The sequence below is a fragment of the Variovorax sp. J31P179 genome (assembly GCF_030316985.1).
GTDB lineage: Bacteria > Pseudomonadota > Gammaproteobacteria > Burkholderiales > Burkholderiaceae_C > Variovorax > Variovorax ginsengisoli_B.
Genome location: NZ_JASZYL010000006.1, coordinates 444,296 through 485,324, shown reverse-complemented (window position 1 = coordinate 485,324; position 41,029 = coordinate 444,296). Strand labels below are relative to the sequence as shown.

Sequence of the window (41,029 nt, the reverse complement as noted above, 5' to 3'; positions counted from 1 at the left end):
ACGCCTCAGCGCCGATGATAGTGCGGGTTCCCGTGTGAAAGTAGGTCATCGTCAGGCTCTTACAGCCCAAACCGCCCAGCCCCTCAAAAGGCTGGGCGTTTTGCTTTGGGGACGCCGCGCGGGCGCCAATCAGCAAGCGCGCGCTAAAGTCAGGATGTCAGCGTTTCGCGATCAGGCCGTAAGAGATTTGCTCATATAAACGGTGATGCCACCCATGAAGGGCTCCTCGCGATCGATAGCGAATCCGTATCGAAGATATAAATCGACGTTCGACTCAAACAACTTGTTCGTGAAGAGTCGGAGTCCTTTGAGTCGCAGGGCCAGTGCCGTTTCCTGTGCTCGCTTCAAGAGGATACGTGCACAACCGCGGCGCTGAAACGTTGGAGCGACCGCGAGGTTTTCAATTAGCAGCCATTCCGACTCGGGGATCATCTCAACCAGGGCCGCGAGCATGCCGTCGACCTCCAGCAGATCGATCAGATGTTCCCTAACAGCCGCTTCATAGTTGCCTTCATCGGGAGAGGCTCGCGTCCGATCACCGGGACCCACTTCGCATACGCAGCTCGGCTCAGCGAGCGCACGGCTGGTGCATCCTCCTCCCCCGCGCGTCTGAAATGAAAATGCATGATGCGGAAGTCTAGCGAAAGGATCGGGCGTCAAGGCTCAATTGGCTGGGTGCCAATCGCCAATCAACGATTGAAAATGCGCGCGCCATCTGTGGCCGCCGCACCGACGGCCACGAGTTCGTCAAGAATTTCCCCGGCAAGGTCGTCTAATGGCGAGGTGTGGAAGAAGCGCGCCCGCACCGTCTCGACATACGGGGTCGCGGCCAGCCAGGCGGCCCATTCTTCGCGCGAGATGCTCTGCCATTCGAGCAGCTTGAACTTCAGCAGCACCTTGAGCGCGTGGCGCGCATGCTTGACCGGCTGCCGCTGGAAGCCCTCGAGCCGGCTGCGAGCCTTCCGCAAGGCCGCGGGCGCATCGTGGAGGACGCGCCCGTGACCGGGAACCACGTGCGACGGTGCGAGCGACTCGATCAGGTCCAGCGTGGCCCCGACCTCGTCGAAGGAGGGTTCGCCGAACAACTCCGGAAAAACCACGCCGAAGCCGTTCTCCCAGAGCGCATCGGCCGAGATCAGGGTCCTCGAGACGGGCTCGAACAAGATGACGGAATGCGGATCGTGTCCCTTGGCGGCATGGACCTGCCACGGGAGGTCGGCCAGCACGATCTCGCTGCCCGGGGCGAGCAGCCCATCGAAGCGGAAGCGGTCGCAGCGTTGGCCGGTGGCCTTGAAACTCAAGGCCTCTTCGTCCCAGGCCTCCACGGCAGCAGCTTCGCCGGGCGGGATCAACGTTCGCACCCCGGGATATCGCGACTGCAGCGCGGCGTTGCCGCCGCAGTGGTCGCTGTGCAGATGGGTGTTGAGCAGCAGGTCCAGCGGCCGCGGCCCCAGCGCGGCGTCGATCAGCGCAACGGTCTGCATCGCATGCGTCGCGTAGCCTGTGTCGACCACGGCCGTCTGCGCACGGCCGGTGAACAGCAGAGTGTTGGCCGACAGCCAGCCGCGCTCGAAGACCTGAAGTCCCGCGGGCAGGCTCTCCGTCGCCGATGTCAACCTGTCGCGCCCACGCGCAGTTCGCGGCGCAGGATCTTGCCCACGTTGGTCTTCGGCAGCGCGTCGCGGAACTCGATCTGCTTCGGTCGCTTGTAGCCCGTGAGCTGGTCATGGCAATAGCGCATGACCGCTTCCTCGGTCAGCGCCGGATCCTTGCGGACCACGAAGACCTTGATCGCCTCGCCCTGCTTCTCGTCGGGCACGCCGATGGCGGCGCACTCGACCACCCCGGGGCACAGCGAGATCACGTTCTCGAGCTCGTTCGGGAAGACGTTGAAACCGCTGACGATGATCATGTCCTTCTTGCGGTCGACGATCCGGCTGTAGCCGTCTTCCTGCATGACCGCGATGTCGCCGGTGCGCATGAAGCCGTCGGCCGTGAAGGCGGCCGCGGTCTCGGCCGGCTGGTTGTAGTAGCCGACCATCACGTTCGGCCCCTTGATGCAGAGCTCGCCATGCTCGCCCGCCGGCAGCGAGCGGCCCTGGTCGTCCTTGATGGCGATCTCGATGCCCGGCAGCGGCAGGCCGATGTTGCCGCTGTAGTGGGTGTTGGTGACCGGGTTGTTGGTGCCGATCGCGCAGGTCTCGCTCATGCCCCAGCCTTCGATCATCGGGCAGCCTGTGACCTCGAACCATTTGCGCGCGGTGCCCTCGGAGGCCGCCATGCCGCCGGCCTGCGAGACGAACAGCTGCGAGAAGTCGACGTTCTTGAACTCCGGATGGACCAGCAGGGCATTGAAGAGCGTGTTCACTGCGGGAAGCATGTGGAACGGCCGCTTCTTGAGGACGGCGATGAACTTGCCGATGTCGCGCGGGTTGGGCACCAGCGTCAGGTGCGAACCTTGCCGGATCGCGAGCAGGAGCAGCGTCAGGGCGAAGATGTGATAGAGCGGCAGGGCAGCGATGCTGTTGACCTTGGACAGGTCGCCCGCCCGTCCCAGCGCAGGCGTGAACCAGGCCTCGGCCTGCAGGGTGGCGGCGACGATGTTGCGATGGGTCAGCACCGCGCCCTTCGACAGTCCGGTGGTGCCGCCGGTGTACTGCAGGAACGCGATCGAATCGAGGGTGCTCGGATCGGCCGCCAGCGTGCGGCCGCGACCGGCTGCGATCGCGTCCTTGAAAGGCGTGACGGTGCGTCCGTTGGACAGCGCGATCTTGTAGGGCGGCACCATCTTCGCGAGATGGCGCACGGCGAAGGTGATCCAGGCGCCGTACATGCCGCCGAGCAGGTCGCCCATCGAGGTCACGGCCACGTGCTTGATCGCCGTCTGCTCGATCACCTGCTCGAGCGTGGTGGCGAAGTTCTCGAGGATGACGATCGCGGTGGCGCCCGAATCCCTGAGCTGGTGTTCGAGTTCGCGCGCCGTGTAGAGCGGATTGACGTTGACGCAGGTGTAGCCCGCCCGCAGCACGCCGCAGACCGTGACCGCGAACTGGGGCACGTTGGGGAGCATCACCGCCACGCGGGCGCCGGGCTCGAGGCCGAGCGACTGCAGCCATGCGCCCAGGGCCTTCGACAGCACGTCGACCTCGCCATAGGTCATCCACTGCTCCATGCAGACCGAGAACGGGCGCTCGGCGTAGCGCTTGAACGACTCGTCGAACAACTGCCCCAGCGAGCCGTACTGCTCGGGATGGACTTCATGCGGCACGCCGGCGGGATAACTCTGAAGCACTGATGTCTGCATTCGATCTCCTTTGGCGCGGATTGTCGGAGCCACCCGCCACCCGACGCCAGCGGGCTTGTCCTAGGGACGCGGGTCGCGCGTGCGATAGTTGGCGGATGGTTGCTCGTGCTCAGCGGTGGTTGGTGTTGGCCTGGCTGGTCGCCGCGGTGGCATGGACCGCCGCCTGGTGGAGCCGTTCGCCGGCGATGGCGATCGCCGGGCTGCTGGTCCTGAGCGGCTCGCACGCGGTCTTCCTCGCGTTCGAATTCGTGCTGGCCTGGCGCGTCGATGACAGCGACCCGCTGCCGCGTGCCAGCGCCTGGGAGTTCTTCAAGGCCTGGCTGGCCGAGAGCATCGCGGCACCGCGCGTCTTCGCCTGGTACCAGCCCTTTCGGTGGCGCGCCATTCCGGACCACCTGCCGCAGGCAGGGCGGCGGGGCGTCGTGCTGGTGCATGGCTTCGTCGGCAATCGCGCGTTCTGGACGCCCTGGCTGCGCGAACTGCGCGCCGCCGACCGGGCCTTCGTCGCGGTCGACCTCGAGCCGGTCTTCGGCTCGATCGACCGCTACGTGCAGACCATCGATGCCGCCATCGTGCGCGTGACCGCCGCGACCGGCCAGCCGCCGCTGCTGATCTGCCACAGCATGGGCGGGCTCGCGGCCCGGGCCTGGCTGCGCGATGCCGACGGCGCGCGGGTGCATCGCATCGCGACCCTCGGCACGCCGCATCGCGGCACCTGGCTGGCGCGCTTCGGACGCACGGCCAACGGCCGCCAGATGCGGATGGGTGGCGAGTGGCTGCAACGCATCGACGGCGAGCGCACGAGCGTGCAGCAGGTGCCCTTCAGCTGCTGGTATTCGAACAGCGACAACATCGTGTTCCCGACCTCGGTGGCCACCTTGCCGGGCGCCGACAACCGGCTCGCCGCCGGCCGCGGCCATGTGGAACTGGCCTTCGACGCCCCCGTCCGGCGCGAGGTCCTGGCGCTGCTCGACGCTACTTGAGCCAGCGGTCCATCACGCGCTGGAACTCGCCGCCGGCCTGCGACAGGTGCAGCCACTGGTCGACATAGGACTTGAAGGCGACGTCGTCGCGCGGCAGCAGCCAGGCCATCTCGCCGTACTGCAGCGGCTTGTCGGGATTGATCGCGCAGAGGCCGGGCTTGAGTTTCTGCTGCGTGATGGCCTCGGCCGACTCGGTGACGAAGACGTCGGCGCGGTTGGCCAGGATCTCGTCGAAGATCGTGACGTTCTCGCCGTGCAGGGTCAGCTTGGCCTGCTTGAAGTTGGCGCGCGCGAAGCGCTCGTTGCTGCCGCCCGGGTTGAAGATCACTCGCACCGAGGGCTTGTCGATCTGGGCCACCGTCTGGTACTTGGCGACATCGGCGCAGCGCGCGATCGGCGTCTTGCCGTTGACCATGTAGGCGCTGCTGAAGAAGGCCAGCTTCTGCCGGTCGGTGGTCACCGAGATGCCGCCGACCGCCATGTCGCATTTGCCGGCCGTGAGGTCGGGCATCAGGTTGGCCCAACTGGTCTTGACCCACTCCGGCCGGGCGTTGAGGCTGGCGGCGAAGCCCGTCATGAGGTCGACGTCGATGCCCTCGTAGCCCGCGTCCGGCTTCTGGAAGCTGAAGGGCTTGTAGTCGCCCGGCGTGCAGATGCGCAGCACGCCGGCCTTCTGCACGGCGTCCAGGCGGGACACGGGCGTCGCCTGGGGTGGCGCCGTGGCGCAGCCTCCGAGCACCAGCGCCGCGGCGGCGATCCAGGGTAGGGAACGAAGCGGGGACGACGTCGGCAGGCGCATGGAGGCTCCAGGTGGGATGGGGGCGCCTATTGTGCGGCGGCCAGCACCCCGCGGCGAATCTGGTCGAGCTCGATGCTTTCGAACAGCGCCTTGAAGTTTCCTTCGCCGAAGCCGTCGTCGCCCTTGCGCTGGATGAACTCGAAGAAGATCGGCCCGAGCTGGTTCTCGCTGAAGATCTGCAGCAGCAGCGCGCCTTTCTTGCCGTCGACCAGGATCTTGCGCTGCTTGAGCGCCGCCACGTCTTCGCCATGGCCCGGGATGCGCTTGTCGACCAGCTCGTAGTAGGTGTCGATGGTGTCGAGCAGCTTCACGCCCGCGGCCCGCAGCGCGTCCACCGTATGGAAGAGGTCGCGCGAGCCCATCGCGATGTGCTGGATGCCCTCGCCGCGGTAGCTGTCGAGGTACTCCTGGATCTGGCCGGCCTTCTCGTTGCCTTCCTCGTTGATCGGGATGCGGATCTTGCCGCAGGGGCTGGTCATGGCCTTGCTCTTGACGCCCGTGACCTGGCCCTCGATGTCGAAGTAGCGGATCTCGCGGAAGTTGAACAAGCGCTCGTAGAAATCGGCCCACTCCTTGAGCCGCCCGCGGTGCACGTTGTGGGTCAGGTGGTCGATGTAGGTCAGGCCATGGCCCTCGGGCGCCAGCGCCTCGACCGCCGAGAGGCCCGGCAGCGCCTCGAAGTCGACGTCGTAGAAGCCGATGTTGCCGATGTCGCCGGGTGCCGCGCCGTTCTTGCCGCGCCAGCGGTCGACGAAATAGATCAGGCTGTCGCCGATGCCCTTGATCGCCGGGATGTTGAGCTCGCCCGGGCCGGCGCCGGGCGCGAAGCCCCAGGCCCCGAGGCCGATCGCGCGCTCGTAGGCCGCCTTGGCATCCTGCACGCGGAAGGCGATGGCGCAGATGCTGGGGCCGTGCTGGCGCGCGAAGCGCTGGGCGAACGAGTCGGGCTCGGAGTTGATGATGAAGTTGATCGTGCCCTGGCGGTACAGCAGCACGTTCTTGTGGCGGTGCCTGGCGATCGGCCGGAAGCCCATCTGCTCGAAGACGCGGCCCATGGCGGCCGGGTCCGGTGCCGCGTACTCGATGAATTCGAAGCCGTCGGTGCCCATCGGGTTCTCCCAGGGGGTGAAGGCGGCGGTGTCGGTGGTGCTCATGGTGTGATCTCCGTGGGAAGTCAGTGTGCGGCCGCGGCGGCGCGGTGTCGGTATGGAACTGTAAAAGCGCGGGCCTTCATGATTTCGGCGTTATTGGGCATTGAATCGACATCTGACGCAGGAAAAGTGCAAAAATCCAGCAATGGATGCACTTGACAAGATCGATCGCCAGATCCTGCGCACGCTTCAGGCCGACGGGCGCGCCACCTACGACCAACTGGCCGAGCAGGTCAGCCTGTCGCCCAGCGCCGTGCTGCGGCGGGTCAAGCGGCTGGAGGAAAGCCGCGTGATCGACCGCTACGTCGCCCTGGTCAAGCCCGAGGCGGTCGGCCTTGGGCTCACCGCCTACCTCAACGTGCGCCTCGAGAAGCTCACTGAAAGCCACAAGCGCAACCCGATGGACTTGTTCCGGGCGAGCGTGCAAACTTGGCCCGAGGTCGTCGAATGCGCGGCGCTGACGGGCGAGATGGACTACCTGCTGCGCGTGGTCGTGGCCGACATGGCGCACTACAGCCGTTTCATCATGAACACCCTGCTGAAGCACCCGAGCGTCCAGGATTGCAAGACCAGCTTCGTGCTCGACCGGGTCAAGGCGACGACGGCCGTGCCCCTGTAACAACGTGCATCGGCTGCCGATAAGGCAGGAGCGGAATTTGTTCACCGAATCGTCCGGGAGCAGACCCCGTGCCCTTGAAGGTCTAGGGAAAACCCTTATATTCCATGCATGCTTACCGCCAAGGCCCTCTTTCTAGCCTCACTCGGCGTCGGCTCGTTCCTGAAGGCGCCGATGGTTGAGGCGCAACCGCGCGCCGCCGCGCCGCACCCCGTCATGGTGCCGATCCGTTCGATCGGCCCGCGCGAGCGCGACCGCATCGCGCAGCACCTGCTGGCCCTGCCGCAGCACGACCGCTACCTGCGGTTCGGCTATGCGGCGTCCGATGAACAAGTCCAACGCTATGTCGACGGGCTCGATTTCGAGCGCGACGAACTGTTCGGCATCTACAACCGCCGGCTCGAATTGATCGCGATGGCCCACCTGGCCTTCGCTCCTGCCGACCAGCAGCAGGATTGCGCCGAGTTCGGCGTTTCCGTGGCCGTCCACGCCCGCGGACGCGGCTACGGCGCCCGCCTGTTCGAGCGCGCCGTGGTGGTGGCGCGCAACGAAGGCGTCGGCATGCTGTTCATCCACGCCCTGAGCGAGAACGCCGCGATGCTGAAGATCGCGCGCAATGCCGGCGCGACCGTGGTGCGCAGCGGCTCCGAGTCCGAGGCCCACCTCGAACTGCCGGCCGCCACCTTCGACAGCCGCATGAGCGAAATCGCGCTGCAGCACTTTGCGCAGGTCGACTACCAGCTCAAGACCCGGGCCAAGCAGTTCTGGTCGTTCCTGGCAGAGCTGCAGGAAATCCGCAGCGGCGTGCGCGCCGCGCGAGACAAATCAGCTGCTTGACGCTCACCCAGAGGTTTCCAGCCGCATAGCGTGGGTGGGTTATCCTTGCGTTTCCCCAACTCCGCCCTGCTGCAGTGGCCGACCCTCACCCTGATCGCGCGCCCGTCGAACGCGAAGACAAGCGCAGCTTTCTTCAGAAGCTCGCCGAATTCATCCATCCCGGGCCCGATTCCCGCGACGAACTGATCGAAACGCTCGCCGACGCCGAGGACAACGACGTGATCGGCGCCGAATCGCGCGTGATGCTCGAAGGCGTGCTGCGCATGGCCGACATGACCGCCGGCGAGGTGATGGTCGCTGCGCCGCGGATGGACCTGGTCAACATCGACGCGCCCTACGACGCGCTGCTTCACCTGGTGATCGACACCGCCCACTCGCGCTTTCCGGTCTACGAGGGCGAGAAGGAAAACATCATCGGCATCCTGCTCGCGAAGGACCTGCTCAAGCTGCAGCGCGCGCCGGGGCTGAACATCCGCGCGCTGCTGAGGCCGCCGACCTTCGTGCCCGAGAGCAAGGGCCTGAACGACCTGCTGCGCGAGTTCCGGGGCAACCGCAACCACCTGGCGGTGGTGATCGACGAGTTCGGCCGCGTCGCCGGCCTGATCACCATCGAGGATGTGCTCGAGCAGATCGTCGGCGAGATCGAGGACGAGTTCGACATCCCCGAGGACGAGGGCGACATCTTCGGCCTGGCCGACCACACCTACCGGGTGGCGGGCGACACGCCGATCGAGCGGGTGGCCGAGGCCTTCGGCATCACCTTCGACGACGAGGCGCTGAGCCAGGAGTTCGACACCATCGGCGGCCTGATCGCGCACGAGATGGGCCACGTGCCCAAGCGCGGCGAGCACTACGCGCTCGGCGCCTTCGACTTCGTCGTGCTGCACACCAAGGGCGGCGCGGTGCGCTGGTTCAAGGTCTCGCCGGCGCGCGGCGACGACTCGGCCGATTGAAAACCCCGTTGCGCGCGCTGGGCTTCGGGCTCGCGGGGCTGGCCCAGGCGGCGTCGATGGCCGCGCCCTGGAACGGCCAGCCGCTGTGGTGGCTGCAGCTGCTGTCGCTGGCGGCGCTGGTCTGGCAGCTGGACGCGCTGCGTCCCGCCGCCGGCGCTGCGCCGACCGCCGGACCCCGGCCCTGGCGCGCTGCGGGGCTGCTCGGCTGGGTGTTCGCGACCGCCTGGCTCTGCGGCACCTTCTGGTGGCTGTTCATCTCGATGCACACCTATGGCGGCTTGCCGGCGCCGCTGGCCGCCGTGGCGGTGTTCGCGCTGGCGGCGGCGCTGTCGCTCTACTACGCGCTCGGCTGCGCCCTGTACGTGGCTTTCGCCCCGGCGAGCCCGCTGCGCGCGGCGGCCTTCTTCGCCGCGCTGTGGACCCTGGCCGAACTGCTGCGCGGCAGCTGGTTCACGGGCTTTCCATGGGGCGCGGGCGGCTATGCCCACGTCGAAGGGCCGCTGGCGGTCTATGCGCCCTGGGTCGGCGTCTACGGGATCGGTGCGATCGCGGCCGGCATCGCGACGCTGGTGCCGCTGGCCATGCGCCATGCGCGCGGGCGCGCCTTTGCGCTGCCCGTCGGGCTGGCGCTGGTGCTGTTCGGCGTTCCGGCCCTGATTGCGCTGGCGCGCGGCGTGCCGGCCGACGATGCGGCCCGTTCGCGCGGCCGCATCACCGTCGCACTGCTGCAGGGCAACATTCCGCAGGACGAGAAGTTCATTCCGGGCGGCGGCATCGCGACCGCGCTGCAGTGGTACGGCGAGCAGCTGCGGGATGCCGACGCGCCGCTGGTGATCACGCCGGAGACGGCCCTGCCCCTGCTGCCCTCGCAATTGCCGCCGGGCTACCTGGAGGCGATCGCGGCCCGCTATGCGAGCGGCACCCAGGCCGCCATCGTCGGCCTGCCGATGGGCGATGGCCGCTCCTACAGCAATGCGGTGCTGGGTTTCCGTCCGGGCGAGGCGGCGCCCTATCGCTACGAGAAGCACCACCTGGTGCCTTTCGGCGAATTCATCCCGGGCCTGTTCCGCTGGTTCACCGACATGATGAACATCCCGCTCGGCGACTTCCGCAGCGGCGGACTGGCGCAGCCGCCCTTCGTCTGGCTGGGCCAGCGCATCGCGCCGAACATCTGCTACGAGGATCTGTTCGGCGACGAGATCGGTGCCAACTTCCGCAGCGCCGAGGAGGCGCCGACGGTGCTGCTGAACGTCAGCAACATCGCCTGGTTCGGCGACTCGATCGCGATCGACCAGCACCTGGCGATCTCGCGCATGCGGGCGCTGGAGTTCCAGCGGCCGATGGTGCGTGCCACCAACACCGGCGCCACGGTGGTCATCGACCATCGCGGGCGGGTGACGCATGAGCTGCCGCGGCTCACGCGCGGCGTGCTGAAGGCCGAGGTCGAAGGGCGGGGCGGGCGCACGCCGTTTGCGGTGTGGGTGTCGCGCCTCGGGCTCTGGCCGTTGTGGGGATTGGCGCTGGCCGTGGTCGCCGCGACGATCGTCCGCCGCCGCCGCTCGGCCTAGGCTTTCACCGGCCAGTCGCGCAGCTTGCCCGGGTTCAGCAGCCCGCGCGGATCGAAGCGCTTCTTCATCTCGACGATCTCGGGCGGCAAGGCGCCGCCGGCCTTGCCGTCCTCGACCACGAAGACGTGCGGATTGTTGATGCGCACGCCGTGCTCGCGATGCAGGCGAATGATCTGGTCCAGCCGTTCCTCGGTCGTGAAGCGCACCAGCTGCAGGGCGCTGCAGGTGAGGAGGCCGTCGAGGCCGCGCAGGAACTCGACGTGCATCAGGACCTCGCCGGCGAAGCGCTGCTCCATCTCGGTGATCTGCGCCACGTGCCGGCCCGGCACGAAGCTGCTCTGCAGGTAGGTCAGCGACTTGTCGACCTTGAGCGCGTGCAGCGTCGTGTGGTTCCAGGTGAACTCCATCAGCGTGCGGTTGCTCTTCTTCACCTCCTCGGCGGTCTTGCGGTAGGTCATGCGGCCGCCGTGCGCATCGGCCAGCGCGCGCATCGGGTCTTCGGAGGACTCCGCCACCAGCGACAGCACCGCGTGGCAGCCCTTGGGCAGATGCTCGGCAAGCTGCGCCAGGTGGTCGGGCACCGGGCTGGCGAAGAAGGCCACCTCGCGCTTGACGATGCCGGGGGCGTTCGCCAGCGCATCGGCGAAGGCCAGCGCCGGGGCGAAGGCGTCGAACACCACCAGGCTTTCGAGCCAGGGATGGGCCGGCGCCAGCGCCACTTCGAGCTCGAGCACCAGTCCGTTGGTGCCCCACAGGTGGTGCATGCGCAGCGCCTCGGCGCCGCGCAGCTCGACGATCTGCGGCTCGGGCTCGATGGTCATCGCGCGCAGGCCGAGCACGTTGCCGGGGGCGCCGAGCGGGCCGTAGTTGATCGATCCGACACCGCCGAAGCCGCCGCCAAACAGGCCGCCGAGCGTCGCGCTGCGGTAGGTCGACGGAATGCAGCGCAGCTCCTGGCCGGAGGGTCGCGTGTGCCTCTCGAGTTCGCCGAGCCGGATGCCGGCTTGCGCCCGGGCGACGCCGGTGCGCACCCACAGCAGCGCGTTGTAGCCGGTCATGTCGAGCACCACGCCGCCGGCCAGCGGCGTGGTCTGGCCGTAGTTGCCGGTGCCGCTGCCGCGGATCGTGATCGGCACGCCCAGGCGGGCGCAGGCGCCGACCAGCGCGCGGATCTCGTCCTCGGTGCGCGGGCGCACGACGGCGTCGGCGCGCTTGTCCTTCAGCTGCCGGTCGAGCACCGGGCTGAACCAGGCGAAGTCCTGCGACAGCCGTGCGATGCGGCTCGGGTCGGTGATCCAGTCGAGTTCGGGCAGTTCGAGGTGCAGGCGCTCGATGGAGGTCATGGGTGCGTTCATCGGAATCAGTCTTGGGAGAGTTCGCTCGCGTGCCAGGAGCCGAGCGCGAGCTTGGTGAGCCAGGCCATCAGCACGAACAGCGCGACGCCGGTCAGCGAGATCAGCAGCAGGGCCGCGAACATGCGCGGGATGTTGAGCTGGAAGCCGGCCTGCAGGATCTGGTAGGCCAGGCCGGCACCCGAGCCGCCGGTGCCGGCGACGAACTCGGCCACCACGGCGCCGATCAGCGCCAGCCCGCTCGAGATGCGCAGGCCGCCGAAGAAGTAAGGCAGCGCGCTCGGGATGCGCAGGCGCACCAGCTGCTGCCAGCGGGTGGCGCGGTTGAGCTTGAAGTAACTCTGCAGGTCGGGATCGATGCTGCGCAGGCCGAGCGTGGTGTTGCTGATGATCGGGAACAGCGCGACCAGCGCGGCGCAGACCACCATCGCGGCGGTCGGGTTCTTGACCCAGATGATGATCAGCGGCGCCACCGCGACGATCGGCGTCACCTGCAGCAGCACAGCGTAGGGGAACAGCGCGGTCTCGATCAGCTTGCTCTGCACGAACAGGAAGGAGATCAGCACGCCGGCGATGGTCGCGACCACGAAGGACAGCACGGTGATCTTGAGCGTCACCATCAAGGCCATGCCGAGCGGCACCCAGTCGGTGACCAGCGTCTGCATCATCAGGTGGGGCGAGGGCACCAGGTAGGGCGGCAGCTCCATCGCCGTCACCAGGCCCTGCCAGAGCCCGATCAGCACCACGCCGACCAGCAGCGGATACATGACGCGCTGGACGTGCGGCTGCTGGAGCAGCGGAATGCGGGCCGGTTGCTTCTTCAGCGTGGGCGTCGGCACCGGGCGCGCCCTGGCTGGCGTTGCGGAGGAGGTCATCGTCGTCGTTCCCGCGGCGGTTGTCGGTGCCAATGCGCTCATGCCTGCACCTCGTCGTGCGCGCTGCTGGCGCGCAGCAGGCTGTCCTGCAGCGTCTTCGCATAGCGGCTGAACTGCGGCGACACCATGAAGTCGGCGCTGCGCGGATAGGGCTCGTCGATTCGGAACTGCTCGACCACGCGGCCCGGCCGCGCGGCCATCATCACGACCCGGCTCGACAGGAACACCGCCTCGTGGATCGAATGGGTCACGAAGATCACCGTGAGCTTCTTCTTCTGCCACAGCTCCAGCAGTTCGGCGTCGAGCTTGTGGCGCGTGATCTCGTCGAGCGCGCCGAAGGGCTCGTCCATCAGCAGCAGGTCGGGCTGCGTCACCAGGCCGCGCGCGATCGACACCCGCATCTGCATGCCGCCCGAGAGGGCGCGCGGCAGGGCGCCGGCGAACTTGTCCAGCCCGACCAGTTCGAGCGCCTCGGCGACGCGGTCTTCCGCCTCCTTGCGCGGCACGCCGGCGAGGTCGAGCGGCAGCCGCACGTTGGTGCGCACGCTGGCCCAGGGCATCAGCGTCGGTGACTGGAACACGAAGGCCATGCGGCGGCCGCTCTCGTCGATCTGCGCCACCGGCTTGCGCCAGACCAGCAGGCGGCCGTCGGTCGGCTCGAGCATGCCGGCCACCATCTTGAGCAAGGTGCTCTTGCCGCAGCCCGAGGGGCCGAGCAGGGTAACGAATTCGCCTTCGGCGATCCGGAGGTCCACCGGCAGCAGCGCCTGGGTGCCGTTCGGATAGGTCTTCTCGGCGGACAGGACCTCGACCGCGGGGACAGTGAGGCGGGGCTGCGCCGGCAGCGCGTAGGCGGCGGATTCGGTGTCGTTCATGCAAAGCCTTTCGAGAGGGCGCGCCGGGGCGCCCGGTGTGTCAGGGCAGGACCTTCGCGTCCTTCACGAATTCGGTCGTGTAGGTCTTGGCGATCTCGACCTTGGCCGGGTCGAGCAGCTTGGCCGAGACCAGGAAGTCGTAGCTGGCCTTGGTGCGCGCATCGGTGATCACGCCGATGCCCTGCGTGGCCGCGTCGCCGCCGGTGACCATGCCCATCTCCTTGAGCTTGGCGACGCTGTAGGCGAGCTGGTCGTCGGTCATGTTGGGGTTGTCCTTCTTGATCAGCGCATTGGCGGGCGCCGGATCATTGAGGTAGCTCTTCCAGCCCTCGGCCGAGGCCTTGACGAAGGCCGCCACCTGCTTGTTGCGCTCCTTCACGGTCTTGTCCATGCACGAGACCGTGGTCGCATAGGCCGGGAAGCCGTGGTCGCTGAACATCAGCACGGTGCTCTTCACGCCGGCCTTCTGGATCGCATAGGGCTCGGAGGTCAGGTAGCCCTGCTGCGCCGTGTTCTTGTCGGCGACGAAGGGCTGGATGTTGAAGGTGTAGGGGCGCGTCTGTTCGTCGGTGAGGCCGAACTTGGCCTTCAGCCAGGGCCAGTAGCCGCGGTTGGCCTGGGCGCCGATCAGGATCGTCTTGCCCTTGAGGTCCTCGAACTTCTTGACGTCGTCGTGCGCGATCAGCACCTGCGGGTCCTTCTGGAAGAAGGCCGCCACGTTGACCACCGGCACGCCGCCTTCGCGCACCTGCATCATCTGGATGTCGCTCGAGCCCATGATGCAGTCGGCCTGTCCGGCAGCCATCATCTGCGTGATGTTGACCTGCGGGCCGCCCATCTTGATCGTGACGTCGAGGCCGTACTTCTTGTAGATGCCCTGGGCGACCGCCTGGTAGAAGCCGCCGTGCTCGGCCTGCGCGTACCAGTTGGTCATGTAGGTGAACTTGTCCTGGGCCTGGGCCGGCGCGGCGGCGGCCAGCGCGAGGGCCGCGGCCAGGGGGGCGAGACGGAGGGCGAGGGGAAGGCGCATGGTGGGGACCTCTCTGTGGGGTTGGGATCGAAGCGGAATCGGATGCAAGGAGCGGGCCTCAGGCGGGGAGGCCGGCGGCGGTCTGGATGAAGCCCTGTTCGTGGCCGCGGCCCCAGGTGGCTTCGTCGCGCACCACCCAGCGCAGGGCGTGCAGCTCGGTCAACGCCTGCACCCAGCTTGCGGCCAGGCTGTCGAGGATCTCCTCGCCCTGCTCGCGGGTGGCGCTGGTCGGATCGCCGATGACGCCGCTGGGGCCGAAATCGCGCGCGGTCCAGGCACAGGCCGGGCGGCCGTCGGGCGACAGCAGCTTGATCGGAAACGGCGGCGGGAAATTGGCGGCGGCACGCTCCATGTGCACCGTGTCGGGCGCCAGCGCGAGCATCAGCGCCGTCTCCGAATGGCCGGCGTGCATCGCGAGGCGCTTTTCCTGGTCGCTCACCTGCTTGCTGGCCGCGCTCGGCAGCCGCGACACGCCATGCGGCACGACCACGTAGTCGCCATGGCGCAGCCGCAGCTCGCGGGCCGCCATCTCCAGCACCTGCGGCTGGCCGCCATGGCCGTTGGCGAACAGCAGCTTGCGAAAGCCCGAGCGGTAGACCGACTCGCCGATCTCGATCACGGTCGAGAGCAGGGTGGTGCCGGTCAAGGTCATGGTGCCGGGAAAGTGCAGGTGCTCTTCCGACTTGCCGTAGGTGATGGTCGGCAGGGCAAAGGCCCGCACCTCGGGCGGCAGGCGTTCGAGGGCCTTGCCCATCACGCCCGAGGCGATGACGCTGTCGACCGAGCAGGGCAGGTGCGGGCCGTGCTGCTCGATGGCGCCGCAGGGCAGCACGATGACGGTGTTCTCGCGATCGGGCAGCGCGTCGATCTCGGTCCAGCTCAGGTAGGGCAGGAAGCGGTGGGGCGGGATATAGCCGTGGAGCATGGGAGTCCTGTGACGGGAAGGGATCAGGCGAAGCGCGCCATCGCGCTGCCGACGCGCTGCATGAAGCGCTTGAGCTGCGGCTCGGTCGCCACGTTCATGTGGTAGTGGGCGTGGTAGTCGACTCGCGCCTGCTTGCCGGTGAGGCGCAGCATGTAGCGCGTGACGATCTTGCGCGGCGGGTCGCCCATGTACCAGGCGACCCAGCGCGGGCGGCCGTAGGTCACGACGGCCGAGATGCGCTGGATGTTGGTGAGCATCGGCTTGACGTTCTTCGGGTCGCTGAGGTCGAAGGCGACGCCGGGCATGAAGAGGCGGTCGAAATAGCCCTTCAGCATCGCCGGCAGGCCGAAGCACCAGGTCGGGAAACAGAACACGATGCCCTCGGCCCACTGCAGCCGCTCGACATGGCGCTTCAGCGGCAGCTGGTTGCTCGGCACCTCGTGGTAGCCCAGGCGCTCCTCGCGCGACAGCACCGGGTCGAAGCCCTCGGCATAGAGGTCGCAGTCATCGACCTCATGGCCGGCGGCGCGCAGGTTGCGCAGCACCTCCTGGTGCAGCGCCGCATGGAAGCTGGTTTCGACCGGGTGGCAATAGACGACGAGCACTCGCATGGTGTGTTTGACCGCTTAATCAGAGCAAGTGGTCAGGTTATGCAAGCGACGTGCCAGGGCCTCCGCACCAAAAGCGGGAGGGGCGCTCTGTCATGCGCAACGCTGTCTCCGCCAGGGGGAGGTCAGGCCGGCGCCGGGCCGCCCCAAGGCGGCCTGCGGCCCCCTCGGGGGGCAGCGACCCACACGCAGTGGGGGGCGTGGGGGCCTATTTGATCCCGCAGCCGCCGAGGACGAAGGCGACCAACTCGCGCGCGATCGGCTCGCGGTCGATCGGCGCGTCGGGCGGCAGGCCGAGCATTACGCGCGTCTGCAGCGCGTAGTCGGCATAGCTCTGGGTCATGGCCCAGATGTGCATCAGCAGCAGCCGGGCGTCGAGCGGGCGCATCAGGCCGCGCGCGATCCAGCCGTTGATGATGTCGACCTTCTTTTGCGTCCAGAGCCGGGCGTTAGGCCAGTAGCGCTCGAGGTTGCGGCCGCCGTCGAGCACCTCGCGGGTGAAGATCCGCGAGATTTCGGGGTTGTCGAAGGCGTGGTCGAGCTTCTTGCGGATGTAGTCGCCCAGCACCGCGCCGGGCGCGCCGGCGTGATCCTCGAACGAGAACACCACCTTCCAGTCGTGCAGCACCTGCATCAGCAGCTCCTCGTAGAGCTCTTCCTTGCCGGGGATGTAGTAGTGCAGCTGGGGCTTGGTCAGGCCGGCGCGGGCGGCGATCGCCTGCGTCGAGGCGCCCTTGAGGCCGTGCAGGCTGAACTCGGCGATGGCCGCGCTGCGGATCGCGGCCAGGATGCGCTCGCGCCCGGGCCGCGCGCGCGACAGCGGGCCGCTGGGGGCCGGCATCTGCTGCGCGGCCGGGGACTCGGAAGAGTAGGTCTCGGAGGTCATCGTTTTCGGCGGGTGCCGCCGGGGATGGTAGCGCTTGCCCGGAACTTGCTGCGCCACGAGGTCGGGCTGGCCGGCATGACCGCATGCGTGCACGGCATCGACAGACTGCGCCGGAACGGCCGCGATCCGGTATCTTTTCGGCCCTCCGCACCACACCTCCCAAAGGAGTCTCCATGTACTTTGCTTCCCGCTTCCGCCGTCTGGCGGGCGCCGCCGCGCTGCTGGCCGCCGCCGCCGTCGCCCAGGCCCAGTCGCTGCCCAATGTCGTGATCCTGGCCACCGGCGGCACCATCGCCGGCGCCGGTGCCTCGGCGGTCAACAGCGCGACCTACTCGGCCGCCAAGGTGCCGGTCGACAAGCTGATCGCGGGCCTGCCCGAACTGTCCAAGGTGGCGAACGTGCGCGGCGAGCAGGTGTTCCAGGTCGCCTCCGAAAGCCTCACCAACGACAACCTCCTGACCCTGGCCAAGCGCGTTTCCGCCTTGTCGAAGCAGCCCGACGTCGACGGCATCGTGATCACCCACGGCACCGACACGCTGGAAGAAACCGCCTACTTCCTGACGCTGACGGTCCACACGGCCAAGCCGATCATCCTGGTCGGCTCGATGCGTCCGGGCACCGCGCTGTCGGCCGACGGCGCGCTGAACCTGTTCAACGCGGTCAACGTCGCGGCCAGCAAGGATGCCGGCGGCCGCGGCGTGCTGGTGACGATGAACGACGAGATCCAGAGCGGCCGCGACGTCAGCAAGACGGTCAACATCAAGACCGAGGCCTTCAAGAGCCAGTGGGGTCCGCTGGGCATGATCGTGGAGGGCCGCAACTACTGGTTCCGCGCGCCCGTGAAGCGCCACACGATGCAGTCGGAGTTCGATATCGACAGCATCGACGCGCTGCCTCCGGTGGAGATCGCCCTGGGCTACGAAGGCGTCGCCCCCACGGCCATCAACGCCCTGGCCGCCAGCGGTATCAAGGCGCTGGTGCATGCGGGCACCGGCAACGGCTCGGTGGCGGACCGGATCGTGCCGGTGCTGCAGAAGGTGCGCGCCGACGGCATCCTGGTGATCCGCAGCTCGCGGGTACCGGACGGCTTCGTGATCCGCAATGCCGAGCAGCCGGACGACAAGTACGACTGGGTGGTGGCGCACGACATGCGGCCGCAGAAGGCTCGGATCCTGACGATGGTGGCTTTGACCAAGACCAAGGACACCAAGGAACTGCAGCGCATTTTCTGGGAGTATTGACTCGCCCCCCAGGTTGCCCGGCACTTCGTGTCCGGGCGCCCACCCCCCTGACCGGGGGGCAATACCTGCGGCCCGGCGGAGCCGGTTCCGCGGTATTTCACGAACACGCCCCGGCTGGCGCGGGGCGAATCCTGCGGTCGGGTTGTGGCTCTTAAAATGGCCGGTTCGCCGCCTCGGCGGGCGCTTCGCCCTCCTGCGGCCACCAGGCCCATCATGCTGACTTTCCAACAGATCATTCTCAAGCTCCAAGCCTACTGGGATGCCCAGGGCTGCGCGCTCCTGCAGCCCTACGACATGGAGGTCGGCGCCGGCACCTCGCACACCGCCACCTTCCTGCGCGCGCTCGGCCCCGAGCCCTGGAAGGCCGCCTATGTGCAGCCGAGCCGCCGGCCCAAGGATGGCCGCTACGGCGAGAACCCGAACCGGCTGCAGCACTACTACCAGTACCAGGTGGTGCTGAAGCCGGCGCCGAGCAACATCCTCGAGCTCTACCTGGGCTCGCTCGAGGCGCTCGGTTTCGACTTGAAGAAGAACGACATCCGCTTCGTCGAGGACGACTGGGAGAACCCGACGCTCGGCGCCTGGGGCCTGGGCTGGGAGGTCTGGCTCAACGGCATGGAGGTGACCCAGTTCACCTACTTCCAGCAGGTCGGCGGCATCGACTGCAAGCCGATCACGGGCGAGATCACCTACGGGCTGGAACGCCTGGCGATGTACCTGCAGGGCGTCGATAACGTCTACAACCTCAAGTGGACCGAGGGCCTGAGCTACGGCGACGTCTTCAAACAGAACGAGGTCGAGCAGTCGACCTACAACTTCGAGCACAGCGACGCCGAGTTCCTGTTCACCGCCTTTGCCGCCCACGAAAAGCAGGCGAAGCACCTGATGGAGGTGCAGCTCGCATTGCCGGCCTACGAGCAGGTGCTCAAGGCGGCCCACAGCTTCAACCTGCTGGACGCGCGCGGCGCGATCAGCGTGACCGAACGCGCCGCCTACATCGGCCGCATCCGCAACCTCGCGCGCAGCGTCGCGCAGAGCTACTACGAGAGCCGCGAGCGGCTCGGTTTCCCGATGGCGCCGCGCGAGTGGGTTGCACAGATGACGAAGAAGGCGGCCTGAGCGTATGACCACGAACAACAACCTGCTCGTCGAACTGTTCGTCGAGGAACTGCCGCCCAAGGCGCTGAAGAAGCTCGGCGACGCTTTCGCCACGGTGCTGCGCGACCAGCTGATCGCCCAGGGGCTGGCTGATGCCGGTTCGGTGCTCACGGCCTATGCCTCGCCGCGGCGGCTGGCCGCGCACCTGACGAACGTGCTGGCGCAGGCCGCCGACAAGGCGGTTTCGCAGAAGCTCATGCCGGTGACGGTGGGCCTCGACGCCGCGGGCCGGGCCACGCCCGCGCTGCTCAAGCGGCTGGCGGCGCTGGGCGCCGACGCCGGCGCGGTGCCAGGGCTGCAACGCGCCATGGACGGCAAGGCCGAGGCGCTGTTCTTCCAGAGCACCGCCAAGGGTGCGACCCTGGCCGAGGGGCTGCAGAAGGCGCTGGCCGAGGCGATCGCCAAGCTGCCGATCCCGAAGGTCATGAGCTACCAGCTCGAGACGAACTGCGAACTGCCGGGCTGGACCAGCGTCAGCTTCGTGCGGCCGGCGCACGGCCTGGTGGCGCTCCACGGTGACGCGGTCGTGCCGGTCGCCGCGCTCGGCCTCACGGCCGGCCGGCAGACGCACGGTCATCGCTTCGAGGCGGAGGTCGATCCGATCGAGCTGCGCGACGCCAACAGCTATGCCGGGCAGATGAGCGAGCAGGGCGCGGTCATCCCGGGCTTCGAGGCGCGCCGGCTCGAGATCGCGCGGCAGCTGGCCGAAGCGGCCGTGAAGGTCGGCGGCGGCATGCAGCCGATCGACGACGACGCGCTGCTCGACGAGGTTACGGCACTGGTCGAGCGACCCAATGTGCTGGTGTGCGAATTCGAGCGCGAGTTCCTCGACGTGCCGCAGGAGTGCCTGATCCTCACGATGAAGGCCAACCAGAAGTACTTCCCGCTGCTCGATGCCTCGGGCAAGCTCAGCAACAAGTTCCTGGTGGTCAGCAACATCCGCCCCGACGACGCCAGCGCGGTCATCGGCGGCAACGAGCGCGTGGTGCGCCCGCGATTGGCCGACGCCAAGTTCTTCTTCGACCAGGACCGCAAGAAGTCGCTGGCCTCGCGGGTCGAATCGCTGGCCAAGGTGGTCTATCACAACAAGCTCGGCACCCAGGGCGAGCGCGTCGAGCGCGTGATGCGCATCGCGCGCGCGCTGGCCGAGCAGCTCGGCGACGCCACCTTGGCGCGCCAGGCCACGCAGGCCGCGCAGCTCGCCAAGGCTGACCTGGTGACCGACATGGTCGGCGAATTCCCCGAACTGCAGGGCACGATGGGCCGCTACTACGCGCTGCACGACGGCCTCGACGCCGCGGTGGCCGACGCCATCGAAGACCACTACAAGCCGCGCTTCGCGGGCGACGAACTGCCGCGCAACCCGGTCGGCGTCGTGGTCGCCCTGGCCGACAAGCTCGAGACCCTGGTCGGCATGTTCGGCATCGGCAACCTGCCGACCGGCGACCGCGATCCGTTCGCGCTGCGCCGCCATGCGCTGGGCGTGATCCGCATGCTGGTCGAGCGCCACCTGCCGCTCGACCTGCGCGCGGTGCTGGGCAGTGCCTTCGCCGCCTTCCATGCGCCGAAGGGCGGGGAGCTGGCGCTGAACGATCCCACCGACGCCCTCGAGGCCTTCATCTACGACCGGCTGTCCGGCAGCCTGCGCGAGCAGGGCGCCAGCGCGCAGGAAGTCGATGCCGTGCTGGCCTCGCGCCCGCAGCGGCTCGGCGAGGTGCCCAAGCTGCTGGCGGCGGTGCGCGCCTTTGCCGCGCTGCCGGAAGCACCGGCGCTGGCCGCCGCCAACAAGCGCATCGGCAACATCCTCAAGAAGTCGCCCGAGGCCGATGCCCACGTCAGCGACCTGCTGCTGAAGGAGCCGGCCGAGAAGGCGCTGCACGCCGCCATGCGCGAGGTGGTGCCGGTGGCCGACGCCCAGTTCGAGAAGGGCGACTACACCGCCTCGCTGCAGACGCTGGCGGCGCTGCGCGGGCCGGTCGACGCCTTCTTCGACGGCGTGATGGTCAATGCCGAGCAGGCCGACCTGCGACTGAACCGGCTCGGGCTGCTGATGCTGCTGCATGCGGCGATGAACCGGGTGGCGCAGCTGGAACGGCTGGCGGCTTGACCATCGCGGGCTGCGCCACCACCATCTCCCCATGCCGACTCCACAACAGATCGATCGCTTCACGCTGGCCTTTCACCGGCAGGCGATCGCGCGCCTGAGAGGGGACGCGCACTTGCTCGAGCAAGCGCGCGGCACGTTGCAGAGATGGCGGCAGCAGCGCGGGGAGACTCGTTCGGATGCCTACCTCGATCAATGGGCGCGGTTGCTGGAAGGTGGAGTGGATGAAGTCGAGCGCGCCGTTTGTGCTGAAGATGAGCGGGCCGCGACCTTGCGAAATGCGTCGCCGCTGGGGTTCGTCCTCTCGCCCAAAGAGCGCGAGGAAGTGCGGCGCGCTTCGGGACTCTAAACCATGCAGCTGACCGAACTGGAGCATGTGCTGCGCGCGGCTGCGGACATCACGAAAGAGAAATCTTTCGTGCTGGTCGGCAGCCAGGCCATCCTGTTGCTCCTGGACACGATTCCTCCCTCGTTGCTGGTGTCGACGGAACTCGACCTCTATCCCGCCATGCATCCCGAGAAGGCCGACCTGATCGATGGCGCCATCGGGGCGTTGTCGATGTTCCACGACACGCACGGTTTTCATGCCGACGGTGTGGGCCCGGAAACGGCGGTGATGCCGCCGGATTGGCAACAACGCCAAACGCTTCACTATCTGGGCGACCTCACCGCAATCTGCCCAGAGATCCATGACCTCGCCGTCTCCAAGTGCGTGGCAGGCCGCGACAAGGATGCTGACTATGTGCGTACGCTTCTGGCGCACGGTCTGATCGATCCAGCCGTGTTGTATGCGCGCATTCGGTTGCTGGACGCCGGCCGCTACCCCGTTCAGCATGTGGTCGAATGGGCCGAGCGCCGTGCGCTGGAAGCCCTGAAGGATATTCCCTCACCATGAAACTCGTCATCCTCGACCGCAACGGCTCCCTCAACGTCCACCGCGAGGATTTCGTCAAGAGCGACCTCGAGTGGACGCCGCTGCCCGGCGCGCTCGAGGCGGTGGCGAGGCTCAACCATGCGGGCTGGCACGTGGTGATCGCATCGAACCAGTCGGGCCTCGGGCGCGGGCTGTTCGATGTCGCTTCGCTCAACGCGATGCACGCCAAGATGCACAAGATGCTGGCGGCCGTGGGTGGCCGGGTCGATGCGGTTTTCTACTGCCCGCACAGCCCCGACGAAGGCTGCGACTGCCGCAAGCCCAAGCCGGGCCTGTTCCTGCAGATCGGCGAGCGCTACGGTGTCGACCTCGCCAATGTGCCGACCGCGGGCGACAGCCTGCGCGATCTGCTCGCCGGCGCGGCCGCCGGCTGCGAGCCGCACCTGCTGCTGACCGGCATGGGCCAGGCCTGCCGCGGCGTGCCGCTGCCCCCCGAATACCCGCCGAACACCCGCGTGCATGACGACCTCGCGGCCTTCGTCGATTTCCTGCTGGAGCGCGAAGCGCGCGCGGCGCTGAAAGTGGCTGTCTGATGGATTTTTTGCGTTCCCTGATCCACGCCTTGTGGATGCTCGTCACCGTGGTCCCCTGGGGGATCATCATGTGCGTCAACTCGCTCTGGAAGCGCGGCATCCCGCTGTACTGGATGGCCGTGACATGGCTCAACTGGGCGATCGGCGGCGCCCGCGTGCTGCTGGGCATCCGAACCCGCGTCACCGGCATGGAGAACCTGCCGACCGACAAGCTGGCCGGCTGCATCCTGCTCGTGAAGCACCAGTCGACCTACGAGACTTTCCTCATGCCCACGCTGATGCCGCACCCCCTGGCCTTCGTGTTCAAGAAGGAACTGATCTACGTGCCCTTCTTCGGCTGGGCGATGGCACGGCTCGACATGATCCACATCGACCGCAGCCAGCGCACGCAGGCCTTCAACAAGGTCGTGGTGCAGGGCCGCAAGCTGCTCGCACAGGGGATCTGGATCATCATGTTTCCCGAAGGCACGCGGATTCCGCGTGGCCAGAAGGGCCACTACAAGAGCGGCGGCACGCGGCTGGCCTGCGAGACCGGCGTGCCGGTGGTGCCGATTGCCGTGACCTCGGCCAAGGTCTGGCCGCGCAAGGCCTTCATCAAGCGCCCGGGCGTGGTCGATGTGTCGATCGGTCCGGCCATCTCGAGCGTCGGCCGCAAGCCCGACGAGCTGATGCGCGAGGTCGAGGCCTGGATCGAGGCCGAGATGCACCGGCTCGACCCCGACGCCTATGTGCCGGAGGCCGCGCCCGCGGCGTCGACCACCGCCTGATGGCCTGACGACCATGCGCGGCCTGCTGCAGTTCACGCTCGACCTGTTCGATGCGTCGACCGACGAACCGGCGCCGCTGCCGACGCCCGCCGGGCCGCACGCGCCGGCCATCACGCTGGCCGACGCGGTGCGCCCCGCGAGCTTCGTGCATCCGCGCGCGACGCGCGAGGTCACGCTGGGCAATGCCCGTGTTGCCTACGAATTCACCCGCGGCAAGCGGCGCACCATCGGCTTCCTGGTCGGCGCCGAGGGCCTATCGGTGCGGGCGCCGCGCTGGGTGGCGCTGCGCGACGTCGATGCCGCCGTCCGGGAAAAAGGCGACTGGATCCTGCGCAAGCTGGCCGAGACCCAGCAGCGCCATGCGCGGCTGGAATCGGCACGCATCGAATGGCAGGACGGCGTCGCTTTCCCGTTCCTCGGCCAGCAGGTCACGGTCGCGCTCGATCCGCACCATGCCTTCGAGGGCGTGGGAGGCGTGCTCGACGCCGGGGCGGAGGGTGGCGGGGGCCCGGTGCTGCGCCTGGCGCTGGCCAAGAATGCCGGCGCGCCGCAGATCCGCGACGCCGCACAGGCCTGGCTGATGCGCCAGGCGCGGCGCATCTTCATCGAGCGGCTCGATCATTTCGCGCCGCGCCTGGGCGTGACCTGGAACAAGCTGTCGCTGTCGAACGCCTCGACCCGCTGGGGCAGCGCCAGCGCCGATGGCGCGATCCGGCTGCACTGGCGGCTGGTGCATTTCAGGATGTCGGTGATCGACTACGTGGTGGCCCACGAACTGAGCCACCTGCGCGTGATGGACCACAGCCCGCGCTTCTGGGACACGGTGGAAAGCGTGATGCCCGACTACCAGCAGCTGCGCAGGCAGCTCAAGGACGAGCCGGTGCCGCGCTGGTAGGAAGCAAGCCGGCTACCGTGCGTGGGTGACGCCGCCGTCCACCACCAGCGTCGATCCCATCACGTAGTCGCCGGCCCGCGAAGCCAGGTAGATCGCGGCCGCTGCCATGTCCTCGGGCTCGCCGATGCGGCCGGCCGGAATGCGCGCCTTCACCTCTTCACCATGGTCGCGTGCGTCCTTGTTCATGTCCGACGCGAAGGCGCCCGGCGCGATCGCGCTGACCACGATGCGGTCCTGCGCCAGGCGCAGCGCCATGCGGCGCGTGAGCTGGATCAGGCCGGCCTTGCTGGCCGCGTACGAATAGGTTTCCTGCGGATTGACCGAGATGCCGTCGATCGAGGCGATGTTGATGACCTTGGCCAGGTGGTCGGTGGCCGCCTTCTTGAGCATCGGCGTCAGTGCCTGGGTCAGGAAGAAGGGCGTCTTGAGGTTCAGGTCGACCACCTTGTCCCAGCCGCTCTCGGGGAACTCGGCGTAGGGCGCGCCCCAGGCCGCGCCGGCGTTGTTGACCAGGATGTCGAGCGAGTCTTCGTGCTGCGCGTAGGCATCGACCAGCGCCTGCGCGCCCTGCAGCGTCGACACGTCGGCCGGCAGCGAGACGCAGTGGCCGAAGGCCGACAGCTCCTTGGCGGTCTGGTCGCAGGCCGCGGCCTTGCGGGCCGAGATGTAGACCCGGGCGCCCTGGGCCAGGAAGCCCTCGGCGATCATCCGGCCGATGCCGCGCGAGCCGCCGGTGATGAGCGCGGTGCGGCCCTTGAGCGAGAAGAGTTGGGTGGTGTCCATGCGGTGTGTCTCCTGGGTGTTCGGTGCGGGTGCCGGACGATGCGGCTTTCGCGAGCTTAGTGCGGCCCGGCGTCGGCGGGCGTCACCTTGGCGCCAGTTCAGGCCGGCAAGGCGAGCGAACGCAGGCTCGTGAAGCGCCGCTCGGCGCCGGTCATCGGGTCGACGAAGGAGATCTCGCGCGCCAGCAGCTGCAGCGGATGGTCGAAGTCGTCGCTGCCTTCCGGCAACAGCACCGGATAGATCGCGTCGTTGCGGATCGGCATGCCGAGCGCTGCGCAGTGCACCCGCAGCTGGTGTCGGCGGCCGGTGAATGGCGACAAGCCGAGCCGCGCCCAGTCGCCGCGTACCTCCAGCAGCTCGAAGTGGGTCTCGGCATTGGGCTCGCCGGCGACCTCGGCCATGCGCATGAAATGCTGGTCGGGCGCGAGCCGGCTGTGGCGCACGGCGGGCAGCGCGCGCCCGGCCTGCCAGGGCACGATCGCCTCGTAGCGCTTGTGGACCGCCCGCTCGGCGAACAGCGCGCTGTAGGGGCCGCGCCCTTCCGGCTGCACCGAGAACAGCACGATGCCCGCGGTCTCGCGGTCGATGCGGTGCAGCGGCGCCAGATGGTCGAGCCCGAGCGTGCGCTTGAGCCGCACCAGCAGGCTCTGCTGCACGTACTTGCCGACCGGCGTGACCGGCAGGAAATGCGGCTTGTCGACCACCAGCAGGTGCGCGTCCTGGTGGATCACCTGCTCCTGGAACGGGATCACGGGCTCGGCGTCGAGCGCGCGGTAGTAGTAGACGCGCAGCCGTGGCTGGTAGGGCCGGGCGTGCGTCACGCGCTGGCCGTGCTCGTCGACGACGTCGCCGGCCTCGATGCGGGCCACCCAGGTGGCGCGCGGGATGGCCGCGAAGCGCTGGACCAGGAACTCGGCGATGGTCGGCCAGTCGCCCGCGGGCAGCGCGACGCAGCTCGGGCCGACGCCGTCGCGCACGGGCAGCGGCAGCGCGGCCATGTCAGGTTCCCAGGGCGGCGGCGATCTCGTCGAACAGCGGCCGCTCGGCGGGATCGTCGTCGAGGCAGCGTGCCTGGAGGCCGGCCGGCAGCGCCCCCGTGGCCGCATCGGGCGCCTCGCAGCGCGCGGCCAATTCTTCCAGCAGGCAGCCGAAGGCGCGCGCCTCGGTGCGCTGCAGCGCCTGCGATTGCGCCGCATCGTCGCGCGGCAGGAACGAGGCGGCGCCGAAATCGCCGAGCAGGGCGTCGCCCCGGCCGTTCCAGAGAATGTTGTGGCCGTAGAGATCGCCATGCAGGATGCCGCGCGCATGCAGCCGCGCGATCGCCGAAGCGATGCCGCGCGCCATCCGCAGGGCCGTCTCGGCCGACCAGCGGGCCTCGTCGCCATAGACGTCGCGGGTGCACGATTCAAGGCTCGGCGGGCCGGCCAGGTTGCGGAAGCTCGGGTCGACCAGCGCGAGCACCAGGCCGGTGCTGGCGTCGGGATGGTGGGCGACCCGGCCCAGCACGGGGATCAGCCCCGGATGGGGCCCCGCCGCCAGGCAGGCCGCCATCTCGCTGTGCGGCCAGCCGTCGCTGGTCACGGCGCCCTTGAACAGCTTCACCGCGACCGGCCGGAGGCTGCCGTCCGGCTGCCGCCAATCGGCCTGGTGGATCACGCCGGAGGCGCCCTCGCCGAGCTTGTGCTGCAGCGAGAGCGATGGCCAGTCGATGGCCCGGGTCGGCTGCGCATCCATCGCCATGGCCTCGGGCGCTTCGTCGAAGGGATTGCCCGCGAAGGCCAGCCACGACAGGCGCGGCAGCGAGAGCAGCCAGCCCGGCAGGGCCTCGAAGCGGTTCGCCGACATGCGCACCAGCTCGAGCGCCCGGCAGGCCGCCATCGATTCGGGCAGCGCCTGCAGGCGATTGCCGGCGAGCATGAGTTTCTGCAGCCGCGCGCGTTCCCCGAGTTCGGCCGGCAGGGCGTCGATCCGGTTGTCGGTCAGGATCAGCCAGCGCAGCAAGGGCGGCAGCGCCGCCGCCGGCACCCGCGAGATCTGGTTGGCCTTGAAGGCCACCATCTCGAGCCGGGGGCACTGGCCGACGGCTACGGGCAGTTCGGTGAACTGGTTGTCGGAACAAAAGAGCACGCGCAGCCGGTGCAGCCGGTGCAGGTCGTGCGGCAGCGTGCGCAGTGCGTTGCCGGAGAGGTTGAGCACCTCGAGCGAGTCCGCCAGCGCGAAGACCTCGGGCGGCAGCTCGGTCAGGCCGCAGCTGAGGTCGAGCCGCTGGGCCCCGGCCAGTTCGCCTGCGCGCAGCCGACCCAGCGCATCGCTCATGGAGCACCTTCGCGCAGCAGCGCTTCGGTATTCGCCTTGGGAGCGGCCCGGCGGCTCATGCCAGAGCGCCGAAGCGGTAGATGCCGTCGTCGCCGAGCCGGCGCCGCAGCTGGCCCGAGAACCACAGCAGGTGCAGGTGGGCCACGGTCTCGCCCATCGCGAAGGTCATCTGGTGCAGGTCGAGCTGCCGCTTGAACAGGATCGGCAGGCCCTCGGCGGCGCTGTGCGGCCGAGCCAGGCAGGCTTCCAGCAGTTCGGCCAGGCGGTCGCGGTGATGCTCCTGCAGCTGCTCGACGCGTCGATGGATGCCGGTGAAGGGCTTGCCGTGCGAAGGCAGGCCCAGGGTGTCGACCGGCAGCGCCTTGAAGCGCTCGATGCTGTCGAGGAACAGGCGCAGTGCATTCGCTTCGGGCTCGCCCGCGTGCACGCTCACGTTGGTCGAGATCCGCGGCAGCATCATGTCGCCGCCGAGCAGCACGTTGAGTTCTTCGCAGTAGAGCGCGATGTGCTCGGGCGCATGGCCGTAGCCGCTGATGCAGCGCCAGGCGCGGCCGCCGATCATGACGTCGTCGCCGTCGAGCATGCGCACGAAGCTGGCCGGCACCGACGGCACCATGTTGGCGTAGTAGCTGGTGCGGGCGCGGATCTTGGCGACCGCTTCGGGGTCGGTCAGGCCGTGCGAGGCGAAGAAGTCGGCCGCCGCGTCGCCGCCGGCCAGGGTGTCGCCGGCGGTGGTGAGCACGCGCGCGACGTGGTAGTCGGTGGAGCTGATCCACAGCGGCGCCTTCCAGCGGTCGCAGAGCCAGTGCGCCAGGCCGATGTGGTCGGGGTGCATGTGGGTCACGATGACGCGCAGGATCGGCAGCCCCTGGAGCTGCGTCTCGAAGATCTGCTCCCATTGCGCGCGGGCCGCGTCATGCGAGATGCAGCAGTCGACCACGCTCCAGCCTTCGACGCCGTCGATGCTGTCGCGCAGCAGCCAGAGGTTGATGTGGTCGAGCGCGAAGGGCAGCGCCATGCGGATCCAGCGAATGCCGGGCGCCACTTCGACCGTCTGGCCGGGCGCCGGCAGGGTGTCGCCGAGGGGGTAATGGAGTTCGCGTTCGAGAAGGTTCATGTACGATTGACGTTAACGTAAACGTCATGGCTTTGAGCCGACATTGTAGGCAGTGCCGCCCGACCTTGCTGTCGCCCACGCTCCGACCCATTATTCATGCCTTCGCAGACCTTCACCATCGGCGAGCTCGCCAAGGAGTTCGACCTCACCACGCGGGCGATCCGCTTCTACGAGGACATGGGCCTGCTGGCGCCGCGCCGGGCCGGACTGCAGCGAATCTACACTTCGCGCGACCGGGCCCGCCTGACGCTGACGCTGCGGGCCAAGCGGCTCGGGCTGAAGCTGACCGAGGCGCGCGAGATACTCGACATGTACGACAGCCCGCGCGACACCGCCGTGCAGCTGGAGCGTTTCCTCGGCGTGCTCGGCGCCCACCGCGAGCAGCTCGAAGCCCAGCTGGCCGAGCTGCAGGCGAACCTGGACGAGGTCCGGGCCCAGGAAAAGCAGGCCCGGGCGGCGCTGGCGCGCGCATCGAAGCCGAAAGCGCGCTGAGCCCCGCCGATAGCATTCCCCCAACCCTTTCATCACGAAAAAGACCATGGAAAACAAGCCCGACTCCCTCGAGGACCTGTTCGCTCACAACCGCGCCTGGTCGTCGCGCATGGAGCGCGACCGGCCCGGCTTCTTCACCAGCCTGGTGAAGCAGCAGACCCCCAAGTACATGTGGATCGGCTGCTCCGACAGCCGGGTGCCCGCGAACCAGATCACCGGCCTCGAGCCGGGCGAGGTGTTCGTGCACCGCAACGTCGCCAACATCGTGGTGCACTCCGACCTCAACGCGCTGTCGGCGATCCAGTTCGCGGTCGAGCGGCTCAAGGTCCAGCACATCATGGTGGTCGGCCACTACGGCTGTTCCGGCGTGCAGGCGGCGCTCGAAGGCGCGCGCATCGGCATCGCCGACAACTGGCTGCGCCACATCCAGGACGTGCGCGACCGCCACCACGTGATGCTCGACAGCCTGCCCGAGGTCGCGCGCGCCAATGCGCTGTGCGAGCTGAACGTGGCGGAGCAAGTGGTCAACGTGGCCGTCAGCACCGTCATGCAGGACGCCTGGAGCCGCAACCAGTCGGTCACGATCCACGGTTGGGCCTTCGGCGTGCACGACGGCCTCATCCAGGACCTGGAGCTCACCGTCGACGGCACCAAGCCGATGGAGAACCAGTACCGCGCCGCCGTGCAGCGCATCCGCTACAAGTGGAGCAAGCCGGCGGATACGGGCACGTCCGAATACATCAAGTAGTCCGGCACCGGTCCCATGTTCCCGCAGCGCCTCGATTCGCCGCTCGCCTATGACATCGCCCGTGCGATGCGCGACGGCTTCGATCGGCACTATCGGCTCTTCCGCGCCGAGTCGGCGCGCGCAAAGCACCGCTTCGAGACCGCCGACTGGCACGGCCAGCAGCGGGCCCAGCGCGAGCGGATCGAGTTCTACGACCTGCGGGTGGGCGAGGCGGTGGCGCGGCTCGAGAAGGAATTCAAGGCCGGCGAGCAGCCGATGGAGGTCTGGCACCAGATCAAGCTGCACTTCATCGGCCTGCTGGTCGACCACCACCAGCCGGAACTGGCCGAGACCTTCTTCAATTCGGTCACGACCAAGATCCTGCATCGGGCCTATTTTCAGAACGATTTCATCTTCGTGCGGCCGGCGATCAGCACCGAGTACATCGAGCCGCGCGACGCGCCGACCTACCGCGCCTACTACCCCGAACGCGACACGCTGGCCGACACGGTCGAGCGGATGCTCGAGGACTACGCGCTGCAAGGGCGCTATGCCGACCGCCGCCGCGACGCCGAATGCGTGGCGGCCGCGATCCTCGGACGCTTCCACCAGGTCAAGCTGCGCGCCAATTTCCAGCTGCAGGTGCTGTCGGGGCTGTTCTACCGCAACAAGGGCGCCTACGTGGTCGGCAAGATCAACAACGGCTTCATCGAGATGCCGTTCGCGCTGCCGATCCTGCACGACGCGGAGGGCCGGTTCCATGTCGACGCCGCGCTGTTCGGCGAGGAAGACCTGCAGATGCTGTTCAGCTTCGCGCGGGCCTACTTCATGGTGGACATGGAGGTGCCTTCGGCCTACGTGCAGTTCCTGCGCTCGCTGATGCCGCGCAAGCCGCGCGCCGAGATCTACAACGCGCTCGGCCTGGCCAAGCAGGGCAAGACGCTGTTCTATCGCGACTTCCTCTACCACCTCAACTATTCCACCGACCGGTTCCGCATCGCGCCGGGCATCAAGGGCATGGTGATGCTGGTGTTCGACCTGCCGTCGTTTCCGTACGTGTTCAAGGTCATCAAGGACTTCTTCCCGCCGCAGAAGGACACCACGCGCGAGCAGGTCAAGCGCAAGTACCTGCTCGTGAAGCAGCACGACCGCGTCGGGCGGATGGCCGATACGCTGGAGTACAGCGACGTCGGATTTCCGTTCGACCGCTTCGAGCCCGAGCTGATCGAGGAAATCCGCAAGTTCGCGCCGAGCCAGCTCGAGATCGGCGACCGCGACGGCAACGGGGAAATGGAGATCGTGGTCAAGCACGTCTACATCGAGCGCCGCATGATCCCGCTGAACCTCTTCCTGCAGGAGTCCTTCGACCTGCTGGCGCAGCCCGAGCACGCGCGGCGCGCGAGCAAGCAACTGGAGCACGCGGTGATCGAGTACGGCAATGCGATCAAGGACATGGTGGCGGCCAACATCTTCCCGGGCGACATGCTCTGGAAGAACTTCGGCCTCACGCGCGGCGGCAAGGTGGTGTTCTACGACTATGACGAGATCGAATACCTCACCGACTGCAATTTCCGCAAGGTGCCGGCGCCGCGCAACGAAGAGGACGAGATGAGCGGCGAGGTCTGGTATTCGGTCGGCCCGAAGGACGTCTTCCCGGAGACCTTCGAGCCGTTCCTGCTCGGCAATCCGGCGGTGCGCGAGGCCTTCATGGCCCACCATGCCGACCTGCTCGACGCCGCCTTCTGGCAGAGCCACAAGCAGCGCATCCAGGCCGGGCAGATGCTGGACGTCTTTCCCTACGACGAGTCGCTGCGCTTCAAGCACGACAACGCCACCCCCTATTTCTGATTTCTGACTGACAACCACTGAAGGAGCAAATCCATGAGCGAATCGATCGTGATCGTCGGCGCCGCCCGCACCCCGATGGGCGGCTTCCAGGGCGACTTCTCATCCCTCTCGGCGCATGACCTCGGCGGCGTCGCCATCAAGGCGGCGGTCGAGCGCGCCGGCATCCCGGCCGACAGCGTCGGCGAGGTGCTGTTCGGCAACTGCCTGATGGCCGGCCAGGGCCAGGCGCCGGCGCGCCAGGCGGCCTACAAGGGCGGCCTGCCCGACAGCGCGGGCGCGGTCACGCTCAGCAAGATGTGCGGCTCGGCCATGAAGGCCGCGATGCTGGCGCACGACATGCTGCTGGCGGGCACCCACGAGGTGATGGTGGCCGGCGGCATGGAGAGCATGACCAATGCGCCCTACCTGATGCTCAAGGGCCGCGGCGGCTACCGCATGGGCCACGACCGCATCTTCGACCACATGATGCTCGACGGCCTGGAAGACGCCTACCAGCCGGGCCGCTCGATGGGCACCTTCGGCGAGGACTGCGCGGCCAAGTACAAGTTCACGCGCGAGCAGCAGGATGCCTTCGCGATCGCCAGCGTCGAGCGCGCCAAGGCGGCGACCAGCTCCGGCGCCTTCAAGGCCGAGATCGCGGCGGTCACCGTCAAGGGCCGCGGCGGCGACACCGTGATCGAGATCGACGAAGGCCCGGGCAAGGTCAAGCTCGACAAGATCCCGACACTCAAGCCGGCCTTCAAGAAGGACGGCGGCACCATCACCGCGGCGTCTAGCTCGTCGATCAACGACGGCGCAGCGGCGCTGGTGATGATGACCGGCAGCGGCGCCAAGAAGAACGGCGCCAAGCCGATTGCCCGCATCGTCGCCCACGCCACGCATGCGCAGCAGCCCGAGTGGTTCTCCACCGCCCCGGTGGGCGCGGTCGCCAAGCTGTTCAAGAAGACCGGCTGGAGCGTCAAGGACGTCGACCTGTGGGAGGTCAACGAGGCTTTCGCGGTGGTGCCGATGGCGCTGATGCACGAGCTGGGCGTGTCGCACGACATCGTCAACGTCCACGGCGGCGCCTGCGCACTGGGCCACCCGATCGGCGCCAGCGGCGCGCGCATCATGGTGACGCTAATCCATGCGCTGCAGCAGCGCGGCAAGAAGCGCGGCGTCGCCACGCTTTGCATCGGTGGCGGCGAAGGCACGGCGGTGGCGATCGAGCTGGTCTGACCCGCCTTCCTAGAATCACTCTTCTTCTTTTTCGGAGTTCCTTTTCGATGCCTTCGGTTTTCCCCCGCAGCGCGCTGGCCGCGCTGCTCGCCACCGCCTTCGTCGCACCCGCCGCCTGGAGCCAGACCCGCGACCAGGCCCTGTTCGCTGCCGCCACGGCCGAAAAGCCCGCCGTCATCAAGACGCTCGAGACGCTGGTCAACATCGAGACCGGCACCGGTGACGGCGACGGCATGGCCTCGGCCGGCAGCTACCTCGAGTCCGAGCTCAAGGCGCTGGGCTTCACGGTCACGCGCAGCAAGTCGACCGGCATCGTGGTCGGCGACAACATCGTCGGCAAGCTGAAGGGCAAGGGCGGCAAGAACCTGCTGCTGCTCTCGCACATGGACACGGTCTACCTCAAGGGCATCCTCGCCAAGGCGCCGTTCCGCGTCGAAGGCGACAAGGCCTACGGCCCGGGCATCGCCGACGACAAGGGCGGCAACGCGGTCGTCGTGCACACGCTCAAGCTGCTCAAGGACCGCGGCTTCAAGGACTTCGGCACGATCACGGTGCTGTTCAACACCGACGAGGAAAAGGGCTCCTTCGGCTCGCGCGACCTGATCCAGGAAGAGGCCGCCAAGGCCGACTACGTGCTGTCGTTCGAGCCCACCGGCGCCGGCAAGGAAGACCTCTCGCTCGGCACCTCGGGCATCGCCTACGTCCAGGTCAACATCACGGGCAGGGCCTCGCATGCCGGCGCGGCGCCGGAGCTCGGCGTCAATTCGCTGGTCGAGGCCTCCGACCTGGTGCTGCGCACGATGGACATCGACGACAAGTCCAAGGGCCTGCGCTTCAACTGGACCATCGGCAAGGCCGGCGCGGTGTCCAACATCATCCCGGCCAGCGCCACGCTGAATGCCGACGTGCGCTACGCCAGGAACGAGGACTTCGATGCCGCGATGAAGACGCTCGAGCACAAGGCGCAGCAGAAGAAGCTGCCGGAGGCCGAGGTCAAGGTACTTGTCACGCGCGGCCGTCCGGCCTTCAACGCGGGCGAGGGCGGCCGCAAGCTGGTCGACAAGGCAGTGGCCTACTACAAGGAAGCGGGCGGCGAGCTCTCGGTGGTCGAGCGCACCGGCGGCGGGACCGACGCGGCCTATGCGGCGCTCGCGGGCAAGCCGGTCATCGAAAGCCTGGGCCTGCCCGGCTTCGGCTACCACAGCGACAAGGCCGAATACGTGGACACCAGCGCGATCCCGCGCCGGCTCTACATGGCCGGCAAGCTGATCATGGACCTGGGCCAAGGAAAGTAAGGACGCCATCATGCTGCTCAGCGCCGACCAGGAAGCCATCCGCGACGCCGTGCGCGCCTTCGCCCAAGCCGAGCTCTGGCCCCACGCGCCGCGCTGGGACCGCGAGCACAGCTTTCCCAAGGCCGCGCACGAAGGCCTGGCGGCGCTCGGCGCCTACGGCATCTGCGTGCCCGAGGAAGACGGCGGCGCCGGGCTCGACTACCTGACGCTGGCGCTGGTGCTGGAAGAAATCGCTGCCGGCGACGGCGGCACCAGCACCGCGATCAGCGTGACCAACTGCCCGGTCAACGCGATCCTGATGCGCTACGGCAATGCGCAGCAGAAGAAGCAGTGGCTGCAGCCGCTGGCGCAGGGCCGCATGCTCGGCGCCTTCTGCCTGACCGAGCCGCAGGCCGGCAGCGACGCCTCGTCCTTGCGCACCACGGCGCGCAAGGAGGGCGACGGCTGGGTGATCGACGGCGTCAAGCAGTTCATCACCAGCGGCAAGAACGGGCAGGTCGCGATCGTGATCGCGGTCACCGACAAGGGCGCCGGCAAGCGCGGCATGAGCGCCTTCATCGTGCCGACCGACGCGCCCGGCTACAACGTGGCGCGGCTGGAAGACAAGCTGGGCCAGCATTCGAGCGACACCGCGCAGATCAATTTCGACGCCTGCCGCATCCCGCTGGAGAACCTGATCGGCCAGGAAGGCGAGGGCTACAAGATCGCGCTCGGCGCGCTGGAGGGCGGGCGCATCGGCATCGCCGCCCAGAGCGTGGGCATGGCGCGCAGCGCGTTCGAGGTGGCGCTGGCCTATGCCAAGGAGCGCCAGGCCTTCGGCGGCAGCATCTTCGACCAGCAGGCGGTGGGCTTCCGGCTCGCCGAATGCGCCACCCAGCTCGAGGCGGCGCGGCAGCTGATCTGGCATGCGGCCGCCCTGCGCGACGCCGGCCGGCCCTGCCTCAAGGAGGCGGCGATGGCCAAGCTGTTCGCCAGCGAGATGGCCGAGCGGGTCTGCAGCGCCGCGATCCAGACGCTGGGCGGCTACGGCTACGTCAACGATTTTCCGCTCGAGCGCATCTACCGGGATGTGCGCGTGTGCCAGATCTACGAAGGCACTTCTGACATCCAGAAGCTGCTGATCCAGCGGTCCTTGGCCTGAGACCTTGCGGGACAGACCAAAAGAAATTGCGCAGCAATTCTTGCTCTGTCCTCAACGGATCAGATGGGCTCTGCACAATACGCCCTGGAACTTTCCCTCGCCCACGCCTTTTTCATGTCCGCATCCCCCTCCAGCCCCGCCCGTGTCCCCTGCCCCTGCGGGCGCCGCGACCGGCGGGAGCTGCCCCTGGCCTACACGCAGTGCTGCGGCCGCTACGTGGACGATTTTGCGCACACGCCGGCACCGGATGCCGAATCGCTGATGCGCTCGCGCTACACCGCCTTCGTGCGCGAACGCGCCGACTACCTGCTGGCCACATGGCACGCCTCGACCCGACCGGCGAGCATCGACTTCGAGCCTGCCGTGAAATGGCTGGGCCTGGACGTCCGCTCGCGCTCGGTGCTGGATGCCGACCACGCGGAGGTCGAGTTCGTCGCCCGCCAGCGCAACGGCGCCGGCGAGGCGAGCCGGCTGCACGAGCGCAGCCGCTTCGTGCGCCAGGAGGATGACGAGGGGCTCCATCGCTGGTATTACGTCGACGGCGACCTTCACTGACGGATTTGGTCGGAAAGGTCCGTTGGCCCGCGCGTGGACTCGAATCGATGCTATTGATTTCGTAGCAATCCCGACGGATTGTGTCCCTTGCGGCGACAGAGCGATTCCTTCCGGGCTATTTATCTTGCGCCGCTCCTGCCTCACACTCCGTACCCTGTGATTGTTGCGCCGAAGGCGCAGCGACGATCCGCTCAACCGGCCGCAGGCCAAGAGGTGCACCATGGGCAGCTGGACGAACCGCAAGCTGGATTGGGGGCGGCTTTGCGCCGCGATGGCGCTGCCGGCCGTGGCCGCGCTGCTCTTGGCCGCGCCGGACGCGCGCGCGCAGGACAAGAACCTGCTCACGCCCTTCTCGGGCGCGACCGGAGCCCAGCCGCCCGCGCCGTGGCATTTCACCACCTTGCCCAACAAGTCGCCGACCCGCTTCGAGGTCGATCAGCTCGACGGCCAGCGCGTGCTCAAGGTCGATGCCGACAACTCCTACGGGAACTTGGTGCATCCCGCCCGAGTGGAGCTCAACGAGCAGGCTACGCTGGCCTGGCGCTGGCGGGTGGAGTCTTTCGTCGAGGGCGCCGACCTGCGCACGCGCTCCGGCGACGATGGCGCGGCCAAGGTCTGCGTGTTCTTCGATTTCCCGGCCGACCGGCTGTCCGTCGGCGAGCGCACCCGTCTGTCGCTGGCGCGCCGCGCCACCGGCGAGGCGGTGCCGACCGAGACCCTGTGCTACGTCTGGGACAACAAGGAAGCCAAGGGCAACGCGTTCGACAACGCCTTCACCAAGCGCATCCGCATGGTGGTGCTCGAATCCGGCGCCGCGGCCAAGCCGGGCAGCTGGACCTCCGAGCGCCGCAACCTGCTGTCGGACTACCGCCGTGCCTTCGGCGAAGAGGCCGGCGACATCCGGCCCGACGTGACGGCGGTGGCGGTCTCGGCCGACGCCGACAACACCCACGGCCACGGCATCGCCTACTTCTCGGATCTCGACCTCCGCGGCAATCCGCCCTCGCCGGCGGCCGCAGCGGCCGCCTCGCCCGCGCCAGCGTCGGCCGAACGGCCGGCTCAGGGCCAATAGCGGCTCACCTGGCCCCGGCCTCCACGTCACTACAACCATGAACGACTTCGTCTCGCTCCTCGCCAGCCAGGGCGCCGCCCTGGTCTTCGCCGCCACGCTCGCGACGCGCCTCGGGGCGCCGGTGCCGGCCGTGCCGTTCCTGGTCGTGGCGGGCGGGTTGACGGTCGGCGGGCAGCTGTCCGTGGTCGCGGTGGTGCTGGCGGCGGTGCTCGGCAACATCCTCGGCGACGGCGTCTGGTTCCTGGCCGGGCGCCGCTGGGGCTACCGCGTGATGCGGCTGCTGTGCCGGATCTCGCTGTCGCCCGACTCCTGCGTCCGACGCAGCGAATCGATCCTCGGGCGCTGGGGCGGGTGGTCGCTGATCGCGGCCAAGTTCGTGCCCGGTGTCTCGGTGGTGGCGCCGCCGATGGCCGGCGCCCTCGGCATGTCGAACCTGCGGTTCCTGGCCTACGAAACCGTGGCTGCGCTGATCTGGACCCTGCTTTGCCTGTTCGTGGGCCGGATCTTCCATGCCGCGATCCAGGACGTCCTCGCGGTGATCTCCAACATCGGCCTGGGCGCGCTGGCGATCGGCGTGCTGGCGCTGGCGGCCTTCATCGGCTGGCGCTGGCGGCAACGCCGGCTGGCGCAGCAGGTCGACGACATCGTCCACGTCCAGGTCGAAGCCTTGCGCGAGGCCCTGGCGGCGGGCGCCGGCCCGACAGTCATCGACGTCCGCTCGGACGAGGCCCGCGCGCTCGACACGAGGGCGATCCCGGGCGCGATCGGCATCGGCCTGAAGCAGCTGCCGAAGCGGCTCTCGGCTTTTGCCGATGGCCGCGAAGTGGTCGTCTTCTGCGATTGCCCCGACGACGCCACGGCGATCGCGGCGGCGCGCGTGCTGATGAGCGCGGGCCTGCCGCGGGTGCGCGTGCTGGCGGGCGGCCTGGACGCCTGGGCGGCGTTGCATGCCGCCGAGCCGATGCGGACGGTTCCGCCACTGGCGGCGGCACACTCCGCTTGATCGCGGGGCCGCAAGGCACCTAGAATCGGCCCCGCTCCGGGGTGCACGCAGACGCGTGCTGAGATGGCCAAGCGGCCGAACCCGCGAACTTGATCTGGTTCATACCAGCGTAAGAAGAGCTGCGACTCCCCGGCACCCTCACTCCCTTTTCCGGAGCGATGCCGTTCGGAGGCATCGCGGAGCACCCTTTGTTTTCAAGAACAGGAGTGCCCCGCATGAATGCCAGCTACAAGTTCGCTTCCCTGCTCACGCTCACGCGCGAGCCCTTCCCGGCCTCGACCAAGGGCGCCATCGCCGGCAGCCGGCCCGACCTGCGCGTGCCGGTGCGCGAAGTGGCGCTGACCAATGGCGAGCGGGTGTCTCTCTACGACACCTCGGGCCCGTACACCGACCCGGCGGCCGACATCGACATCCGCCGCGGGCTGCCCGGCGTGCGCGATGCGTGGATCTCCGAACGCAACGACACCGAACGCTACGAGGGCCGCCTGCATCTCGCGCTGGACGATGGCGCGACCCATGCCGACCGCGATGCCCGGCGCATCGCCGAGCTGCGCGCCGGCGCCGCCGCGCTGCAGCGCACGCCGCGCCGCGCCAAGGCCGGTGCCAACGTCACGCAGATGCACTACGCCCGGCGCGGCATCGTGACGCCCGAGATGGAATATGTCGCGCTGCGCGAGAACGGCCGGCGCGAATGGATGGCCGAGTACATGGCCGACGAGGCGCGCGAGAAGCGGCTGGCCGGCAACCCGATGGGCGCCCGCATCCCGAAGATCATCACGCCCGAGTTCGTGCGCGACGAAGTGGCGCGCGGCCGCGCCATCATCCCGGCCAACATCAACCACCCGGAAGTCGAGCCGATGGCGATCGGGCGCAACTTCAAGGTCAAGATCAACGCCAACATCGGCAACTCCGCCGTGACCTCCAGCATCGAGGAAGAGGTCGAGAAACTGGTGTGGGCGATCCGCTGGGGCGCCGACAACGTGATGGACCTGTCGACCGGCCGCAACATCCACACCACGCGCGACTGGATCGTGCGCAACAGCCCGGTGCCGATCGGCACGGTGCCGATCTACCAGGCGCTGGAGAAGGTCGGCGGCGTGGCCGAGGACCTGACCTGGGAGATCTACCGCGACACGCTGATCGAGCAGGCCGAGCAGGGCGTCGACTACTTCACCATCCACGCCGGGCTGCGGCTGCCTTTCATCCATCTCACGGCGGATCGGCGCACCGGCATCGTCTCGCGCGGCGGCTCGATCATGGCCAAGTGGTGCATCTCGCACCACAAGGAGAGCTTCCTCTACACGCACTTCGAGGACATCTGCGACATCATGAAGGCCTACGACGTGAGCTTCTCGCTCGGCGACGGCCTGCGCCCGGGCTGCGCCTCGGACGCCAATGACGAGGCCCAGTTCGCCGAATTGCGCACCCTGGGAGAGCTGACGCAGATCGCCTGGAAGCATGATGTCCAGACCATGATCGAGGGCCCGGGCCACGTGCCGATGCACCTGATCCAGGCCAACATGGACGAGCAGCTGAAGCACTGCCACGAGGCGCCGTTCTACACCCTGGGCCCGCTGACCATCGACATCGCGCCGGGCTACGACCACATCGCCAGCGCGATCGGCGCCGCGATGATCGGCTGGGCCGGCACCGCGATGCTGTGCTACGTCACGCCGAAGGAGCACTTGGGCCTGCCGGACCGCGACGACGTCAAGCAGGGGATCATCGCGTACAAGATCGCGGCGCACGCGGCCGACGTGGCCAAGGGGCACCCGGGTGCGCGCTCGCGCGACGACGCGCTGTCGAAGGCGCGCTTCGAGTTCCGCTGGCAGGACCAGTTCAACCTTGGCCTCGACCCTGACACCGCGCGCGAGTTCCACGACGAGACCCTGCCCAAGGACAGCAGCAAGGTGGCGCATTTCTGCTCGATGTGCGGGCCCAAGTTCTGCTCGATGAAGATCACCCAGGAGGTGCGCGAGTACGCCGCCCAGCGCGGCATCGAGGCGACCGACGCGGTCGAGGACGGCATGGCCGGCAAGTCGGCCGAGTTCAAGGCCGCCGGCGGCGAGATCTACATTCCGATCCGACCAGCCTGAGTCGTCATGCTTCCGGGGGCGACGTTGTTACGATCGCTCCCATGAAAGCACCTCCCTTCGACGCCGTCCTGTTCGACTGCGACGGCGTCCTGGTCGACTCCGAACCCATCACCAACCGCGTGCTCGCCGAGATGCTCGGCGAGCTCGGCTGGGCGATCAGCACCGAGGAATCGATGCGGATCTTCACCGGCAAGGCGGTCAAGGACGAAGCCGCGCTGATCGAGGCCAGGACCGGCTTCGCGATCACGCCCGAATGGCTGCACGGCTTCCGCGGCCGCCGCAACGAGGCGCTGGAGCGTGATTTGCTCGCGATTCCCAACGCCGCCCTGGCGGTGCGCGCGCTGCACGCGGCGCTGGACGGCCGCATTGCCTGCGCCTCGGGCGCCGATCGTCACAAGGTCGAGCTGCAGCTCGAGAAGATCGGCATCCTGGACTGCTTCGCAGGCAGGATCTTCAGCGGCCACGAAACCCCGCGCTCCAAGCCCGCGCCGGACGTCTACCTGGCGGCGGCGGCGGCGCTCGGCGTCGACCCGGCGCGCTGCGCGGTGGTCGAGGACACAGTCACCGGGGCCACCGCCGGCGTCGCAGCCGGCGCCACCGTGTTCGGCTACAGCCCGAGCGATCTCGGCCACAGCGGGCCCGAAGCGCTGCGGGCCGTCGGCGTGGCACAGATCTTCACCGACATGGCGCAGCTGCCCGGACTGCTGGCCGACTGGCGCCCCGCCGTCGCCTGATACCCACCGCATGCCCGGCCTGCGCGCGCTCTGTGGTCTCCTGATCGCCGCCTGCCTGGCGGGCTGTTCGTCGATCCGGCCATGGCTCAACGAGCCGCTGGTCGAGCGGGCGCCGCCGACTTCCAGCCTGATGGCGCCGGCGTCGGGCCGCGACCCCACGATCCTGGTCGCCGTGACGCTCTCCGGCGGCGGCGCGCGTGCCGCCGCTTTCGGCTATGGCGTGCTGGAGGAACTGCGC

Annotated in this window: 41 protein-coding genes and 1 riboswitch (1 of these 42 only partly in view); of the genes, 25 read left to right on the top strand and 16 right to left on the bottom strand. The window is 68.3% G+C overall.

From position 1 onward, the window contains the following. Positions 1-171: 171 nt before the first annotated feature. From QTI17_RS18760 to QTI17_RS18750, 3 genes are read right to left on the bottom strand one after another with little or no spacing between them, the layout of a single operon-like run. Positions 172-660, bottom strand: a complete 489-nt coding sequence (locus tag QTI17_RS18760; RefSeq protein ID WP_286534904.1) for a GNAT family N-acetyltransferase — start codon at positions 658-660, stop codon at positions 172-174. Positions 661-689: 29 nt separating this feature from the next. After that, positions 690-1,616 (bottom strand): MBL fold metallo-hydrolase, encoded by a 927-nt coding sequence (locus QTI17_RS18755; RefSeq protein WP_286534903.1) that lies wholly within the window; start codon positions 1,614-1,616, stop codon positions 690-692. After that, positions 1,613-3,304, bottom strand: coding sequence for an AMP-binding protein (locus QTI17_RS18750; RefSeq protein WP_286534902.1), 1,692 nt, complete (start codon positions 3,302-3,304; stop codon positions 1,613-1,615). Before QTI17_RS18750 ends, QTI17_RS18755 begins: the two co-directional genes overlap by 4 nt. A 122-nt stretch (positions 3,305-3,426) precedes the next feature. On the opposite strand from QTI17_RS18750, the gene QTI17_RS18745 reads away from it, so the two are divergent. Further along, a complete protein-coding gene (locus QTI17_RS18745; RefSeq protein ID WP_353506718.1) occupies positions 3,427-4,287 on the top strand; it encodes an esterase/lipase family protein in 861 nt (286 codons plus the stop codon). Here the strand turns inward: QTI17_RS18745 and QTI17_RS18740 are convergent. After that, entirely contained in the window at positions 4,280-5,086 is an 807-nt protein-coding gene (locus QTI17_RS18740; RefSeq protein ID WP_286534900.1) for a transporter substrate-binding domain-containing protein, read from the bottom strand. The two genes, QTI17_RS18745 and QTI17_RS18740, sit on opposite strands and share 8 nt — an antisense overlap. 26 nt (positions 5,087-5,112) lie before the next feature. Beyond that, positions 5,113-6,240, bottom strand: coding sequence for a 4-hydroxyphenylpyruvate dioxygenase (gene hppD / locus QTI17_RS18735; RefSeq protein ID WP_286534899.1), 1,128 nt, complete (start codon positions 6,238-6,240; stop codon positions 5,113-5,115). A 142-nt stretch (positions 6,241-6,382) separates the two neighbouring features. Here hppD and QTI17_RS18730 point away from each other — a divergent pair, with 142 nt between their 5' ends. The 4 genes from QTI17_RS18730 to lnt all read left to right on the top strand — a co-directional run bounded on the left by QTI17_RS18730 (position 6,383) and on the right by lnt (position 10,211). Continuing rightward, positions 6,383-6,856: an Lrp/AsnC family transcriptional regulator gene (locus QTI17_RS18730; protein WP_286505783.1), complete on the top strand. Its 474-nt coding sequence runs from the start codon at positions 6,383-6,385 to the stop codon at positions 6,854-6,856. Positions 6,857-6,964: 108 nt separating this feature from the next. Beyond that, entirely contained in the window at positions 6,965-7,690 is a 726-nt protein-coding gene (locus QTI17_RS18725; RefSeq protein WP_286534898.1) for a GNAT family N-acetyltransferase, read from the top strand. Positions 7,691-7,764: 74 nt separating this feature from the next. Beyond that, complete coding sequence (locus tag QTI17_RS18720; protein WP_286529482.1) at positions 7,765-8,643, top strand: CorC family transporter; 879 nt, start codon at positions 7,765-7,767, stop codon at positions 8,641-8,643. Between the two features lie 56 nt (positions 8,644-8,699). Beyond that, complete coding sequence (lnt, locus tag QTI17_RS18715; RefSeq protein ID WP_286534925.1) at positions 8,700-10,211, top strand: apolipoprotein N-acyltransferase; 1,512 nt, start codon at positions 8,700-8,702, stop codon at positions 10,209-10,211. Here the strand turns inward: lnt and QTI17_RS18710 are convergent. The 7 genes from QTI17_RS18710 to QTI17_RS18680 form a co-directional block, all read right to left on the bottom strand. Further along, positions 10,208-11,566 (bottom strand): FAD-binding oxidoreductase, encoded by a 1,359-nt coding sequence (locus QTI17_RS18710; protein WP_286534897.1) that lies wholly within the window; start codon positions 11,564-11,566, stop codon positions 10,208-10,210. The genes lnt and QTI17_RS18710 overlap by 4 nt on opposite strands. A 5-nt stretch (positions 11,567-11,571) precedes the next feature. Next, positions 11,572-12,438, bottom strand: a complete 867-nt coding sequence (locus QTI17_RS18705; protein ID WP_503011074.1) for an ABC transporter permease — start codon at positions 12,436-12,438, stop codon at positions 11,572-11,574. A gap of 38 nt (positions 12,439-12,476) precedes the next feature. After that, positions 12,477-13,313 (bottom strand): ABC transporter ATP-binding protein, encoded by an 837-nt coding sequence (locus QTI17_RS18700; RefSeq protein WP_286534896.1) that lies wholly within the window; start codon positions 13,311-13,313, stop codon positions 12,477-12,479. Positions 13,314-13,353: 40 nt separating this feature from the next. After that, positions 13,354-14,343, bottom strand: a complete 990-nt coding sequence (locus QTI17_RS18695) for an ABC transporter substrate-binding protein (protein ID WP_286529487.1) — start codon at positions 14,341-14,343, stop codon at positions 13,354-13,356. Positions 14,344-14,401: 58 nt separating this feature from the next. After that, positions 14,402-15,268: a creatininase family protein gene (locus QTI17_RS18690; RefSeq protein WP_286534895.1), complete on the bottom strand. Its 867-nt coding sequence runs from the start codon at positions 15,266-15,268 to the stop codon at positions 14,402-14,404. Positions 15,269-15,291: 23 nt separating this feature from the next. Beyond that, entirely contained in the window at positions 15,292-15,879 is a 588-nt protein-coding gene (locus QTI17_RS18685) for an NAD(P)H-dependent oxidoreductase (RefSeq protein WP_286534894.1), read from the bottom strand. A 205-nt stretch (positions 15,880-16,084) separates the two neighbouring features. Continuing rightward, the gene (locus QTI17_RS18680) at positions 16,085-16,762 is read right to left on the bottom strand and encodes a TetR family transcriptional regulator C-terminal domain-containing protein (protein ID WP_286534893.1); all 678 of its coding nucleotides are present in this window, start codon (positions 16,760-16,762) and stop codon (positions 16,085-16,087) included. Between the two features lie 173 nt (positions 16,763-16,935). Here QTI17_RS18680 and QTI17_RS18675 point away from each other — a divergent pair, with 173 nt between their 5' ends. The 8 genes from QTI17_RS18675 to QTI17_RS18640 all read left to right on the top strand — a co-directional run bounded on the left by QTI17_RS18675 (position 16,936) and on the right by QTI17_RS18640 (position 24,394). After that, complete coding sequence (locus QTI17_RS18675) at positions 16,936-18,003, top strand: asparaginase (protein ID WP_286534892.1); 1,068 nt, start codon at positions 16,936-16,938, stop codon at positions 18,001-18,003. Positions 18,004-18,216: 213 nt separating this feature from the next. Further along, complete coding sequence (glyQ, locus tag QTI17_RS18670) at positions 18,217-19,122, top strand: glycine--tRNA ligase subunit alpha (protein ID WP_286534891.1); 906 nt, start codon at positions 18,217-18,219, stop codon at positions 19,120-19,122. 4 nt (positions 19,123-19,126) lie between these two features. Continuing rightward, entirely contained in the window at positions 19,127-21,268 is a 2,142-nt protein-coding gene (gene glyS, locus QTI17_RS18665; protein WP_286534890.1) for a glycine--tRNA ligase subunit beta, read from the top strand. A gap of 31 nt (positions 21,269-21,299) precedes the next feature. After that, positions 21,300-21,614 carry a hypothetical protein gene (locus QTI17_RS18660; RefSeq protein WP_286534889.1) on the top strand — a complete coding sequence of 105 codons (315 nt, stop codon included), beginning with the start codon at positions 21,300-21,302 and terminating at the stop codon, positions 21,612-21,614. A gap of 3 nt (positions 21,615-21,617) precedes the next feature. Continuing rightward, complete coding sequence (locus tag QTI17_RS18655; RefSeq protein WP_286534888.1) at positions 21,618-22,160, top strand: DUF6036 family nucleotidyltransferase; 543 nt, start codon at positions 21,618-21,620, stop codon at positions 22,158-22,160. Further along, entirely contained in the window at positions 22,157-22,732 is a 576-nt protein-coding gene (gene gmhB, locus QTI17_RS18650; RefSeq protein ID WP_286534887.1) for a D-glycero-beta-D-manno-heptose 1,7-bisphosphate 7-phosphatase, read from the top strand. The genes QTI17_RS18655 and gmhB overlap by 4 nt, the downstream gene beginning before the upstream one ends. Continuing rightward, complete coding sequence (locus tag QTI17_RS18645) at positions 22,732-23,499, top strand: lysophospholipid acyltransferase family protein (RefSeq protein ID WP_286529499.1); 768 nt, start codon at positions 22,732-22,734, stop codon at positions 23,497-23,499. Before gmhB ends, QTI17_RS18645 begins: the two co-directional genes overlap by 1 nt. 13 nt (positions 23,500-23,512) lie before the next feature. Continuing rightward, the gene (locus QTI17_RS18640; protein ID WP_286534886.1) at positions 23,513-24,394 is read left to right on the top strand and encodes a M48 family metallopeptidase; all 882 of its coding nucleotides are present in this window, start codon (positions 23,513-23,515) and stop codon (positions 24,392-24,394) included. A 12-nt stretch (positions 24,395-24,406) separates the two neighbouring features. On the opposite strand, the gene QTI17_RS18635 is transcribed toward QTI17_RS18640, so the two are convergent. The 4 genes from QTI17_RS18635 to QTI17_RS18620 all read right to left on the bottom strand — a co-directional run bounded on the left by QTI17_RS18635 (position 24,407) and on the right by QTI17_RS18620 (position 28,610). After that, positions 24,407-25,177: an SDR family oxidoreductase gene (locus QTI17_RS18635; protein WP_286534885.1), complete on the bottom strand. Its 771-nt coding sequence runs from the start codon at positions 25,175-25,177 to the stop codon at positions 24,407-24,409. Positions 25,178-25,275: 98 nt separating this feature from the next. Beyond that, the gene (locus QTI17_RS18630) at positions 25,276-26,175 is read right to left on the bottom strand and encodes a pseudouridine synthase (protein ID WP_286534884.1); all 900 of its coding nucleotides are present in this window, start codon (positions 26,173-26,175) and stop codon (positions 25,276-25,278) included. Between the two features lies 1 nt (position 26,176). Next, positions 26,177-27,493, bottom strand: coding sequence for a leucine-rich repeat-containing protein kinase family protein (locus QTI17_RS18625; protein ID WP_286534883.1), 1,317 nt, complete (start codon positions 27,491-27,493; stop codon positions 26,177-26,179). A 55-nt stretch (positions 27,494-27,548) separates the two neighbouring features. Then, positions 27,549-28,610 (bottom strand): MBL fold metallo-hydrolase, encoded by a 1,062-nt coding sequence (locus tag QTI17_RS18620; protein WP_286534882.1) that lies wholly within the window; start codon positions 28,608-28,610, stop codon positions 27,549-27,551. Positions 28,611-28,706: 96 nt separating this feature from the next. Between QTI17_RS18620 and QTI17_RS18615 the strand changes: the two genes are divergently transcribed. The 12 genes from QTI17_RS18615 to QTI17_RS18560 form a co-directional block, all read left to right on the top strand. Beyond that, on the top strand, positions 28,707-29,102 hold the full coding sequence (locus QTI17_RS18615) for a MerR family transcriptional regulator (protein ID WP_286534881.1): 396 nt from the start codon (positions 28,707-28,709) through the stop codon (positions 29,100-29,102). A gap of 46 nt (positions 29,103-29,148) precedes the next feature. Beyond that, positions 29,149-29,850: a carbonate dehydratase gene (gene can, locus QTI17_RS18610; protein WP_286534880.1), complete on the top strand. Its 702-nt coding sequence runs from the start codon at positions 29,149-29,151 to the stop codon at positions 29,848-29,850. Positions 29,851-29,865: 15 nt separating this feature from the next. Next, positions 29,866-31,677 (top strand): bifunctional isocitrate dehydrogenase kinase/phosphatase, encoded by a 1,812-nt coding sequence (gene aceK, locus QTI17_RS18605; RefSeq protein WP_286534879.1) that lies wholly within the window; start codon positions 29,866-29,868, stop codon positions 31,675-31,677. A gap of 33 nt (positions 31,678-31,710) precedes the next feature. Next, the gene (locus QTI17_RS18600; RefSeq protein WP_286534878.1) at positions 31,711-32,895 is read left to right on the top strand and encodes an acetyl-CoA C-acyltransferase; all 1,185 of its coding nucleotides are present in this window, start codon (positions 31,711-31,713) and stop codon (positions 32,893-32,895) included. 47 nt (positions 32,896-32,942) lie between these two features. Next, entirely contained in the window at positions 32,943-34,190 is a 1,248-nt protein-coding gene (locus QTI17_RS18595) for a glutamate carboxypeptidase (protein ID WP_286529516.1), read from the top strand. 10 nt (positions 34,191-34,200) lie between these two features. Next, entirely contained in the window at positions 34,201-35,331 is a 1,131-nt protein-coding gene (locus tag QTI17_RS18590) for an acyl-CoA dehydrogenase family protein (RefSeq protein ID WP_286534877.1), read from the top strand. 114 nt (positions 35,332-35,445) lie between these two features. After that, positions 35,446-35,886: a YchJ family protein gene (locus QTI17_RS18585; protein ID WP_286534876.1), complete on the top strand. Its 441-nt coding sequence runs from the start codon at positions 35,446-35,448 to the stop codon at positions 35,884-35,886. Between the two features lie 220 nt (positions 35,887-36,106). Then, positions 36,107-36,958: a DUF3047 domain-containing protein gene (locus QTI17_RS18580; RefSeq protein ID WP_286534875.1), complete on the top strand. Its 852-nt coding sequence runs from the start codon at positions 36,107-36,109 to the stop codon at positions 36,956-36,958. A 37-nt stretch (positions 36,959-36,995) separates the two neighbouring features. Then, on the top strand, positions 36,996-37,961 hold the full coding sequence (locus tag QTI17_RS18575) for a VTT domain-containing protein (RefSeq protein WP_286534874.1): 966 nt from the start codon (positions 36,996-36,998) through the stop codon (positions 37,959-37,961). A gap of 27 nt (positions 37,962-37,988) precedes the next feature. Further along, positions 37,989-38,094: riboswitch (TPP riboswitch) on the top strand. An 82-nt stretch (positions 38,095-38,176) separates the two neighbouring features. After that, positions 38,177-40,057, top strand: a complete 1,881-nt coding sequence (thiC, locus tag QTI17_RS18570; RefSeq protein ID WP_286534873.1) for a phosphomethylpyrimidine synthase ThiC — start codon at positions 38,177-38,179, stop codon at positions 40,055-40,057. 41 nt (positions 40,058-40,098) lie between these two features. Further along, on the top strand, positions 40,099-40,791 hold the full coding sequence (locus QTI17_RS18565; protein WP_286534872.1) for an HAD family hydrolase: 693 nt from the start codon (positions 40,099-40,101) through the stop codon (positions 40,789-40,791). A 10-nt stretch (positions 40,792-40,801) separates the two neighbouring features. Then, positions 40,802-41,029: the start of a patatin-like phospholipase family protein gene (locus tag QTI17_RS18560; protein WP_286534871.1), read on the top strand. It continues 1,149 nt past the right edge of the window; the window shows 228 of its 1,377 coding nt (coding positions 1-228); it begins with the start codon at positions 40,802-40,804; its stop codon lies off the right edge, out of view.

Bases quoted from the DNA above. Each gene is read 5' to 3' on its own strand.
- QTI17_RS18710 (WP_286534897.1), bottom strand. From the start codon at position 11,566: ATGAACGCACCCATGACCTCCATCGAGCGCCTGCACCTCGAACTGCCC.
- QTI17_RS18635 (WP_286534885.1), bottom strand. From the start codon at position 25,177: ATGGACACCACCCAACTCTTCTCGCTCAAGGGCCGCACCGCGCTCATC.
- QTI17_RS18645 (WP_286529499.1), top strand. From the start codon at position 22,732: ATGGATTTTTTGCGTTCCCTGATCCACGCCTTGTGGATGCTCGTCACC.
- QTI17_RS18585 (WP_286534876.1), top strand. From the start codon at position 35,446: ATGTCCGCATCCCCCTCCAGCCCCGCCCGTGTCCCCTGCCCCTGCGGG.
- QTI17_RS18600 (WP_286534878.1), top strand. From the start codon at position 31,711: ATGAGCGAATCGATCGTGATCGTCGGCGCCGCCCGCACCCCGATGGGC.
- QTI17_RS18625 (WP_286534883.1), bottom strand. From the start codon at position 27,493: ATGAGCGATGCGCTGGGTCGGCTGCGCGCAGGCGAACTGGCCGGGGCC.
- QTI17_RS18655 (WP_286534888.1), top strand. From the start codon at position 21,618: ATGCAGCTGACCGAACTGGAGCATGTGCTGCGCGCGGCTGCGGACATC.
- aceK (WP_286534879.1), top strand. From the start codon at position 29,866: ATGTTCCCGCAGCGCCTCGATTCGCCGCTCGCCTATGACATCGCCCGT.
- QTI17_RS18700 (WP_286534896.1), bottom strand. From the start codon at position 13,313: ATGAACGACACCGAATCCGCCGCCTACGCGCTGCCGGCGCAGCCCCGC.
- QTI17_RS18640 (WP_286534886.1), top strand. From the start codon at position 23,513: ATGCGCGGCCTGCTGCAGTTCACGCTCGACCTGTTCGATGCGTCGACC.
- QTI17_RS18730 (WP_286505783.1), top strand. From the start codon at position 6,383: ATGGATGCACTTGACAAGATCGATCGCCAGATCCTGCGCACGCTTCAG.
- QTI17_RS18705 (WP_503011074.1), bottom strand. From the start codon at position 12,438: ATGACCTCCTCCGCAACGCCAGCCAGGGCGCGCCCGGTGCCGACGCCC.
- QTI17_RS18620 (WP_286534882.1), bottom strand. From the start codon at position 28,610: ATGAACCTTCTCGAACGCGAACTCCATTACCCCCTCGGCGACACCCTG.
- lnt (WP_286534925.1), top strand. From the start codon at position 8,700: ATGGCCGCGCCCTGGAACGGCCAGCCGCTGTGGTGGCTGCAGCTGCTG.
- QTI17_RS18590 (WP_286534877.1), top strand. From the start codon at position 34,201: ATGCTGCTCAGCGCCGACCAGGAAGCCATCCGCGACGCCGTGCGCGCC.
- QTI17_RS18740 (WP_286534900.1), bottom strand. From the start codon at position 5,086: ATGCGCCTGCCGACGTCGTCCCCGCTTCGTTCCCTACCCTGGATCGCC.
- QTI17_RS18680 (WP_286534893.1), bottom strand. From the start codon at position 16,762: ATGACCTCCGAGACCTACTCTTCCGAGTCCCCGGCCGCGCAGCAGATG.
- QTI17_RS18690 (WP_286534895.1), bottom strand. From the start codon at position 15,268: ATGCTCCACGGCTATATCCCGCCCCACCGCTTCCTGCCCTACCTGAGC.
- QTI17_RS18595 (WP_286529516.1), top strand. From the start codon at position 32,943: ATGCCTTCGGTTTTCCCCCGCAGCGCGCTGGCCGCGCTGCTCGCCACC.
- thiC (WP_286534873.1), top strand. From the start codon at position 38,177: ATGAATGCCAGCTACAAGTTCGCTTCCCTGCTCACGCTCACGCGCGAG.
- QTI17_RS18695 (WP_286529487.1), bottom strand. From the start codon at position 14,343: ATGCGCCTTCCCCTCGCCCTCCGTCTCGCCCCCCTGGCCGCGGCCCTC.
- glyQ (WP_286534891.1), top strand. From the start codon at position 18,217: ATGCTGACTTTCCAACAGATCATTCTCAAGCTCCAAGCCTACTGGGAT.
- QTI17_RS18615 (WP_286534881.1), top strand. From the start codon at position 28,707: ATGCCTTCGCAGACCTTCACCATCGGCGAGCTCGCCAAGGAGTTCGAC.
- can (WP_286534880.1), top strand. From the start codon at position 29,149: ATGGAAAACAAGCCCGACTCCCTCGAGGACCTGTTCGCTCACAACCGC.
- QTI17_RS18580 (WP_286534875.1), top strand. From the start codon at position 36,107: ATGGGCAGCTGGACGAACCGCAAGCTGGATTGGGGGCGGCTTTGCGCC.
- QTI17_RS18750 (WP_286534902.1), bottom strand. From the start codon at position 3,304: ATGCAGACATCAGTGCTTCAGAGTTATCCCGCCGGCGTGCCGCATGAA.
- QTI17_RS18630 (WP_286534884.1), bottom strand. From the start codon at position 26,175: ATGGCCGCGCTGCCGCTGCCCGTGCGCGACGGCGTCGGCCCGAGCTGC.
- glyS (WP_286534890.1), top strand. From the start codon at position 19,127: ATGACCACGAACAACAACCTGCTCGTCGAACTGTTCGTCGAGGAACTG.
- QTI17_RS18685 (WP_286534894.1), bottom strand. From the start codon at position 15,879: ATGCGAGTGCTCGTCGTCTATTGCCACCCGGTCGAAACCAGCTTCCAT.
- QTI17_RS18565 (WP_286534872.1), top strand. From the start codon at position 40,099: ATGAAAGCACCTCCCTTCGACGCCGTCCTGTTCGACTGCGACGGCGTC.
- QTI17_RS18675 (WP_286534892.1), top strand. From the start codon at position 16,936: ATGTACTTTGCTTCCCGCTTCCGCCGTCTGGCGGGCGCCGCCGCGCTG.
- hppD (WP_286534899.1), bottom strand. From the start codon at position 6,240: ATGAGCACCACCGACACCGCCGCCTTCACCCCCTGGGAGAACCCGATG.
- gmhB (WP_286534887.1), top strand. From the start codon at position 22,157: ATGAAACTCGTCATCCTCGACCGCAACGGCTCCCTCAACGTCCACCGC.
- QTI17_RS18725 (WP_286534898.1), top strand. From the start codon at position 6,965: ATGCTTACCGCCAAGGCCCTCTTTCTAGCCTCACTCGGCGTCGGCTCG.
- QTI17_RS18660 (WP_286534889.1), top strand. From the start codon at position 21,300: ATGCCGACTCCACAACAGATCGATCGCTTCACGCTGGCCTTTCACCGG.
- QTI17_RS18575 (WP_286534874.1), top strand. From the start codon at position 36,996: ATGAACGACTTCGTCTCGCTCCTCGCCAGCCAGGGCGCCGCCCTGGTC.